Raw genomic sequence first — 56,506 nt, 5'->3', positions numbered from 1 at the left:
CCCGTCGACCAGGCCGTAGCGGACCCGCCCCATCCGGCGTGCCCGCGACCGCCGATCCGGACCCGCCTCGCGGAGAGACCACCAGTGAACATCGCCTGCACCAGCCCCGCCCCCGGCATCGCCGGCCGTCCCCGCTCGACCGGGGCGGCCTCCGCGCTGTGCGACGGTGGACCGGCCAGGCGGTGGAACGGGCGCGCGAACCGCGCCGGGGACAGCCACCAGGGTCACCTCGACCTTGAGCCGTTCTGGCCGTCCCGGCAGCCGCACCTGTTCGATCAGACGTGTCCGGGCTCGCCCAGCGCGTCCCGGCCCTCCGCAGGCTGATTCCGGATCAGCCCGGCAGTACGCCCGGTCGACGCGCAGACGACTCCACCCCGTCCGTCACGCGCGAAATGAGCGGCACACCATGTCTTCTTCATCCACGGCCACCCTGCCCCTGCCTTCCGCGACCCCGCACCTGCGCGCGGTCCGTTCCGTCCCCGGCGTCCTCCCGGCCGGGTCCGGCCTCTCCGGCGCGCCGGGCTCCTCCGCCTCCCCGCTGTCGCACGGCTCGCCGGCCGCCGAGCGATGGCCCGGGGGAGCGGTCCGGTCCTCCCATGCGGCCCCGTCCCGTCCGGCGGGCGCGGGCGTCGCACCCCAGCCGGGCGCGGTCCTCCCGGCCGCGCCGGCTGCCCTGCTCGCCGCGCTGCCCGAGGGCGCGACCGTCGTCGCCGCCCTGCCGCAGGGCGCGCTGCCGCAGGGTCTGCTCGCCCAGTACGGCACACAGTTCGGCGCCGGTACCGGGAACCCGATGGTCGGGTACCTGGTGCTCGTGCCGGCCGACAGCCCGGTGGCGGCGGTTCCCGGTGCGTCCCTCGGCGGGCCCTCGGCTGCGCAGCACGCCGGTGCGCCCGTGAGTGTGCCCGCACAGGGCGGTGTCCGTCCGGTCCGACCGGCCGGGCGCGGCATCGCCGTCGATGCGGAGCGGCGCAACGCCTACGTCGACGGGCGGCTGCTCGACCTCACCTACCTGGAGTTCGAGCTGCTCGCCCACCTCACCGAGCACCCGCAGCGGGTGCACACCCGGGACCACCTGGTCTCGGCGGTCTGGGGTTACGGCCACGTCGGCGACGGCCGCACGGTCGACGTGCACGTCGCCCGGTTGCGCCGCAAGCTCGGACCGGTCTACCGCGACACGATCGTGACGGTCCGTCGGGTCGGCTACAAGTACACCCCGGCCGGCTGATCGGCCACTGAACCTCCTGCCGCGGCGGGTTGCCCGTGACCTCGTGGAACGGGCAGCCCGCTGCGGCATTGTGACGTGACGTCAGGCACGCTGGTCGGGCGGCAGCAGCAGGACGGCGAGTGCGTCGGCGCAGGTGCGGGCGTGGCCCAGGAACCAGTCCAGGCGGTCGTCGGTCAGGTGCGCCGGGGTCGAGCGGACGGCCAGCGCGAACCGGGCCTGCCCGGTGCCGTCCAGGACGGGCACGGCCACCGTCCGCACTCCGGCAGCCGACTCGCCGTCGTTGAGTGCGTACCCGGAGCTCCGGACCTTCGCCAACTCCTCGTCGAGCAGCGCCGGTTCGGTGATCGTCCGGTCGGTGAACGACGGCAGCGGGCCGAGCGCCGACACCGCCGGCTCACCCGGGCGCGGCCAGGCCAGCAGCACCTTGCCGAGCGCCGTGGAGTGCAGTGGCCGGCGCAGCCCGAGGCCGGTGTCCGGGCGGACGGAGGCCCCCACCAGGATGACCGCGTGCGGACCGCTGCGGATCGCGAGGTCTGCGGTCGCACCGGTGCGTCGGGACAGCCTGTCCAACTCGGGTGCGGCCAGGTGCAGTCCGCGCTGGTGGAAGGTGAGTTGGCCGAGTTCGGCGACCGCCGGGCCGAGCCGGTAGCGCGCGGTCTGCTCGTCCTGCTCCAGGAAGCCGGCGCTCACCAGCGTCCGGGCCAGCCGGTGCGCGGTGGAGACCGAGAGGTCCATCCGGCGGGCCAGGTCGGAGGCGCTCAGGTCGGGGCCGTTGTCGTGGAAGCAGTGCAGCAGCCCCAGCGCACGCTGGACGGCCTGCGCACCGGCCGGCGGGCCCTGGACGGCGGTGGCGGCCTCGGCCATGGCACCTCGCGTTTCGGTTCGGGAATCCGGCTGGATCACCGGGAGGAGTCTCAGCGTAGGGCAGCGAGTGCTGCGGGATTGTGTCGACGACGTTGCAATGGAATGGCGTTGATGAACAAGTGATCCCACCATGTGGCAAAACCTTGCCTCCGGCTCGATCGTCGTGGAACGCTCCTCACATCGCGCCGGACGCCCGCCGCCCGGCGCACCACCCGCAACCCCGACCCGCAGGAAGGAGCGACGCCGTGACGATCCACCGGTGCCCCGCCTCCTGCGCGTGTTGTCGCTGACGCTCCCCTCGCGCCGCACCGTCCGGCGTTCCCCGCCTCGCGCGACTCACGGCCTCGCCCGTCTCGCCCGACACGCCCGACCCGCCCGACCCGCCCGCCTCGCCATCTCGTGCAACTCCCCGACGCCGTGGGCCCCGTGACCCGCGCGGCGTGCCCAGACCCGTAGCCTTCCGGCGCCCGCCGAACCCGCCCCCTCCGCAGAGGACCACACCCCGTGCCCAGCCCTTCCCCCAGTGCCCCCGACACCCTCTGGTTCACCCGCTGCCCGGTGCCCACCGCCACCGGGATCGCCGCCGACCAGGGTTGGCTCGCCCGCGAGTTCGCAGCCGACGGTATCGCCGTCCGCTCGCTCCAGGACGCCCCGCCGGAGGTGGCCGCAGACCACCACTACACCCACGCGCTCACCGGACTGTTCCGCGAGGGCGGCAACGTCCCGGCGCTGTGGGCCCGTTCGCACGGCGAGCGGACCCGGCTGGTCGGCCTCACCTGGATCGAGGAGCGCCAGGTGGTCCTGGTCCGGGCCGGCAGCGGCATCACCGACCCCGGCGACCTGCGCGGGTTGCGGCTGGCGGTCCCACATCATGACATCGGCATCGACTTCTGGCGGGCGATGGCCCTGGCCGGCTTCCGTGGCGCCCTCGGCCTCGCCGGGCTCACGCTGGACGATGCCGAGCTGGTCGACGTCCCGGGCCTACCCGGCGGCGGGCAGTGGGCCGGCGAGCTGGCCGCGCTGCGGGACGGGGTGGTGGACGCCGTGTACGTGAAGGGGGCGCTCGCCGTCGAGGCGGCCCGCCGGGTCGGGGCGGAGGTGGCTGTGGAGCTGGACGCGGTGCCGGACCGCCGGGCCCGGGTCAACAACGGGACGCCCCGGCCGGTCACCGTCCACCAGCAACTGCTGGACGAGCAGCCGGAGCTGGTCGCCCGTTTCCTCGCCGTTCTGCTGGAGGCCGCCGACTGGGCGGCCGAGCACCCGGCGGAGGTGGTGCGGATCCTGCGGGCCGAGACCGGCGCGGGCGTCGAGGGCGTGGCCGGGGCGTACGCGCCGGGTAGCCACCGCACCCTGCACCTGGACCTCTCGGCGGAGCGCCTGGAGCTGCTGGCGCAGCAGGAACGATTCCTCGGGGAGCGGGGATTCCTCGCCGCCCCGGTCGACATCCCCGGCTGGGCCGACCCGGAACCACTGCGCGCCGCCCGCGAGCTGCTGCGTGAACGGCGCCGCGCCGCGGTGGGCGGCTGAGCGCCGTCGACCGCCGGCTGACAGATCACAACTAACAGATTTCAGCAGACAGATTTCAGATAACAGATTTCGAAAGTTGTCACTTGTCAGCTGTCCTTCGTTTGGAGACCCCGTGAAGACCCCCCGCTTCGCCCTCGCCGCCACCGCGCTGCTCGCCTCCACCGCACTGGCCGCCTGCGGCTCGTCCGCCGACGGGGCCAAGGCCTCCGCCGACGGCGGGGCCGGCGGCAAGGCCGACGTGGTGCTCCGCCTGCCCGACCCCGGAAACAACGGGTTCCTCGCCCGCGGCAAGAAGGACGGCTCGCTGGACAAGGCTCTGGCCGCCGTCCACGCGAAGGTCGCCTGGACCGGCAGCGCGGGCCCGTTCGCCCCGGCCGCACAGGCCCTGTCCGCCGACCAACTGGACGTCGCCCAGGGCTCGATCACCTCGGCCGTCGCCGCGCTCGCCCAGAAGCCCGGCTTCAAGCTGTTCGCCCAGACCGCGCCCGACGGCGTCGGCGAAGGGATCCTGGTGAAGAACGACTCGCCCATCAAGTCCGTCCAGGACCTGGTCGGCCGCAAGGTCGCCGTCTCCCAGGGCGGCACCAGCGAGTACCTGCTGCTCAAGGCGCTGGAGAAGAACGGCGTCCCGGCCGACAAGGTCGAACGGGTCTACCTGCGCGCCGACCAGACGGCAGGTGTCTTCAACTCCGGCCAGGTGGACGCCTGGGCGACCTGGAACACCTTCTCCACGCCCACCATCGCCAACGCCGGGGCGCACTTCCTGGCCAACGGCAAGGAGGTCGGCTCCGACAACTACGCCGTCTGGGCCGTCCGCAACGGCTTCGCCGACAAGCACCCCGAGGTGGTCAAGACCTTCTACACCTACCTGCGCGAGAACGGCCTCAAGGAGAAGGCGGACCCGGCCGCCTACCTCAACGTCTTCACCGACTCCGGCCCGACCGCCGTCACCCCCGCCGAGAAGGACATCGCGGTGAACGTCAGCGGGCAGGGCGCCGCCGCGGAGGCCATCTCCGACGCCGACACCGCCCGCTTCGGCACCGTCGCCCGGTTCTTCGCCGACCAGAAGGTCACCAAGCAACTCGTGGACGTCAAGCCGTACCTGATCGACATCAACAAGCTCGGGGACGGTGCCAAGTGACCACCGCCGCCCCCGAACGCGCCACCGACGAGACCCGAACCGCCCTCGACGCCGGACTCGTCACCCCGCACACCAGGCGGCGGCGACCCCGCCCGCGCGCCCTCGCCGTGATCCTGCGCACCCTGGGCCCGCTCGCCCTGCTCGGCGGCTGGGCGCTCGCCTCCGCCACCGGCGCCCTCACCCAGGACGTCCTCGCCTCACCCGCCCAGGTCGCCGAAGCCGTCGGCGAGTTGTGGGGCAACGGCCAGCTCGCCGATGCCCTCGGGGTCTCCCTCACCCGGGCCGGCCTCGGCCTGTTCTTCGGCGCGACCACCGGTCTGGTGCTCGGCGTGGTCACCGGCTTCACCCGGCTCGGCGAGGAACTGCTCGACTCCGCGATCCAGGTGCTGCGCACCGTCCCGTTCCTGGCGCTGGTCCCGCTGTTCATGGTGTGGTTCGGCATCACCGAGACCGCGAAGGTCGCCCTGATCGGCGTCGCCACCAGCTTCCCGATGTACGTGTCCGCTTCCGGCGGCGTCCGCAACACCGACCGCAAGCTGGTAGAGGCGATGCGCAGCTTCGGGCTCGGCCGCTGGGCCATCGTGCGCACCGTCGTCCTGCCCGGCGCGCTGCCCGCCCTGCTGTCCGGCCTGCGGCTGTCGATGACGCTCAGCGTGATCGCCCTGATCGCCGCCGAGGAGATCAACTCCACCGAGGGGATCGGATACTTGATGGCCCAGGCGCAGAACTACTCGCGCACCGACATCCTCGCCGTCTGCATCCTGATCTACGGGTTGCTCGGCCTTACCGCCGACGCGGTCGTCCGGGTCCTGGAACGCCTCCTGATGCCGTGGCGCCAGGCCGTCCAGGGGGCAGCCCGATGAGCACCGCTACCTCCGCGACCTCTGCCGCCTCCGCGCCTGCGACCTCCGCGCCCGCGACCGCGGCTCCGGCCGTCCACCTGCGGGGCCTGCGACGGGTGTTCGGCACCCGGGCCGTCCTCGACGGCGTCGATCTCTCCATCGCCCGGGGCGAGTTCGTCGCGCTGCTGGGCGCCAGCGGCACCGGCAAGACCACCCTGCTGCGCATCCTCGGCGCGCTCGACCGGGCCGACGAGGGCACCGTACTCGTCCCGCCGGTGCGAACGGTGGTCTTCCAGGAGCCCCGACTCGTGCCGTCCAAGCGGGTGTTGGCCAACGTCACGGTCGGCCTGCCGCGCGGCGCCGCCACCCGGGAGACCGGACTCAAGGCGCTCGCCGAGGTCGGCCTCGACAAGCACGCCGACGCCTGGCCGGCCACCCTCTCGGGTGGCGAGGCGCAGCGCGTCGCCCTCGCCAGGGCCCTCGTCCGCGAACCCCAACTGCTGCTGCTCGACGAGCCGTTCGCCGCACTGGACGCGCTCACCCGACTGCGCATGCAGGACCTGGTCGGTGACCTCGTCCGCCGCCACCGCCCCGCCGTGCTGCTGGTCACCCACGACGTGGAGGAGGCCGTCCGGCTCGCCGACCGCGTCGCCGTCCTGCGCGACGGCCTGCTCGTGCGCGACGAGCCGGTCGCCGTCGACCACCCCCGCGACCCCGCAGACCCGGCCTTCGCCGACCTGCGCCGCCGACTGCTGGCCGACCTCGGCGTCCACTGACCCGTAATCGGCCCCACCGAACCGTCCTCGATAACGCCAGCCCGCACCACCGGAGTTGAACAGATGACCGTGACCCTCGGCGTCCACGCCAGCAACCCCTCGCTCTACTACCTCGCCCGACTGCCCTACCTGGAAGAGGAACTGGCCCCGCTCGGCGAGACCGGCGCCTTCCACCACTACGCCGACGGCACCCGCACCGGTGCGCTGCTCGCCGACGGCACCATCGACTTCGGCGGGACGGGCTCGACCCCGCCGGTCACCGCCCAGGCGGCCGGCCACGACCTGGTGTACGCGGCGGTCTCCGCACCCCGGCCCGACCACGGCGCTCTGCTGGTGCTGGACGGCGGCCCGGTCCAGGCGGTGGCGGACCTCAAGGGCGGCACCGTCGTGCTGGGCATCGGATCCTGGCAGACCCATCTGCTCGCCAAGGCCCTGCACGCGCAGGGACTTTCGTACGCCGAGGACGTCACCCCGGTGCGCCCGGCGGCCGGCGAGGACCAGGCCCAGCGGCTGCGCGACGGCGAGATCGCGGGGTGGATCGCCCAGGGCGCCGAACTGGCCGCCGCCCGCCGGAGCGGGGGCTTCCGGGAGCTGATCCGCACCGGCGACGTCATCACCGACCGCTCGGTGTTCTTCACCCGCCGGGACTTCGCGACCGAGCGCCCCGAGGTGGTCGCCGCGATCGCCGCCGCGCTGCGCCGGGCCGACGCCTGGGTGGCCGCCCACCCGGCCGAGGCGGCTGCGATCGCGGCGGAGCAGCTGGGCGGCTCGGCCGTCGACTGGCAGGCGGCGCTGGCCGCACTGCCGTGGCAACTGGAGCCCGCCACCGCCGGGTTCATCGCCGAGCAGCAGGAGGCCGCGGACATCTTCCACGGGGTCGGGTTCATCGACCGGGCGCTGACCGTCGCCGACGCCCATCTGCCCGAGCTGGAGGCCCCGGTGGCCGCCGCGCTCGCCAAGGCGGTCTGAACCATGGCCTCCGAAGTCCTCTGGTACACCATCCCGCGCGAGGGCCACTACCCGTGGGAGCCAGCCGGACGCCGCCCGGTGGATCTCCGCTACTTGCAGCAACTGGCGGGAAGCGTCGAGCGGTTGGGCTACACCGGCGCCCTGCTCGCGACCGACCTCTACGACGTGTGGACGCTCGGCAGCGCGCTCGCGGCCGCCACCACCCCGGCGTTCAAGCCGCTGCTGGCCGTCCACCCGGGGCTGGTCTCGCCCACCCTGCTGGCCAAGATGGCGCTCAGCTTCGACCGGATGCACGGCGGCCGACTGCGGTTCAACGTGGTCAACGGCTCGACCGCGCAACTGCGCGAGTACGGACTGGACGTCGAGCACGACGACCGCTACCGGCTCAGCGCCGAGTACTGGTCGATCGTCAAGCGCCTGACCGCCGGCGAAGTCTTCGACCACAAGGGCGAGTTCTACGATCTGAAGAACGCGGGCGCGAGCCTGAGGGAGCTGGCGCCGGTCCAGCCCGGCGGCATCCCGCTCTGGTTCGGCGGCAGTTCGGCGGCTGGCATCGAGATGGCGGCCGAGCACGTGGACGTCTACCTGACCTGGGGCGAGCCGCCGCACCTGCTCAAGGAGAAGCTGGACCTGGTCCGGGCGCGGGCCGCCGCCCACGGCCGGACCCTGCGGATCGGGCTGCGGCTGCACCTGATCGTCCGCGACACCGAGGATGAGGCCTGGGCGGCCGCCGACCGCCTGCTCGACGTCACCAGCGAGGCCACGTACGCCCGTCAACTGGGCGGCGCCAAGGGAGAGGACGGGGTCGGCTGGCAGCGGCAGTTCCGCCAGCACGGCGGCAAGGTGCCCGCACGGGCCCGGGAGCTGGAGGCCTACCCGAACCTCTGGCCAGGAATGAGCCTGTTCCGCCCCGGCCCCGGTACGGCGGTGGTCGGCTCGACTGCCCAGGTGGTCGAGCGGTTGCAGGAGTTCGAGTCGTTGGGCGTCGACACCTTCATCCTCTCCGGCAACCCCCTGCTGGAGGAGGCCCACCGGGTTGCAGAAACGGTACTGCCCGCCTTGGGCATCCGCCGCTGACAGCCGACAACTGACAGCTGACAGATGATGAAATCTGTCAGCTGTCAGTTGTTCGCCCGTTCCGCCGGCAAGCCCCGCCCGCCCCCCTCCCCGCTCAGAGGCTGAGTCGGTCGATCTCCGCCAGCTCCTCCGCGGTCAGCGGACCGCCCGCGAGCGCGTCGATGTTCTGGTCCAGCTGGGCGACGCTGCTCGCCCCGATGATCACCGAGACCACCCGCGGGTCCCGCAGGACCCAGCACAGCGCGAGCTGCGCCAGCGTCTGCCCGCGCCGCTCGGCGACCTTGTTGAGTGCCCGCAGCTGCTCCAGCTTCGGCCCGCTGAGTGCCTCCTCGGTCAGGAACCGCCCGACCGACATCCGCGAACCGGCCGGCACCTCACCTGACAGGTAGCGATCCGTCAGCAGGCCCTGGGCGAGCGGCGAGTAGGCGATGAGGCTGGTCCGGGTCTCGCCCACCGCGTCCAGCACGCCCTCCTCCACGTACCGGTTGAGGATCGAGTACGCCGACTGGTTCAGCAGCACCGGCGTGCCCAGCTCGCGCAGGATCGCCACCGCCTCCCGGTGCTGCTCCGCCGGGTAGTTCGAGATCGCCGCGTACAGCGCCTTGCCCGAGCGCACCGCGCTGTCCAGCGCGCCCATCGTCTCCTCGAGCGGGGTGTCCGGGTCGTAGCGGTGGGAGTAGAAGACGTCGACGTAGTCCAGCCCCATCCGGCCCAGCGACTGGTCCAGGCTGGCCAGCAGGTACTTGCGGCTGCCGCCGTTGCCGTACGGGCCGGGCCACATGTCCCAGCCGGCCTTGCTGGCGATGAACAGCTCGTCGCGGTACGGGCGGAAGTCCTGGGCGAACAGGTAGCCGAAGTTGCGCTCGGCGCTGCCGTACGGCGGACCGTAGTTGTTCGCGAGGTCGAAGTGGGTGATCCCCCGGTCGAAGGCGCGGCGCAGTACCGCCCGCTGGACCTCCAGCGGCTGGGCGTCACCGAAGTTGTGCCAGAGGCCGAGGGAGACGGCCGGCAGCTGAACGCCGCTGCGGCCGGCCTTGCGGTAGGTCATCGAGGCATAGCGGTCATCCGCGGCGAGGTAGCTCATGCCGGACATCTTGCCAGTCGCCGCGGGCGGATCAAGCCCTTGCCCCGTTTCTGACCGGTGCTTATGCTCGCGGAGGATCGTACGCGTGCGAGGCGAAGGGGGAGTCACGATGACCGTCCAGGCTGTGACCGCGCCCGCGACCCCAACCGCGACCGCACCCGCGACCGCCGCGCCCTGCTGTTGTCGTCGCCGCCGCCGCACCTCGCGCTGACGCCGCCCCAGAGCCGCTCCGCCGCGATCCCCTCCCGGTGCCGCCCGCGTGAGCGCAGCCCGTACCGGGGCGTTCCGCGCGGGCCGCCGCCACCCCTCCTCGGCAGCCCTGCCCGCGCCTCGGGTCAGGGCGTCGCGCCGAGGCCCCATCGAGCGCCCCCAAGGAGACCGCCGTGCGGTTCACCGTCTCGTCCCTCGTCGCCAACGGACCCGATCCCGTGACCGGCGTCCAGCGCACCCCGCAGGAGAAGCTGTGGAACGTCATCGACCAGGCGGTCGTGGCCGAGCAACTCGGTTACGACGGCTACGGCGTGGGGGAGCGGCACGGTGAACCGTTCCTCTCTCCGGCGCCGCCGGTGCTGCTCAGCGCGATAGCGGCCCGCACCTCCACCATCCGGCTGTTCACCACGGTGACGGTGCTGAGCATCCTGGATCCGGTCCGGGTCGCCGAGGACTACGCCCTGCTCGACCAGCTCTCCGGAGGCAGGGTCGAGTTGATCATCGGCAAGGGCAACGACCCGCGGCACTTCGACCTGTTCGGTCTGCCCGAGGAACGCCAGTGGGACGCGCTCGCCGAGAACTACGGCCTGTTGCGCCGGCTCTGGCGCGAGGAGAGGGTGACCTGGGAGGGTTCGACCCGCCCGCCGCTCAAGGACGCGGCCGTCGTGCCGCGCCCGTTGCAGGACCCGATCCCGGTGTGGCACGGCAGCGCGACCAGCACCCAGTCCACCGACCTGGCCGCCCGCTACGGTGATCCGCTCTTCTCCGCCAACTCCTTCCACCCGCTGGCCAAGTACCGCTCCCTGGTGGAGCACTACCGCGAGCGCTGGGCGCACTACGGGCGCGATCCGAGGGGGGCCAGGGTGGGCGCGAGCTTCGGCGGGCTGTACGTCGCCAAGCGCTCGCAGGACGCGGTCGAGGGTTTCCGTCCGTACTGGGACGCGATGTTCGGTTCGGCGGCCGGCCGGCACAACAAGTCGCCGTTCACCTCGCTGGAGGACGCGCTGGAGCACGGTTCGGCCCTGGTCGGAAGCCCGCAGCAGGTGATCGAGAAGATCCACCGCTATCACGAGGCCTTCGGCAACGAGGTGGTCGGGATCGGAGTCGACGCTCTGACGGAAGGGGCGCAGCGGGAGCAGTTGGAGCTGTTCGCGGCGGAGGTAGCCCCGGTGGTCAGGCGCGAGCTTCCGTGAGCGCCCGCCCGACGTGACGCGCGCCACCGGCCGCGGTGGAGTGCCGCCGGTCGGGGAGGGGGAGACGAGCGGGCGAGGGGCCGTGGCCGCCGGGGGGCGGCGCACGGCCCTCAGTCGTCCCCGGCGCGTACCCGTCCGCCCGCCTTGTCCACGGGGCGGACCGCGTCGGCCCGCCTCGCGTCCGCGTCGAGCCGGGCAATCCCTGGCCTTCTGTACCTACTGGTATGTACAGTGGTTCGCATGACCACCCAGGACCGCCTCATCGAGAGCACCCAGGCACTCCTCTGGGAGCGCGGCTACGTCGGCACCAGCCCCAAGGCCATCCAGCAGCACGCCGGCGTCGGCCAGGGCAGCATGTACCACCACTTCGCCGGCAAGCCCGACCTCGCCGCCGCCGCACTGCGACGCAGTGCCGAGCAGCTGCGGGGAGTCGCCGCCGCCGACCTGTCCGCCCCCGGCAGCGCGTACGACCGCATCGCCGCCTACCTGCGCCGCGACCGCGACGTGCTGCGCGGCTGCCGGATCGGCCGGATGGCCCAGGACCCGGACGTCATCGCCGACCCCGAACTGCGCGCCCCCGTCGAGGAGACCTTCGACTGGCTGCGCGCCCGGATCGCCGAGTTGGTGGCCGAGGGCCAGGCGGCGGGCGAGCTCGCCCCCGGTGTCGACCCGGCCGACACCGCCGCTGCCGTGGTCGCCGTCGTCCAGGGCGGCTACGTTCTGGCCCGCGCGGCCGGCCGGGCCGAGCCCTTTGATCAGGCCGTACGCGGCGCCCTCGGCCTGCTCGCCGCCCAACGCACCGCCTGACCCGCGCCGCGCACGGCTGAGCGGCCGCGTGACCGACTGGCCGCGTAACCGCGTGACCGCGTGACCGAGCGCGTGACCGACTGGCCGAGCGACGCCCGCTCGACGATCCGACCGAGGAGACCCGCCGTGCACGCCATGCAGTACGAGATCACCCTCCCCGCCGACTACGACCTGGGGATCATCCGCAAGCGCGTCGCCGACAAGGGCCATCTGCTCGACGCGCACCCGGGCCTCGGGCTCAAGGCGTACCTGGTCCGTGAGCGGGGCCGCGACGGGTCGCCCGTCAACCAGTACGCGCCGTTCTACCTCTGGCGCACCGTCGAGGGCATGAACAGCTTCCTCTGGGGACCGGGCTTCCGCGGCCTGAGCGCCGACTTCGGCCGCCCGGTCGTCCGTCACTGGCTCGGCGCCGGTCTGGCCCACGGCGCCGTGCCGGATGCTCCGGCGACCTCGACCTCGACCTCGACCGTGACCACGACCGTGACCACGACCGCGACCACGGCTACCCGCCACACCGTCAGGCTCCCCGAGTCCGACGATCCCGCCGAGGCGGTCGAGCGGGCCCTCGCCGAGTTCCCCGCGCACCCCGCTCTGCACACCGCCGCCGTCGCGGTGGACCCGAGCCGCTGGGAGCTGGTCCGCTTCGCCCTCTGGCACGGCCCGGCTCCGGACGACGTGCCGGGCAGCCGCTACCAGGTGCTGCACCTGTCCCGTCCCGAACTCGACCGGCTGCCTGGCGGCCGGCACTGGTGAAAGGTTTCGCCACTCCCATGACCAGCCCCACGCCCGCCTCCGCGACCGCCCCCGTCACCCCCGCGACCGCCCCCGCCGTCCCACCCCCCGCCCCGATGACACCGGCCGACCTGACCCTCGCGCCGCTCGACCGCGAAGCCGGCTACGCCCTGCTCGCCGACCTCGCCGGCCCGGTCGCCGCCACGACCCTCGGCGGCCTGGACGGTCTCGCACCCGGTTTCCCCGACTGGATCGTCACCAGTCTCTTCGGCGGCACCTACCAGCGCCCCGGTCTCGCCCTGCGCGACCGGCAGGTGGCCAACCTGGCCGCGCTCACCGCCCTCGGCGGCGTGGAGCCGCAGCTCGCCGACCACGTCCGCAACAGTCTGCGGATCGGCCTGACCAGGGAGGAGATCACCGAGGTCATCGTCCACCTCGCCCCCTACGTCGGCGTCCCCAAGGCTCTGGCCGGCCTGCGGGTCGCCACCGCCACCTTCGCCGAGGTACCCCCGACCGAGGTACCCCCGACCGAGGTATCCCCGACCGAGACGTCCCCGACCCCCGCATCCCCGACCCCCGCATCCCCGACCCCCGCATCCCCGACCCCCGCATCCCCGGCCGAGGCGGACCGGGCATGACCCCCACGATCCGTACCGTTCTCGGCGACCTCGACCCCGCGGAACTCGGTGCCACCGACTCCCACGACCACCTCTTCATCCGCAGCCCCCTGCTCCCCGGCGAGGAACTGGACGACCCGGCCGCCGCCGAGGGTGTCCTGCGCGCCTTCGCGGCGGCCGGCGGACGGTCGTTCGTCCAGTGGACCCCGTACGGCATGGGTCGCGGAGCGGACTCCCTCGCGAAGCTCTCCCGTGCGACCGGAGTCCACGTCGTCGCCGCCACCGGCCTGCACCAGGCGGCCCACTACGACCCGGACACCCTCCCTGCCGTGTACGACGGGCTGGCCGAACGCTTCACCGCCGAACTCACCACCGGGCTGACGGCCGAACCGGCCACCGAGTTGCCTGGACCGCCCGTAGCAGCCGAGGCCCCCGTAGCCGCCGAGGTCCCCGAAGCACCCGCGTCGCCCGAGGCCGTCCGGGCGGGCCTGATCAAGATCGCCTGCGACCCCGGGGCCATCACGGCGCACACCCGCCGGGTGATGGCCGCGGCCGCCGACGCGCACCACGCCACCGGTGCCCCGATCGCCGTCCACCTCGAACCCCGAGCCGACCCGCACCTCGTCCTGAACCGGCTGCACGTTCGACACGGCGTCCCGCCCCACCGGATCATCCTCGGTCACCTCACCCGGCTGCCGGATGTGCGGGTGCACCGCGAACTCGCCGCGGAAGGCGTCTACTTCGCGCTGGACAGCCCCTCCCGGGCCGGCCACCCGGCCGACCACCAGGCCTTCGACGTCATCGCCGACCTCGTCGAGGCCGGCCACGCCTCCCGCCTCCTCCTCGGCGCCGACACCACCACCCGCACCGCCCGTCGGGCCGACGGCCCGACCGCACTGCTCGACGACCTCGCCCCACGGCTCGCCCGCACCTTCGGCCCCGAACTGCCCGGCCTCCTCCTCACCGCCAACCCGGCCGCCGCCTTCGCCACCGAGTGGCGCACGCCCTGAACCGTTCCCGCTCGGCCCGCCCCGGTCTCGACCGGCCGCAGGCCGAACCAGGGTCCTCGGTGAAGGCCCGCCGCCCACGCCCTACCGTGACGGCCATGGTGACCCTGCGCATCCTCACGACCGACGACTGGCCGCTCTGGCGCGACCTGCGCCTCGCCGCCCTCTCCGACGCGCCGCACGCCTTCAAGGCCCGCCTGGCGGACTGGCACCACGGCGGCGAGGAACGGTGGCGCGCCCGGTTGCACCTTCCGGGCGCGCCACCACGTTGCGGCGCTGCTGGACGGTCCGGACGGTCCGGACGCCATGCCCGTCGGCCTGGCGGACGGTCTCCCCGGAGTCGACGGCGTACGGGAGTTGCGCTCGGTGTGGGTCGGACCGAAGGCGCGCGGCAGGGGCGTCGCCGACCGCCTGCTGGAGGAGGTCGAGCGCTGGGCCCGCGCATCCGGCGGCAGCACGCTGCGCCTCGCGGTGCTCCCCGGCAACGAACCCGCGATCACGCTCTACCGCCGGCACGGCTTCACCGAGCTCACCGAGCTCACCGAGCCCGGCGGGCCCGGCGGGCCGCTCGTCGGCGGGGTCGCCCGGGAGCTCGTGATGGCGAAGCCGCTGCGCTGACGGTTGCAGCTGACGGCCGGGCGGGCCGGTCACCCGCCGATCCACCCCGCCACCCGCTCGACGGCCGCGAACGCGCCGAAGGCGAGCAGCTGCCACCCGGCACCGACCCTGCCGAGGTCATCAAGAACCTTGCCGCGCCGTTGTACTTCCGGGTCCTGATCACGGCCGAGCGGGTGGACGGCGACACCGCCGACCGAGCCGCCGCCGCCGTTCTCGCCGCGGCCCGCAACGGTGGCCTCGGCTGACCCGGGCGGCCGTCACGAGCCCGGCTGCCGTCACGAGCCCGGCCCCGCCGTCCGCGACGCGACGGCGGGGCCCGTGTCACCGGGGGGGGGAGTGGCCGGGGCCCCGCCGTCGCGCGGCCGTCCGGCGGCTCACATGTGAGTGCCGCCGTCGATGCGGAGCTCGGTGCCGGTGACGAACGCGCCGTCGTCGGAGGCCAGCATCGCGATCACCCCGGCCACCGTCTCCGGACCCGCGAAGCCCTGGCCGAGGGCCGGGGCGAGCTTGGCGAGCAGGCTGAAGTCGGCGTCGGCGGGCAGCCCGGGGTTGTGGGTCATGCCGCTGTCGATGCTGCCCGGCGCGACGCAGACCGCACGCAGGCCCTGCTTCGCGTACTCGGAGGCGATGGCGTGGGTGAAGGACTGGATGCCGCCCTTGGTCGCGGCGTACGCGGCCATGTAGGGGTGGGCGAAGCTCGCCGAGGTGGAGCTGAAGTTGACCACCACGCCCCTGCCACCCGCGAGCAGCGAGGGGAGCGCCTCGCGGGTCATCAGGAAGGTGCCGGTCAGGTTGACCGCGAGGAGCTTGTTCCAGAACTCCAGGCTGGTCTCGTGGGTGTGCGAGGAGCGGAGGATGCCGGCCGCGTTGACCAGGGCGTCCAGCCCGCCGAGGTCCGTGATCGCCGCCGCGACGCCGGTGACGACGGCCGCCTCGTCCGAGATGTCCAGGACCTGGATGGCCAGGCGGTCCGCGGTGCCGTCGGCGGTCGCGCGGTCCAGGGTCGCCTTCAGGCCGTCCTCGTCGACGTCGACGGCGACGACCTTCCCTCCCTCGGCGAGGATCCGGTGCACGGTGGCCTGGCCGATGCCAGAGCCGCCGCCGGTGATCAGGACGTTCCGTCCGCTGAAGCGCTCCATGGTGGTACTCCGTTCGTTCGTTCGTGGCCTCTCGACCTCAAGAGGCACGGTACGCCTTAATGGCATAACGTGCCAATAAGTCCTCTGGGTGTCACTTCGGCGCAACGCGCCACAGTGGCACCGGCCCGCGTACGCTGACCCTGTGACCGGACGCCCCACCCTGAATCAACGCCGCCGCGACGCCACCCGGCTGGACATCGCCCGTACCGCCGCCGCACTCTTCGCCGAGCGCGGGGCCGAGGCGACCACCGCCGAGGAGATCGCCCTCGCGGCCGGCATCTCGCTGCGCACCTTCTACCGGTACTTCTCCGTCAAGGAGGACGCCGTCGCGCCGCTGCTGGCGGCCGGTGGGCGTCGCTGGGTCGACCAGCTCGCCGAGACCCCGGCCGATCTGCCGCTGCGCGAGGCTCTGGAGCGCTCGGCGGTCGCCTCGCTGACCCCGCCCGACGAGGAGGCGGTCGAGGCGATGGAGTGGACGCGAAGCCTGCTGCGCGACCCGCGCCTCGACGGCACGTGGCAGCGCGTCCACGCCGACTCCGAGGAGCGGCTGCGGGCGGTCCTCGCGGCGCGTTGCCCGGGCGGCACCGACCCGCTGGAGATCCGACTGGCCGCCGCTGCGGCGACGGCCGCGATCCGGGTCGCGCTGGAGGAATGGGCCGCCTCGGACGCGCCCACGACCGGCCCGGGCTCCCCGCGGGAGCTCGGTGCGCGCTGCATGCGCGAACTCACGGCGGGGCTGCGGCTCTACGGGCGGGAGGGCTGGGCCCGCCCGGCCGCGAACAGGTGACAGATAACAGCTGACAGATTTCGTTATCTGTTATCTGTTATCTGTTATCTGTTATCTGTCGGCTGTCATCTGTCATCTGTTCCTTCTCCCCGGCCCCGTTAGGGTGGGTGATCGCGCGCCCCGGTGGGGGAACCGGGGTGACCACCTCGGATGTCCTGGACGGAGGGGGCGGGGAGTTCGAGGCGTGGGAGCAAGTAGGACATGGGTCTGACGAGCCACAAGGTGTTGGCGCTGGCCGTATTGATCGCCGTCGTGATGACGGCCGGCACGGTCTGGCTGTGGCCAAGACTCGCCAAGCAGACCTGGCAGGCGGTGCTCGGCCGGATCGGCTCCCTGCTCGCCACCCAGCTCGCGGTGCTGGCCGCGCTCGGCCTGGTGGCGAACAACTACTTCGCCTTCTACAGCAGTTGGGACGACCTGCTGGGCACCGGTGACACCGGCCCGGTGGTGATCCACAACAAGGCGGACGCGTCCGGCCGGCTGCTCGTGGAGACGATCGGCCACGCCTCCGTCAAGGGCGGCGGCGCGATGGGCCGCGAGCCCAGCCAGTCCGGTGAGATCCGCAAGGTGCGGATCGACGGCGCGGCCAGCCGGCTGTCCACCGAGGGGTACGTCTTCCTGCCGCCGCAGTACTTCCAACCGGAGTACGCGCAGCGGCAGTTCCCGGCGGTGATCGTCAGCACCGGCTTCCCCGGGATCGCCGAGAACCTGATCACCCGGTTCAACTACCCGGGCGCAGCGCTCAAGTTGCTCCAGGACGGCAAGATGCAGCCGACCGTCATGGTGCTGATGCGCCCCTCGCCGGCCCTGCCGCAGGACACCGAGTGCGAGGACATCCCGGGCGGCGCGCAGTCCGACACGTACTTCACCAAGGACGTCCCCTCAGCGATCCAGGCGAGCTTCCGGGTCTCCTCCGACCCGCAGGCCTGGGCCTTCATGGGCAACTCGACCGGCGGCTACTGCGCCCTCAAGCTGGCCATGCGCCACCCGGACGTCTTTCCGACCGCCGTCGCGCTCTCCGCCTACTACGACGCCGCCGACGACCCGACCACGGGCGACCTGTTCGGCGGCAGCAAGCAGCGTCGTGACGAGGCCAACCTGATGTGGCGGTTGAAGAACCTGCCGCAGCCCAAGGTGTCCGTGCTGCTGGCCGGCACCAAGAAGGGCGACGGCGACTACCGGCGCGACACCGAGGCCTTCGTCGACGCCGTGCAGTCCCCGATGAAGGTCTCCTACAGCATGTTGGAGAACGGCGGCCACAACTTCGAGACCTGGAGCGCGCTGCTGCCGTCCTCGCTGGAGTGGATGTCCCAGCACCTCAAGGTCCCGAACCAGGCTGCCTGAGCAGGCCGCCCGAGCAGACTGTCTGAGCAGGCAGTCTGCTCAGACGGTCTGAGTAAGCCGACGGACAGCGAGGGGGCGCGGGAGCGGTGAGGCTCAGGCCACCCGCTCCAGCGTCCCGGTGTGCAGCTCGCCGACCCGGCCGCCCTCGCCCTCGTACGTCCAGAAGGCGCGCACCGTCAGCCGGCCGAGGTCCATCACGTGGCTGACGGTGATCCCGCTCTCCTCGGTCCAGCTGATGAAGTAGATCTCCGGCGCCACCTCGGCGACGTGCAGCCGCACGTCCTCCCACTGGCCCGCCGACTCGCCGAGGCCCTCCCAGCGCAGCCGCCTGCCGTCGGCCGAGTAGGTGTTGCGGAAGGCCGCGCCGTTGTCGGCCCGGAAGAGGTAGGTGCGGCCGGCGAAGGCGGGCAGGGGCGCGGTCATGGTGGGGCGGTACCTCGTTCCTGTGGGGCCGTGCACGGCGGTCTTGTGCACTGCGGAAGATGTCGGACCTCCAATTTATCCGACCCGGTGAGCCGGGTGGGCGCACCCGTGGACGGTGCGCCACGGCACCGGCCGCCACCGCGCAGGCCGGCGCGGTGTGCGGCGGGCACCTGGGCGCCCGCCGGCGGCCGGTCCTACCGTCCACCCCCATGAGACGCACCCCCACCCCCATGCGGCACACCCCCACCGCCGTCAGACGCACCCCCACCGCGTTGTCCGCCCTCCTGCTCACCCTCGCCGCGCTGCTCCTCGGCACCCCCACTCCCGCCCAGGCCACCGCCGCCCAGACCGTCACTTCCCAGACCACCGCCCAGGCGGCCACCGCCCCGCTCACCCTCGAAGCCGCCTTCCCCGCCCCCGGCAACGGCTGGGCCAAGGTCGAGCGCTACCTCGACACCACCCCCGGCTTCCGCACCGAGCAGTACCCGGCCGACGGCCGCGGCGACCAGGACGGCGCCCGCCGGACGTACTTCGGCGGCACCGGCCAGCCCTCCTCCAGCCGCTTCCTGCTGTACTCGGCGACCGGCTGGGACACCGGTAGCCGTCCGACCCCCGTGCTGCTGGTCCACGGCGCCAACGACAACGCCGACCGCGCCTGGGCGAACCCGGGGGAGAGCGGCACCTGCGGTGCCTCCGCCTGCCCGTCCACCGGCCTCGCCCAGTACCTCGCCGGCACCGGCCACCGGGTGTTCGCCATCGGCTTCGCCCACAAGCAGGGCGACAACCTGTTCCAGGCGCAGGCCGTCGGCGACGCCGTCGCGCTGATCCGGGCCCGCCTCGGCGTCCCGCAGGTGGACGTGGTGGCCTGGAGCAAGGGCGAGGTCGCCGCCCGGGCGTACGTGTCCTCGGTGCGCCCGTCCTGGGGGCGGGCCTACGCGGGCGACGTGCGCCGCCTGATCACCCTCGGGGGCCCGAACGGCGGGCTCGACTACGTGTACGCGCACGGCTGGTCGTTCGACCTCGCGAGCTGGCCGGCCTGCGGCGGCACCGCCAACGCGCCGTCCCCGCACCTCTACATGACCTGCTACGGCACCTACACGGCGCAGCCCTGCCTCGGCGTGCTGCCCACCGGCGGCTACGACTGCTACCCGGGCCAGCGCCAGCTGCTCGCCCGCTGGGACGGCCGGTACGGGGTGGACGGCACCGCCCAGGACTGGTGGACCACCTACTACGGCGGCCAGGGCTTCTACACCTCCGGCCAGGGCATCCAGGCGGCGATCGACGCCGGTTCGCTGATCGCGCCGCTGCAACAGGCGGGCGTCCCCGCGTCGGTGCGCACCTATCTGCTCGCGGGCGGGTCCGCCGACATCCCGGGCGTGCTCAACGAGAACCGGGGGCCCAGCGACGGCATCGTGTTCACCGCGAGCGCCCTGGACACCACCGGCATCGCGACGATCGGCGGCACCCGGCTGCTCACCGGCCTCAACCACCTGGAACTCGCCTGGGCACCGGAGGCCGAGAGCCAGGTCGACAACTGGCTCGCTTGACCCGTGGACCGCCGATTCGCCGATTCGCCGATTCGTCGTTCGGCAGCTCGACGGCTCCGCTGATCCGTCCCAACTGATCCACCACGCAGCGTCGTTGATCGACACCGCTGTGACCTGTGCGACAACCGGCCCGAGCAGGTTGTCCGTTCACGGACGGCCCGCCTAGCCTGCAACCGTCGTCCGCCCTCGCGGACCCCCGCCGCCGGGACGCCGAGTCCTGTCCACCCGCCGGCCGGCAACCGAGCACCACAGCGGACGGGAGCGGGGGAACCAAGGTCAGCGCCCGGCCCGTACGCTCCCGCGTGCGGGCCGTGGCTAGGGGTGAAGCCGCTTCCACCGGCGGCCGGGCTGCCTCAGCCCGAATCCGACAGCTCACCTCGCAGGCGTCGCAGAGGACACTGCCATGCACCAGCCTGCCCGGCGCCGCGCGCCGCGCCACGCCCGTCCCTCCCACCGGGGCCGCAACGCCGCCCTCGCCGTCACCGGAGCGCTCGCCGTCACCGGCGCCGGACTGCTCGGCCTGCCGGCCGTCTCCGGCGCCCAGGCCGCCACCGCCCCGACCGTCACCCAGGACCGGCTCGCCCCGGCGACCATGGTCGCCAACCAGGCCGCCACCGCCTCGCTGACCCTCCACTCCTCGGCCTGCTTCACCGCGAAGACCGTCGGCGTGGGCGTCCGGAACGCGGCCGGTGCGAACCTCGACTTCCCGGGCAACGCCTCCAATGTGCAGATCTGCCCGAGCGGCCTGTCCTTCACCAGCGGCGCACGCGCCCTGCCGGCCGGGACGTGCACCCAGTTCGGCTTCTGGCAGGACCTCGGCGGGGCCTGGCACAACCTGGCCTCGCAGCAGCTGGTGGTCTCCAGCACCCCGGCGCCGACTCCGCCCCCGACCCCGACGCCCACCACGAAGCCGACTCCCGCCCCGACCCCGACTCCCGCCCCGACCCCGACTCCCGCCCCGACCCCGACGGCGACCCCCACCGCGAAGCCGACCCCGACGAGCAGCCCGAGCCCGAGCAGCCCGAGCGCCACCGCCAGCCCGTCGGCCGGCACCCCCGTATCCCCGGTCGCCGGCAAGTCGCTGACCTGGTCCGACGAGTTCAACGGCCCGATCAGCTGGGGCTCGCGCTGGGTCGGCGACAAGAGCACCGCGTACAAGTACGGAAACCACAACCCGGACGACAACAAGCTCGACCTGCTGAACAAGAACAACGTCAGCGTCGCGAACGGGGTCGCCACCTTCACCGCTGCGCCCGGCACCACCACGCTGGAGAACGGCAAGCAGGCCTGGAACACCGGCTTCCTGACCACCGAGGGCTCCAGCGAGGGCTTCCAGGTCAGGACCGGCGACTACGCCGAGACCCGGGTCAAGCTGCCGTCCGGCTCCGGCGCCTGGCCGGCCTTCTGGACCTGGAAGAACGGCAACGGGGAGGTCGACTCCTTCGAGTACCACCCCGACAACCCGAACCTGCTGGAGCTGACCAACCACGTCAACCCCGGCAACCCCAAGTACTACACCGACGCCGGTGCCGTCGCGAAGGACCAGTGGGTGACCATCGGCACCTATTACGGCGCCACCTCGGTGGACTGGTACGTCAACGGCGCCAAGGTGTTCTCGGACGGCAAGGGCGTCGGCGCCAACTGGTCGGCGTACCTGATCCTCAACCTGTCGGTCGGCGCGGGGAAGTACCACCCGGCGCCGCAGGGCACCGCCCCGATCACCTTCGCCGCCGACTACGTCCGCGTGTACCGGTAGGGCCTTCGGGGCTTCCGGGTCAGGAACCGGGAGCCGTCTCGACCACCGTGATGTCGAACGGCTGCCGGTTGTTCCCCTCGTCCGGGTCGTCCACGCCGCGCACCGCGACCGAGCCGCCGGTGAGCTTGCCGATCCGCAGGTCCGGGGAGAGGCGCACCGGTACCAGCGCGGTCGCGCTGCGCAGCGGGGGCAGTCCGGCCGGGAAGACACAGCGCACCTGCCGGCCGTTGAGCCGCACCTCGCAGTCCTCGGGGAAGTACGGGCCCACTGGGGAGACCCCGGGAGGCAGCGTCACCAGCACGGTGAACGGTGCGGCGGTGGTGTCCGGGCCGCGGTTGGCGATGAAGGCGTGGACGGTGGTGGTGCCGCCGGGCGGGGCGGCGTCCGGGTCGAGCCGGACCACCTCCAGATCGGAGCGGGACGCCGTGGGGGCTGCCGTGTCCACCGCCGGCCGGGGCTCGGGCCGCCGCAGCGCCCAGGACGGGCCGGCGGTCAGCGTCGCCACCGAACAGCCGGCCGCCATCGCGGCGACGAGCGAGGCCGCGCGGAATCCGCGGAGCCTGCTGGCCTGCCCGGACCCGCCCCGCCTGGACCCGCCCTGCCCGGACCCGCCTCGCATTGTCGAACGCCTGTACGTCATCGTCGTCCACCCTGTCCCGGGGCCCCGGCCGCCCGCGCCGCTGCGGGCCGCGTCCGCACCAGGGTGGCGGAGCCTGCGCCGGGGGCCGGTGCAACCCGCTCGGCGTCCGCCCGAACGGGGGAGCGTACGTACGGGAAGTCGACCGGATCGACTTCCCGTGCGTGAAGCGGGCGGTGGCGACGGGTCAGGGTGCGAGGACCTGCCCCAGCCGGGTCGCGATGTGATGCATCACCGGCACCAGCGAGGACGTGCCGGCCTGCTCCTCCAGGGCCCGGATGCGGGCCTCCGGGCCGGACACCGACAGGGCGGTGGGCGTCGGCGCGCCCGGTACGGCGAGCGCGATGCAGCGGACGCCGATCTCCTGCTCCTGGTCGTCGACCACGTAGCCGCGCTCGCGAGCCTCGGCGAGCTGGTGCAGCAGCTCCTGCGGGTCGGTGACGGTGTACTCGGTGTGCGCGGGCAGCGGGTTGGGGCCCAGGACGGCGCGCGCCTCGTCCTCGGGGAGCTGGGCCAGCAGCGCCTTGCCGACGCCCGTGCAGTGCGGCTGCACCCGTCGGCCGACCTCGGTGAACATCCGCATCGAGCGCCGCGACTGCACCTGCCCGACGTACACCACCTCGCCGCCCTCCAGCACCGCCAGGTTGGCGGTCTCGCCGGTGGCCTCCATGAGTTCGGCCAGGTAGGGGCGGGCCCAGCTGCCGAGCAGCCGGCCGGCCGTCTCGCCGAGGCGGATCAGCCGGGGGCCGAGGGTGTAGCGACGCGCGGTGTCCTGGCGTACATAGCCCTGCTGGACGAGGGTACGAACCAGGCGGTGGATGGTCGGCATCGGCAGGCCGGAGCTGGCGGAGAGCTCGCTGAGGGTGGCCACGCCGCCGGAGTCGGCCAGCGCCTCCAGGAGTTGGAAGGCGCGCTCGACGGACTGCACGCCGCCGGTCGCGCGGTCCGGGCTGGTCGTCGATGCTGTGTCGGGGGTCGAAACCACCGGCGTTCCCTTCGCTGTCGGGGAGGAGTAGAGTCCCGGCGATCACATCAACAAACCGTTGAAATTCTGTATCGCGGAAACTAGTCTCCACCTTACAGAATCGAACCCGCCGACAGGTGGGTTCCGATCAAGGAAGTTCCCACCGGAGCTCCCTTCGCCAGGCTCAACCGCTTAGGAGTGTCCTGCCCATGGCTACAGAACAGGGACCCGTCGGCGCCTCCCCCGCTGCTCCGGTCGTCACTGTCGCCGGTCCGCGCGTTCACCGGGCGGAGGAGGTGCTCACTCCGGAGGCGGTCGCCTTCGTCGTCGGCCTCCATCGCGCTTTCGAAGGGCGCCGACAGGAGCTCCTGGCCGGGCGGAAGGCCCGCCGGGCGGAGATCGCCAGAGCCGGCACGCTGGACTTCCTCCCCGACACCGCCGACGTCCGGGCCGCCGACTGGAAGGTCGCCGAGGCGCCCCGCGCGCTCCAGGACCGCCGGGTCGAGATCACCGGTCCCACCGACCGCAAGATGGTCATCAACGCCCTCAACTCCGGCGCGCGGATCTGGCTCGCCGACTTCGAGGACGCCACCTCCCCGACCTGGGAGAACGTGGTCAGCGGCCAGATCAACCTGATCGACGCCTTCGAGGGCCGGATCGACTTCACCACCTCCGCCGGAAAGGCGTACGCCCTCAAGCCCGCCGCCGAACTCGCCACCGTCGTGGTCCGCCCGCGCGGCTGGCACCTGGACGAGAACCACCTGCTCGTCGACGGCGCCCCGGTCGCCGGAGCCTTCCTCGACTTCGGCCTGTACTTCTTCCACAACGCCGCCCGGCTGCTCGCCAAGGGCGCCGAGGACCCCAACTCCGGCCCGTACTTCTACCTGCCGAAGACCGAGAGCCACCTCGAAGCCCGGCTCTGGAACGACGTGTTCACCCACGCCCAGGCCGCGCTCGGCATCCCGCACGGCACCGTCCGCGCCACCGTGCTGATCGAGACCATCACCGCCGCGTTCGAGATGGACGAGATCCTCTACGAGCTGCGCGACCACGCGGCCGGCCTCAACGCCGGGCGCTGGGACTACCTGTTCTCGATCGTCAAGAACTTCCGCGACGCCGGCGAGCAGTACGTCCTGCCGGACCGCAACAGCGTCACCATGGCCTCGCCGTTCATGGCCGCCTACACCCGCCTGCTGGTGCAGACCTGCCACAAACGCGGCGCTCACGCGATCGGCGGCATGGCCGCGTTCATCCCCAGCCGCAGGGACCCGGAGGTCAACGCCGCCGCCCTGGAGAAGGTCAAGGCGGACAAGGACCGCGAGGCCGGCAACGGCTTCGACGGCTCCTGGGTCGCCCACCCGGACCTGGTGCCGGTCGCCCGCGCCTCCTTCGACGCGGTGCTCGGCGAGCGCCCCCACCAGAAGGACCACCCCGGGCCCTCCGAGCCGGTCACCGCGACCCAGCTGCTCGACATCGCCGGCGCCGACGGCAGCTGCACCCACGCGGGGCTGCACAACGCCGTCCAGGTCGGCATTCGCTACATCGAGGCCTGGCTGCGCGGCCTCGGTGCGGTCGGCATCTTCAACATGATGGAGGACGCCGCCACCGCGGAGATCTCCCGCTCGCAGATCTGGCAGTGGATCCACAACGGCGTCGTCCTGTCCGACACCGGTGAGAAGGCCACCGCGGACCTCGTCCGCGCCCTGGTCGCCGCGGAGTTGGCCGAACTCCTGGCCGAGCTGGGTGCGGACGCGTACGCCGGCGGCCGCTGGCGCGAGGCCGCCCAGCTCTTCGAACAGGTCGCCCTGGCCGAGGAGTTCGCGGACTTCCTGACCCTCCCCGCGCTTCCCCTGCTGGGCTGAGTCCCAATCCATCCGCCGGCGCCGCCGCTGCCGCCTGCCAGGCTGTAGCGGTCCCGCCGGCCCATTGCTCCGTTCCGTACGGCGACGATTCCACCTGTCCTCTCGTCGCCGTGCGGAACGGCTTTTTCCCGGTACCCGGTAAGGAGTTCAACCGTGCCCCGCATCTTCTTCAACGGCCAGGCCATGGTCGGCGGACCGTTCCACGCCAAGGTCGCCGACTCGCTGGTCGGCCCGGCCCGGACGGCCCCCGGCTACCGCTTCTTCTCGATCGACGACGTCTGCCCGGGCCTGCTCGCCGATCCGGCGGTCGACACCGCCATCGAGGGCGAGCTCTACGAGATCACCCTGGAGCACCTGCGCGACGTCATCCTCCCCGGCGAGCCGCGGGAGTTGGAGCTCGGCGTCATCAAGCTCGACGACGGCTCCGCCTGCCTGTCGATGCTGCTCGCCCGCGGCGAGGTGGAGCGGGGGGTGCACCGCGAGATCACCCACCACGGGGGCTGGCGCGCCTACCTCGGCTCGCTCGGGCGCACCGCCTGAGACCGGGCGCGTAGCGGCGGACGCACCACGGCGAACGGATCACAGCAAGCGAATCACGGCGAACAGATTTCAGCGAACAGATAACAGATGACAACTTTCGTCAGCTGTCATCTGTTCGCTGTTATCCGTCACTCGTCACCCGCCCCCGGGCACGCCGCAGCCCCGGACCCCCGCCGTGGGTCCGGGGCTGCGGTCCGCGCGCCGGCCGGGAAGGCCGGGTTGCGGAGTCCGGGTCACGCACCGTCCCTGGGCAGCCCGGAGTTCAGGGGTGGAGGAGGAGCGGGGCGTCAGAGCGGCCGGGCGGCGAGCTCCTTGGCGGCGCGGGCGCAGGCGCGGGCGATCCGGTCCTCGTCGACGGTGGTCAGCTGGCCCTTCTCGACGACGGCGTTGCCGTTGACGAACAGCACGGCCAGCGGCGGCAGGGCGCCGAAGGTGAGGGCGGCGACCGGGTCGGCGATGGAGGAGTGCAGGACACCGTCGATCTTCCACAGCGCGAGGTCGGCGAGCTTGCCGACCTCGATCGAGCCGATCTCGTCCTGGCGGCCGAGCACCCGGGCGCCGCCCATGGTGCCCAGCCGCAGCGCCTGGCGGCCGGTGAGGGCGGCCGGGGACCCGTGCAGACGGTTGATCAGCAGGGCGTTGCGCAGCTCGGTGCCGAGTTCGCCGGACTCGTTGGAGGCGGTGCCGTCGACGCCGAGGCCGACCGGGACGCCGGCCCTGAGCATGTCGGGGACGCGGGCGATCCCGGCGGCCAGCCGGGCGTTGGAGGAGGGGCAGTGGGCCACGCCGGTGCCGGTCTCGGCGAACTTGGCGATGTCGGAGTCGTTCATGTGGACGCAGTGCGCCATCCAGACGTCCTCGCCGAGCCAGCCGACGGACTCGAAGTAGTCGGTCGGGCCCATGCCGAACAGTTCCTTGCAGAACTGCTCCTCCTCGGCGGTCTCCGAGCCGTGGGTGTGCAGCCGGACGCCCTTGCGGCGGGCGAGTTCGGCGGACTGGCGGAGCAGGTCGGTGGAGACCGAGAACGGCGAGCAGGGCGCGATGGCGATGTGCAGCATCGAGCCGAAGGAGGAGTCGTGGTAGGTGTCCACGGCGGCCTCGGAGGCGGTGAGGATGTCGTCGAGCTCCTCGACCGCGTGGTCCGGCGGGAGGCCGCCGTCCTTCTTGCCGCGGTCCATGGAGCCGCGCAGCGCCGTGAACCGCAGGCCGAGCTCCCGGACGGCCTCGATGGAGGCGCCGAGGACGTCGCCGCCGTCCTTGGGGAAGACGTAGTGGTGGTCGGAGGCGGTGGTGCAGCCGGACTTGAGGAGGGCGGCGGCGGAGCCCTGGCTGGCGGCGTGGACGAGCTTCTCGTCGATCCGGGCCCAGGTCGGGTAGAGGGCGACGAGCCAGTCGAAGAGGATGTCGTCCTGGGCGAGGCCGCGGGTGATCCACTGGTAGAAGTGGTGGTGGGTGTTGACCAGGCCGGGGGTGATCAGGTGGCCCTCGCCGTTGATCCGGCGCACCACGTTGTCCAGCCACTGCGGGGCGGGTCCGTCGCCGACCGACTCGATCGTGTTGCCGAGGACGACCACGTGGCCGCGGGCGTACTCGGTGTCGTCGGCGTCGACGGTGGCGATCGCGACGTTCTCGATGACGATCCGCTGGTCGGCGGGTGGGGGCTGGACTGCCATGGTGTCACTCCTATGGGGGAGGGCCGGGAGGGGCGTGCGCCGCGCGGCGTGTGCCCCTCCCGGGCCGGTCAGGACGGTGTCGCCGTCGGCACCGTCGCGCCGGAGGTCTTGCCGGACCTGGTCCGGCGGGCGGCTCCGGCGTGGTGGAAGAGCAGGTTGAGCAGGACGGCCATCACGCAGCCGACCGAGATCCCGGAGTGCATCAGGGTCCGGACGGCCTCCGGGAAGGAGTCGTAGAAGGTCGGCACCGCGATGGGGATGATGCCGACGCCGAGCGACACGGACACCAGGATGGTGTTCGAGCTGGACTCCATCCCAGCCTCCGCGAGGGTGCGGATGCCACTCGCCGCGACGGTGCCGAAGAGCACGATCCCGGCGCCGCCCAGGACGGGCTGCGGTACCAGGGAGACGAGCGACCCGAGCACGGGGAAGAGCCCGAGCAGGATCAGGATGCCGCCGCCGGCCGCGACCACGAAGCGGCTGCGGATCTTGGTCAGCGCCACCAGCCCGATGTTCTGGGCGAAGGCGCTGGCGGCGAAGCCGTTGAAGACGGGGCTGAGCGCGGTGGCCAGTCCGTCGGCCCGCAGGCCGGCGGCGAGCGTGGGTTCGTCGGCCTCGCGCTCGACGATCTTGCCCAGGGCGAGCATGTCGGCGGTGGACTCGGTCATGGCGACCACCATGACGATGCACATCGAGACGATCGCGGCGGCGTCGAAGACGGGCGCGCCGAAGTGGAACGGGGAGGGGAGCGCGAAGACCTTCGCGTCCTTGACCGCGCCGAAGTCGGCCAGGCCCAGCGGGAAGGCGATCAGGGTGCCGAGCGCCAGGCCGATGAGCAACGAGAGCTGCTGCCAGAAGCCGCGCAGCAGCCGGTTGCAGAGCACCACCGCGACGAGGGTGATCGCGGCGAGCCCGACGGCCCGCATGGAGCCGTATCCGGGGGCGCCCGGCGAGCCGCCGCGCGCCCAGTTGACCGCCACCGGAAGCAGGGACACCCCGATGAGGGTGATCACGGTGCCCTGGACGACCGGGGGGAAGAACCGGATGAGCTTGCAGAAGTACGGTGCCGCGAGGAAGCACAGGATCCCCGCGACGATCACCGCTCCGAAGATCACCGGGAGGGCGTCCTTCGGGCCGTGCTCCTTGGCTATGGCGATCATGGGCGCGACTCCCGCGAAGGAGACGCCGTTGACGAACGGCAGTCGCGCGCCGATCTTCCAGATGCCGAGGGTCTGGAGCAGGGTGGCCAGTCCGGCGGTGAACAGGCTGGCCGAGATGAGCAGGGCGAGTTCGGCGGGGGAGAGCCCGACGCCGGCGCCGACGATGAGCGGGGGTGCGACGACCCCCGCGTACATCGCGGCGACGTGCTGGAGTCCGGTGGAGAAGAGCTTCACCGGGGGCAGCAACTCGTCCACGGGGTGGGTTCCGGGCCCGGACGGCTCACCGGGGAGGTGCGCCGACGTGCCGTCCGGGCCAGAGGTTCTTTCCGGGGTGGAACCGCCGTCTTTACTGCTGGTGTCGCTGGGTGCCATGTCGAGCCCCTCTTGTGCCCGTGACTCCCGGCGCGCCCGCGGCGCTGGAGGTGCCCCGAGGGCGGGACGGCGGTGCAGGAGTCCCTCGGGGCGCTTCTCCAGTGCCCCGGGCCGGCCGCCGCGAGGCAGACACGAACTCCGGTGGGTGGGGGTGGAGAAACTGGTGGAACGGGTGGTTCTGGTGGTGCGGGTACTGCTGTCCGCCCGGACGCGGCCGGCGTTCGGGGGCCGGCGGGTGCGGCGACTCCGGGTGGTGCCCATTGGGGTGGGGCGGTCAGGCGACGGGGATGACCGGGACGACGCCCTCGCGGTGCACGGTGCCCTCGATGAGGCCGTACATCCGGTCGGCGGCGTAGTAGACCTCGTTGTCGTTCTTGAGGCCGAAGGGCTCCAGGTCGACGAGGAAGTGGTGCTTGTTGGGTAGCTCCAGGCGGACTTCGTCCACCTCGGCGCGGTTGTTGAGGACCCGGGTGCCCATCGAGTGCAGGGTCTGCTGCAGCGAGTAGGAGTAGGTCTCGGCGAAGGCCTCCAGCAGGTGCCGCCGCACGTGGGTGTAGGAGCGGTTCCAGTTGGGCTGGGCCTCGCCGTCCCGGCCGTCGTAGCCGTACTTCCAGCGGGCGGTGACCTGGGTGGCGAGGATGCGGTCGTACGCCTCTTGCAGGGTGGTGTACTTGTCCTTGATGTAGCCCCAGAACTCCGAGTTGGTGGAGTTCATGACGACGAGGTCCTTGAGGCCGGAGATGACCTGGACGGTCTCGCCGTCGTAGACGATCTCGGTGGTGCGGGTCTCCTGGCCGTTGCGGACGAAGGAGTGGCCGACCTCCTCCGAGCCGATGAAGCGGGCCGAGTTGTCCGGCGTCTTGATCCGGTCCCAGGCGTACTCCTCGATCCGGATCCGGGCGCTGTGCACGACGCCGCGCTCGGTGTCGTCGACGAAGTGGCGGGCCAGGATGATGCCGAAGGCCTCGGCCGACTCGATCCCGTGCTCCTTGGCGAAGGCGTACACGGTGTTCTTGGTGGTGTCGGTGGGGAGGCAGTTGGCGTTCGACCCGGTGAGGTGGACGTCCTCGAACTCGCCCCGGAGGGAGACCGAGACGTTCAGGTCCTTGATCTCGTGCCGGGTGGAGTCGCGGTAGACCCGCACGATGCGGTTCTCCGCCTTGCCGTACTGGTTCTGACCGAGCACGTGGGCCATGACGTGGCTCCTAGGGCTTCCAGGTCGGTCTACTAGCTTCCGCGGTAGACCGAGTATCCGAACGGGTTGAGCAGCAGCGGCACGTGGTAGTGGTGCTGCGCGGGCGCGACCGTGAAGACGATCGAGACCTCGGGGAAGAACGGCGGCTCCGCGGACTTGAGCGCGTGGTAGGCGCGGGTGTCGAAGAGCAGCCGGACGACCGAGCCCGCCTCCACGGCCGGCAGGTCCTTGACCCGGCCGTCGGAGTCCGTGGCGGAGGTGCCGAGCACCTGCCAGCCACCCTCGGTGTGCAGTGCGAGCTCGACCGGGACGCCCTCGGCCGGGCGGCCGAGGCTGGTGTCGAGCACGTGGGTGGAGATGCCAGTCATGGGTGAAGTGACCTTACTGATGGCAGAAGTGATCATTCGTCAACGCATGCTAACGATCCGTCAGGATCTGCCCGTCGGGGCCCGCCAGGACCCGCCAGGGCCTGTCAGGGCGCGTCGAGCAGGCGATTGAGCCGAATGTCGTTGATCTTGCGCAGTTCGCCCCGGACGATCTCCGCCTCGGTGGCGGCGTCGTTGGGGTGGCGCTCGCGCAGGGCGGCGAGCATGGTGGCCGCGGTGCGGCCGGTCGCGCAGATCAGGAACACGTGGCCGAACTTGGCCTCGTAGGCGGCGTTGGCCTCGTGCAGTTCGTCGAGGAGGGCTTGGTCCACGCCCTGGATGCCGGCCTGCTCCCGCTGCGAGGTGGCGTCGCCGGTCCTGGGCTTGCCGATCCGGGCGTGGCCGGCCATCGCGTCGTGCAGGTCGGCGACCGTCAGCCCGACCACGGCCGCCGCGTTGGCGGCGAGCAGGGACTCCCGGTCGGGCCAGGGCCTGGCCCGCGCGACGTCGGCGGCCCAGTGGGGGCTGGAGCAGACCTCCAGCAGAACGGCTTCCAGGTCCGCGGTGTCGGCCGCGGCCAGGGCGTCAAGGGTGTGGGGGTGGTTGGTCACGGGTGGACCTCCTGAAGAGTGGTGCCACCCGCACAAGCTAGATCCACCCCACCCGGCCGTCAACACTTTGTTGAACGGTTGGTGGTTACGTTTTGAACCGGCCGCCGTTGCCGGCGCGATTCGTGTGCGATTCGCCAAGTGCGCCCCGCCGGGGGCTGGTTCGGACTGGCCGCGCCGGCGGGGTTCGCCTGTCCGGAAGGTTTCCGCCGGGAGGAGGTCCTGGAGGAGTCGACCGGGGGATCGACCGGGGTCAGGAGGGCTTCGAGCCGTCCTGGCGGTTGAGGTAGTTGTACACCGTGAACCGGCTGACGCCGAGCGCCGAGGCGACCGTCTCGACCCCGTGGCGGACGGTGAAGGCGCCGCGCTCCTCCAGGAGGGCGACGACCCGCTGCTTCTCCCCGCGGTCCAGCTCGGCCAGCGGGCGGCCGTCGAACTGGCGGGCCATCTCGGCCAGCAGGCGGTCCAGGGCGCTGCTCAGGTGCGGCAGCCGGACGGCGAGCGCCGGGGTGCCCTCCCACTCCAGGACGACGTCCTCGGACTTTGCCTCGTCCAGTCGGACGGGCGTCGCGCCGACGGCGTCCAGCAGCGGCTTGATCGCCAGGGCGAGCGGGTGTTCCACGTGCTCGGTCACGGCGTGCCGCCCTCCTCGCCGAGCACGCTGACCTGGACCGAGATCCGGGTCGCACCCGCGGTCAGGGTTTCCCGGAGCAGCTTGGTCACCGCGGCGAGCACCTGGTCGGCCTCGCCCTCGGCGCCGGTCCCGAAGGGGCCGACCGAGACGGCCAGGCCGGCCTCGTCGACGACCTGGCGGGCCGCCGCGGCGTGCTCGGGGAACGTGTCCAGTTCGAACGGTTCTGTCGTGAACTCCACCATCAATCGCACGTGCTCACTGTAGCGAGCGCCGGTGCGGGCGGGCGGGGGTCGGTCGATCCGGCGCCCGCGGTGCCGGCGAGAGGGGGTTCCGGGTTCACGTCCGGACTTCTTCAACAAAACGTTGCGGCGGTCTTGACACCTGCTCGCCGAGCCGGAGATGCTTCCACCAAGCAGAATCCCTCTTCCGGATCGTGGAAGTAGCGGATCTCGGAAGAGAGTGAGAGGTGAGTGACGTGACGGCCGCTTCCCGGCACAGCTTCACGGTCAACCTGTCGATCCTGTTCGGCGAACTGCCGCTGCTGGAGCGTCCCGCCGCGGCCGCGGCCGCTGGTTTCACCGCCGCCGAGCTGTGGTGGCCCTTCGGCGCCGAGCCCACCCCGTCCGAGGCCGAGCTGGACACCCTCCGCAAGGCCTTCGGCGACGCGGGCGTACGGCTCACCGGCCTCAACTTCCTGGACGACCTCACCCTCGGGGCCCGCGGCACCGTCTCGGTGCCCTCCGAGCAGGACCGCTTCCGGGCCAACGTCCCGGTCGCCGCGGGGCTCGCCGCCTCGCTCGGTGCCAAGGCGCTCAACGCGCTGTACGGCAACCGGATCGAAGGCGTCGAGGCCGCCGAGCAGGACGCCCTCGCGCTGGAGAACCTGGTGCTCGCCGCCGGGGCCGCGCACGAGATCGGCGCGATCCTGCTGATCGAGGCCCTCAACGCGGCGGAGTCCCCGGACTACCCGCTGGTCTCCGCGGCCGCCGCGGTCGAGGTGGTCGACAAGGTCAACGCGGCCACCGGCCTGGGCAACGCGAAGTTCCTCTGCGACCTGTACCACCTGGCCAGGAACGGCGAGGACCTGCCGGCCGTCATCGACGCCTACGCCGACCGGTTCGGCCACGTGCAGATCGCCGACAACCCGGGCCGCAACGAGCCCGGCACCGGTGGACTGGACTTCGAGGACCTCTTCGCCCGGCTCACCGCCGCCGGCTACACCGGCCCGATCGGCCTGGAGTACCGCCCCTCCACCGGCGTCAGCGCCGACAGCTTCGGGTGGCTGCCGCGCGAGCACCGCGCCGCTGAGTAGCCGCTGAGTAGGCGCTGAGTAGGCGCCGAGCAGGCGGGCCCTGCGCTGCCGCCGAGCAGGCGGGCCGCACGCCGCCGAGCAAGCCCGGCCCACCCTCCCCACCCCACGAACGACGTAAGGAACGACGCGATGAGCCGCAAGATCGCCTTCATCGGCCTCGGCATCATGGGCAGCCCGATGGCCGCCAACCTGGTCAAGGCCGGCCACCACGTCACCGGCTACAACCTCACCCAGCCGCCGATCGACGCCCTGGTCGCGGTCGGCGGTCACGGCGCCACCAGCATCGCGGACGCGGTGAAGGACGCCGAGGTCGTCATCACCATGGTCCCGGCCGACCCGCACGTCGAGCAGGCCATCCTGGGCGAGGGCGGCGTGCTGGAGAACGCCAGGCCCGGCACCCTCGTGATCGACATGTCCTCGATCACCCCGCAGACCTCCCAGAAGGTCGAGGCGGCCGCCAAGGAGAAGGGCGTGCGCACCCTGGACGCCCCGGTCTCCGGTGGCGAGGCCGGCGCCGTCGAGGCGGTGCTGTCGATCATGGTCGGTGGTGCCGCCGAGGACTTCGCCGAGGCCAAGCCGCTGTTCGACGTCCTGGGCACCACGGTCATCCACGTCGGGCCGTCCGGCGCCGGCCAGACCGTCAAGGCCGCCAACCAGCTGATCGTCGCCGTCAACATCCAGGTGCTCGCCGAGGCCGTGGTGTTCCTGGAGAACGCCGGCGTCGACCTGCCCGCCGCGCTGGACGTGCTCGGCGGCGGCCTGGCCGGTTCGACCGTGCTGAACCGCAAGAAGGCGAACATGGTCGACCGCGAGTTCGCCCCCGGCTTCCGGATCGACCTGCACCACAAGGACATGGGCATCGTCACCGATGCCGCCCGCGCCGTGGGCGCCGCGCTGCCGGTCGGCGCCGTGGTGGCCCAGCTGGTCGCCTCCGCCCGCGCCAACGGCGACGGCTCGCTCGACCACTCGGCGCTGCTGCGCGGCGTCGAGCGCCTCTCGGGCCGCGAGGTCAAGTAGGCCCCGGGGCTCCTCGGGCCCCCGTGAACTCCTCCTGGTGGCGTGTACCTCATCCGGTCGTGCCCGCGCCACCAGGAGGCCAGACCCGACCGGCGGGCGGGCCGGGGCTCATCCGCCCGCCCGCCGGTCGATCCAGCCGGTGATGCGTACTCCCCTGTCGGGGGCACTTCGGTCGTGCCGGTACGCCTCGCCTGGCCCCCTCCCCGCCGAGGGGAGCCTCTCGTACGTCGGAAGCGGGACGAGGGGAACGGCGGGGAGGGGGTCGCACCTCCCGGCGGGAGTCGCACCCTCCCGGCGGGAGGCGCATCTCCCGGCCGGGGGCGTTTCTCCTGACGGGGGGTCGCACCCCAGGTGCACCCGGGCCCATGCTTGGCACAGGCTGTCGAAACATCGCCAGACCCCGTACGGAAGTGAGGACCGCACCATGCCCGTCACCCCCCACCAGGGCCATGTGGTCGTAGCTCCCGACAAGTTCAAGGGCACCCTGGAGGGTGCCGAGGTCGCCGCCCGGATCGCCGCCGGCGTCCGGCGCGCCGCGCCCGGCGTCGAGGTGCGCGAACTGCCCGTCGCCGACGGCGGCGAGGGCACCCTGGCCGCCGCGCTCGCGGCCGGCTTCACCCGCGTCCCGGCCAAGGTGGCCGGCCCGACCGGCCTGCCGGTGGACGCCGCGCTGGCCGTGCGGGGCGACACCGCCGTGGTCGAGCTGGCGCAGTCCTCCGGTCTCGCCCGGCTCCCCGGCGGACGCACCGCCCCGCTCGCGGCCGGCTCCTACGGCGTCGGCCAGCTGATCGGCCGGGCCGTGGCGCTCGGCGCCAAGCGGATCGTGCTCGGCCTCGGCGGCAGCGCCTGCACCGACGGCGGCGCGGGCATGGTCCAGGCTCTCGGGGCCCGCCTGCTCGACGCGGATGGCGCCGAACTGCCCCCCGGCGGAGCCGCGTTGCGCAGGCTCGACCGGATCGAGCCCGGCCCGCTGACCGACGTACTGGCCGGCGTCGAGATCGTCGTGGCCTGCGACGTGGACAATCCGCTGCTCGGCCCGCGCGGCGCCACCGCCGTCTACGGCCCGCAGAAGGGCGCCGACGGCGCCGACCTGGTGATCCTGGAGGAGGGCCTGACCCGCTTCGCCGACCAGGTCGCCCTGGCCACCGGACGGGACGTGCGCGACGCCCCCGGTGCCGGGGCCGCCGGCGGGGTGGGCTTCGCCGCCCTCGCGTTGCTCGGCGCCACCATGCGACCCGGTATCGAGCTGCTGCTCGAACTGCTGGGTTTCGACGAGGCCGTGCGTGGGGCACGCCTCGTCGTGACCGGTGAGGGCTGTCTGGACGCGCAGACGCTCCACGGCAAGGCCCCCGCCGGCGTTGCCTCGGCGGCCACCCGGGCGGGGGTTCGGGTGGCCGCCGTGGCGGGGCGGCTGGAGCTGTCCGAGCCCGAGTGGCGGGCCGCCGGGTTCGCCGCCGCGATCGCCCTCACCGACCTCGCGGAGCAGCCGGGGGACAGCATGACCAAGGCCGGCGAGCTGGCCGAGGTCGCGGGGGAGCGGCTGGCGGGCGAGCTGCTGTCCGGCTGATCTTCGGGCCGATCCCCCGTGCCGACGGGGCGCGCGGATCCCCCGTGCGTTTCCCTCGCACGTTCCTCCATTGACGTTTTGTTGAAGGCGGGCCTAGGCTCCCGGCAATCCTTCGCTTCCCCGCCCGGTTCCCGCCCGGTTCCCCTCCCGGTCCCTGCCCGGCGCCCACCCCCAACTTCCAGGTTTCGGAGGTCTCCCATGCCTTTCAGCCAGCCAGCGGTGATCCGCTCCCGACGGGTGGTCCTGCCCGACGGTGAGCGCCCCGCCGACGTGCTGATCCGGGACGGGAAGATCGAGCAGGTCGCCGCGTACGGCTCGCTCCTCGCGGGCGACCGGCCCGACGGCGACGGCGGCCTCGCCGACCTCGGCGAAACCGCCCTGCTGCCCGGCCTGGTCGACACCCACGTGCACGTCAACGAGCCCGGCCGCACCGAGTGGGAGGGCTTCGCCACCGCCACCCGGGCCGCCGCGGCCGGCGGCGTCACCACGATCATCGACATGCCGCTCAACTCCGTCCCGCCCACCACCACGCTGGAGGGCCTGGCCGCCAAGCGGAAGACCGCGGACGGCCAGGCCTGGGTCGACCTCGGTTTCTGGGGCGGCGCCGTCCCCGGCAACGTCCCGGACCTCGCGCCGCTGCACGAGGCCGGCGTGTTCGGCTTCAAGAGCTTCCTCGCCCCCTCCGGCGTCGACGAGTTCCCGCACGTCGAGGCCGCGGACCTGGAGGCCGCGCTGGCCGAGCAGGCCCGGCTCGGGGCGCTGGCGATCATCCACGCCGAGGACCCGGCCGTGCTGGCCGCCGCCCCGCAGCAACCCGGCGTCCACTACCGCGACTTCCTCGCCTCCCGCCCCGCCGACGCGGAGACCGTCGCCGTCGCCGTCCTGCTCGACACCGCCCGGCGCACCGGCGCCCGCGTCCACATCCTGCACGTCTCCTCCGCCGCCGTGCTGCCGCTGCTGCGCCAGGCCCGCGAGGACGGCGTCCAGGTCACCGCCGAGACCTGCCCGCACTACCTGACCCTGGCGGCCGAGCAGGTGCCGGACGGCGGCACCGCCTTCAAGTGCTGCCCGCCGATCCGCGACGAGACCAACCGCGACCTGCTCTGGCAGGCCCTGGCGGACGGCGAGTTCATCGCCGTGGTCTCCGACCACTCGCCCTCCACCCCCGACCTCAAGCTGCTGCCCGAGTACGGCGGCAGCGGTGACTTCGCGGCCGCCTGGGGCGGCATCGCCTCCCTGCAGCTGGGCCTGCCGGCGATCTGGACCGAAGCCCGCCGCCGCGGCCACGGCCTCGCCGACGTGGTCCGCTGGATGTCCGCCGGACCGGCCGAACTCGTCGGCCTCACCGGGGTCAAGGGCGCCATCGCGGCGGGCTGCGACGCCGACCTGGTCGCCTTCGACCCCGACGGCGAATTCGCCGTCCACCCCCGCGAGTTGCACCACCGCAACCCCGTGACCCCGTACGCGGGCCGGACGCTGACCGGCGCGGTCCGCACCACCTGGCTGCGCGGCCGCGCGGTGGACGTCTCGGCCGAGCCCTTCGGCCGCCGGCTCACCCGGCCCGCCGCCGCCCCCACCACCCCGTCCGATCGCCCGTCCTGAGGAGACTTCGTGACCACTGCCGACACCCCGAGCGCTCCCTTCACCGAGCTGGTCAACCTGGCCTCGCGGCTGCTCGGCGCGGGCGTCGTCGCCACCAACGAGGACACCTTCGCCGACGCCGAGAACCTCCTGGTCGCCAAGCCCGCCGAGTTCCGCCCGCACACCTTCGGCCACAAGGGCCAGATCATGGACGGCTGGGAGTCCAAGCGCCGCCGCGGCGTCTCCGCCGACCAGCCCCACCCCACCGACCAGGACCACGACTGGGCGATCGTCCGGCTCGGTGCCGCCGGTGTGGTCCGCGGCCTGGTGGTGGACACCGCCCACTTCACCGGCAACTACCCGGAGAGCGCCTCCGTCGAGGCCGCCTCCGTGCCCGGCCACCCCTCGCCCGAGGAAGTGGCGGACGCCGAGTGGACCACGCTGGTGCCGCGCACCCCGCTCCAGGGCGACACCGCCCACGAGTTCGCCGTCGAGGACGCCAACCGCTACACCCACATCCGCCTCAACATCTTCCCGGACGGCGGCGTCGCCCGGCTGCGCGTCCACGGCGAGGTGCTGCCCGACCCGCGCGAACTGGACGGCCTCACCTTCGACCTGGCCGCCCAGGAGTACGGCGGGGTGGCCGAGGCGGCGTCCGACCGCTACTTCTCCTCCCCGCACAACCTGAACGCTCCCGGTCGCGCCTCCGTCATGGGCGAGGGCTGGGAGACCCGGCGTCGGCGCGACAAGGCCAACGACTGGGTGCAGATCGCCCTGGCCGGGGGCGGTGAGGCCCTGGCCGCCGAGGTGGACACCACCCACTTCGTCGCCAATGCCCCCGGCTGGGCCGACCTCGTCGGCTTCGACGCCTCGACCGGGGCGGACCCGGCCGACGGCGAGTGGTTCGAGATCCTGCCCCGCACCCGCCTGCAACCCGACACCCGGCACCGCTTCCGGCTCGACGCGGGCCGCCCGATGACCCACGTGCGCATCAACGTCCACCCGGACGGCGGCCTCGCCCGCCTCCGGCTCACCGGCCGCCTCACCGAGGCGGGCCGCGCGGCCCTCGCGCTGCGTTGGTTCAACGCCGTCCCGGCCGCCGAGGCCGCCGCGGCCCTCACCGAGGCCGGCCTGACCGCCGACGAGGCCGCCGCGCTGACCGCCGCCCGCCCGCTGGCGGACCAGGCCGCGGCCGCCGGCGCCGTCGCCGCGCTCCGGCCCGCCGACGGCCCCGACGGCGAGCACTCCTCCCGCCGCCGCTCGGCGGTCCGGCGCCTGCTGGGCGTCTGACGCCCGTTCGGTGATCCGGCGGAGCCCGCGCCCGCCGAGAACTGATGCCACGTCACATCACTCTCCACGCAACGCTTTTATCGACACCTGAAGGACCCTCCATGTCCAAGATCCTGACCACGGAGTCCGGCGCCCCGGTCGCCGACAACCAGAACTCGGCCTCGGCCGGCGAGTACGGCCCGCTGCTGATCCAGGACCAGCAGCTGCTGGAGAAGCTGGCCCGCTTCAACCGCGAGCGCATCCCGGAGCGCGTCGTGCACGCCCGCGGCTCCGGCGCGTACGGCTACTTCGAGGTCACCGACGAGGTGTCGCAGTACACCCGCGCGGACTTCCTCGCCGAGGTCGGCAAGCGCACCGAGGTCTTCCTGCGGTTCTCCACCGTGGCAGGCAACCTGGGCTCCAGCGACGCGGTGCGCGACCCGCGCGGCTTCGCGCTGAAGTTCTACACCGCGCAGGGCAATTACGACCTGGTCGGCAACAACACCCCGGTGTTCTTCATCAAGGACCCGCTCAAGTTCCCCGACTTCATCCACTCGCAGAAGCGCGACCCGTACACCGGCGTGCAGGAGGCGGACAACGTCTGGGACTTCTGGGCCCACTCGCCCGCCTCGACCCACCAGATCACCTGGCTGTTCGGCGACCGCGGCATCCCGGCCTCCTACCGCCACATGAACGGCTACGGCTCGCACACCTACCAGTGGGTCAGCGCCGAGGGCGACGCCTACTGGGTCAAGTACCACTTCAAGACCAACCAGGGCATCCGCTCGCTGGACGGCGACCAGTCCGCCGAGGTGCTCGGCGCCGACGCCGACTCGCACCAGCGCGACCTGCACCAGGCCATCGAGCGCGGCGTGTTCCCGTCCTGGACCCTCTACGTCCAGCTGATGCCGGTGGCCGAGGCCGCGGACTACCGCTTCAACCCGTTCGACCTCACCAAGGTGTGGCCGCACGCCGACTACCCGCTGGTCAAGGTCGGCCGCCTGGTGCTCAACAGGAACCCGGAGAACGTCTTCGCCGACGTCGAGCAGTCCGCGTTCTCGCCGAACAACTTCGTGCCCGGCATCGGCCCCTCCCCGGACAAGATGCTCCAGGGCCGCCTGTTCGCCTACGCCGACGCCCAGCGCTACCGCCTCGGCGTCAACCACACCCAGCTGCCGGTGAACGCCCCGCGCGCCACCGAGGCGGACAACTACGGCCGCGACGGCCTCCACGCCGTCAACAAGTCCGGCCGCGGCAAGAACTACGAGCCCAACTCGTACGACGGCCCCGCCCAGACCGACACCGCGCTCGCCGCGCCGGTCCGGCTGGACGGCTACACCGGCACCTACACCACGCCGGCCCACACCAAGGACGACGACTTCTTCCAGGCCGGCGAGCTGTACCGGCTGATGTCCGCGGGCGAGAAGACCCGGCTGATCGACAACATCGCGGGCTTCCTCGCCCAGGTGAGCCGCGACGACGTGGTCGAGAAGAACCTCGCCCACTTCCACGCCGCGGACGAGGAGTACGGCGCCCGCCTTGAGGCGGCCGTCGCCAAGCTGCGGGCGGGCGACGAGGGCTGAGTCGCTCCGCCATGACGCGCCACGCGCAACGAGGGCCGAGCCACCCCGCCGTGGCGCGCCGCGCGTGACGCCCCGCTGACCGACTGACCCGCCCTCACCGGCCGCCGGGGCCCCGCAACCCGGCGGCCGCGGGACGGTCCCCTCCCCCCGGGGCAGTGGGGGAGGGGGCCGTCGCGTTGTCCTCCACTACCGTTCCTCCAGGCGATCGGTGGGTGCTCCACGGAATGTTCACGGATATTCACGGACGGCAGTCGCCGGGCCCGCCGGGTCGATAGGCTGGAAGGCGCCCGCGGTCGCTCCGTGGGGGGACATCGGAAGGGGACGACATGTCGACACCAGCCCCGGGTCGCCACGCCGCGCTGGACCAGGGCCTCGCCGGCCCGTTCACCTCCCTGCAGCACGCCCTCAGACTGCTGGAGGCCGTCGACCGGCACCCTGACGGCGCCACCCTGGTCGCCCTCGCGCGGGAGACCTCGCTCGGCCTGCCGACCGTCCGGCAGCTCGCCGAGATCCTTGAGATCGAGGGCTACCTCCAGTGCCAGGACGGCGGTTGGGTGCTCGGCGGCACCTTCGCCCTGCTCGGCCAGCACAACCGGGAGCAGCTGGTGAAGGCCCGGCTGAACCGCAAACTCGCCGAGCTGCGGGACGAGTTGGGCGCGGCAGTGTACTTCACCCGCTACCACGACGGCGAGTTGTCGGTGGAGGCGGTGTCCGCGGCCGAGTACGCGCCGGCCGTGCAGGAGTGGGTGGACTTCCGGGCCACCGCGCACGCCAGCGCGATCGGCAAGTGCCTGCTCGGCCAGCTCGACGCGGACGCCCGCTGGGACCACCTCTCCCGCCACCCGGTGGCCCGGCTCACCTCCCGGACCGTCACCGACGCCGACCAGCTGATGCACCGGCTGGAGCGGCAGCCGGCCACCGTGCCGGTTCTGGACATCCAGGAGTACGCGCTCGGCACGGTGTGCGCGGCCGTCCCGATCACGGCGGGCAGCACGGTCGGCTGCCTGGCCACGTCGATGCCGGTGGACAACGTGCACAAGCTGAAGGCCGCCGCCGAGCTGCTGGCGGCCCGGGCGGCGCCGCTGATGCTGGCGATGGCGGTCTGACGGCCGGTCGTTCCCGTGGGCCCCGCCGGATCCGAGTGATCCGGCGGGGCTCGCCTGTTTGTTCGTGGGCGTGTCGGCTCGCATCGGTTCGCGGGCGTGTTCGTTCACGGGCGCGTCCGTTCGCAAGTGTTTCCGGTGACGGTCCCGGAGGGTGTCACTTATTAGACTCGATGTCGATAAGAGTCGCCGAACCCCTTGTCCCAGCCGCTACCCGCGAGTACGTTTCCCTGAGTCGAGCCGCCGCCCCGAGGTCAGGAGGGCCTGCCGTGCCCCGCTCCACCCCCGTACCCGCCCTTGCCGTCCCCGCCGCGCGCGTCCACGACAGCCTCGTCCTCGAACCCCGGGACGTCCGCTTCGACTGGGACCGGCTGCCGCTGCACTGGATCCCCGACGAGCCGATGGCCACCCACGTCATCAACGTGCTGCACCTGTTGCTGCCCGAGGGCGAGCGCTGGTTCGTCAAGGTCTTCAAGGAGGCGCTGCCGCTCATCCGCGACGAGCAACTGCGCGAGGAGGTCCTCGGGTTCATCGGCCAGGAGGCCATCCACGCCGAGGCGCACCAGGAGGTCCTCGACCACCTGCTCGGCCAGGGGCTCGACCCGCGTCCGTACGTCCGGCAGATCGCCTGGCTGTTCCAGCGCGTCCTCGGCGACAAGCCCGGGCTCAGCCCCGCGCGGCGACGCGAGAACATCATCGAGCGGGTCGCCTTCGTGGCGGCGATCGAGCACTTCACCGCCTTCCTCGGCAACTGGGCGCTCAACTCCCCGGGCCTGGACCGCGCCAAGGCCGACCCGACGATGCTCGACCTGCTGCGCTGGCACGGCGCCGAGGAGGTCGAACACCGCAGCGTCGCCTTCGACCTGATGGTCCACCTCGACCCCGGCTACCTGCGCCGGGTCCGCGGCATGGCGGTCTCCGGGCCGCTGCTGGTCCACCTCTGGGTGCGCGGCGCCCGCTTCCTGCTCGCCGCCGACCCCACCCTCGACGGACGGCTCAAGCCCACCTGGCGCGAGGCCGGCAGGATCGCCAGGCGCGGACTGCTGCCCGACCCGGTCCGGTCGATCCGCTCCGGCCTACGCTACCTGCGGCCCGGCTACCACCCCACCCAGGAGGGCTCCTCCAGTCAGGCCCTCGGCTACCTCGCCGCCTCCCCGGCCGCCCGCGCGGCAGCAGTGGGCCACTGGCAAGGGGTCAAGTAACGGAGTTCAGATAACAGATAACAGAAGACGTTATCTGTTATCTGAACTTTGAAATCTGAAACTTGTCACCTGTCGCTCGCGCCCCCTCCCAGACGCCAAGGACCGCCGGATGGACCTGCTCAACCCGCCCCCCGACCTCTACGGCCGCCCCCGCGCCGACGCGTTCATGCGCCGGCTCACCGCCTTCGGCGACCGCTACACCCCGGCCCTCGGCAGCCCCCTGCTGCGCCGCAACCCCCGCCGCCCGCTCAGCCGCCCCACCCCGCCGCTCCAGCTGGTCGTCGCCGCCCGCCGCCAACTCACCCCCGACGTCGTCGAATTGCGGCTCGCCGACCCCTCCGGCGGCCCGCTCCCCGGCTGGCAGCCCGGCGCCCACCTGCGCCTCGCCCTGCCCTCCGGCCGCGAACGCCACTACTCGCTCTGCGGCGACCCCGCCGACCGCGCCGCCTACCGGATCGCCATACGGCGACTGCCCGAGGGCGGCGGCGGCTCCGTCGAGATCCACGACACCCTGCACCCCGGCAGCCGCCTCACCGCCCGCCGCCCGCGCAACGGCTTCGCCTTCTGCGCCGAGCCCGCCGTCCTGCTGCTCGCCGGCGGCATCGGCATCACCCCACTGCTCCCGATGGCCCGCGAGGCGCAGCGGCACGGCCTGGACTGGCGCCTGGTGCACGTCGGCCGCAGCGCCGACACCCTCCCGTACGCGGACGAGCTGCGCGCCCTGGACCCGAGCCGGGTGGTGCTGCGCACCGACGACGAGCACGGCGTGCCGACCGGCGCCGACCTGCTCGCGCACGCCCCGCGCGGCGCCGCCGTCTACTGCTGCGGCCCGGCTCCGATGCTCACCGCCGTGCAGCGCTCCCTGGGCGAATCCCCCTCCACCGCGCTGCACTTCGAGCGCTTCGGCGCCGCCCCGATCATCGGTGGCGCGCCCTTCGCCCTGCGCCTGGGCGCCGACGGCCCGGCGCTGGACGTCCCCGCCGACCGCTCCGCCCTGGACGTGTTGCGCGAAGCCCGTCCCGACCTCCCGTACTCCTGCCACCAGGGTTTCTGCGGCACCTGCGAGGTCCGCCTGCTGGCCGGCACGCCCGAGCACCGGGACCGCCGGCTCACCCCCGAGCAGCGTGCCGCCGGCGCCGTGCTGCCCTGCGTCTCCCGGGCCGCCGAGGGCGAGACCCTGGTGCTCGACCTGTAGCGTGCTCGACCTGTAGAAGGAGCCCCGATGGCGAACCCCCCGACCTTCCCCTACGACGAGCGCGACCTCGCCCGCTTCCGCGAGACCCAGCAACTCGCCTACCACTGCGCCGAACAGGTCGCCGCCTGGATCGAACCGGGCGTCACCGAGCGCCAGGCCACGGCCGAGCTGCGCCGCCGCCTGGTCGCCGCCGGGGTGCAGGACTTCTTCCACGTCCCGTTCGCCTGGTTCGGCGACCGCACGGCCTTCCGGCACTTCCACACCCCGCTCCAGTTCTTCGCCGGCAACCGCCGCCTGGAGGAGGGCATGCCGTACGTCCTGGACTGCGCGCCCATCGTCGACGGATACACCGCCGACATCGGCTACGGCGGCAAGGTCGGCGAGAACCGGGTCTGGGACCGCCTGGCCGCCGACCTCCAGGTGTACCGCGAGCTGATCCTCGCCGAGGTGCGCGCCCGCCGTCCGCTCAACGAGGTGTACGCGGCCGTGGACGCGCAGATTGCCGCGCACGGCTACGACAACCGCCACCAGGTCTACCCGGGCCGGGTGATCGGCCATCAGGTCACCCGCACCACCGTGCGCGGCCCGGCCGGGGTCAACGTCTTCGGCTTCGGCGTGCGCACCCTGCAGACCCTCGGGCGCGAACTGATCTCCGAGCGCCTGCACGGCCGTTCACCGCTCTGGGCGGACGGCCGGTCGTCCCGGCACGCGCCCACCCCGGGCCTGTGGGCGGTCGAGCCGCACATCGGCTTCCGCGGCGTGGGCATCAAGTTCGAGGAACTGCTGGTGGTCACCGAGGACGACGCCCACTGGCTCGACGACGACCTGCCGCACGTCCGCCGCTGGACGGCGGGCGCCGCCCACGACGTTGCCCTGGAGGCCGCCCGATGACCACCCCCGCCGCAGACGCCCCGGACGCCCCGGCTGCTTCGCAGGCCCCGGACGCCGCAGCTGCCCCGAAGGCGCTGGCCGCCCCGCCCGTGCGCCGCCGCACCGTGCACTCCGACGGCCTCCCGCTCGCCGTCTTCGAACAGGGCGACCCGGCCGCACCCACCGTCCTCCTGGTGCACGGCTACCCGGACACCCACGCGGTCTGGGACGACGTCGCCGCCGACCTCGCCCGCGACCACCACGTGGTCCGCTACGACGTGCGCGGCGCCGGCCGGTCCGGAGTGCCCGCCACCCGGGACGGCTACCGGCTGGACCGCCTGGCCGCCGACCTGTTCGCGGTCGCCGACGCCGTCAGCCCCGACCGCCCGGTGCACGTGGTCGCCCACGACTGGGGCTCGCTGCAGTCCTGGGAGGCCGTCACCGCGCCCGGCTCCGAGCGGCGGATTGCCTCGTACACCACCATGTCCGGCCCCTGCCTGGACCACGTGGGGTACTGGCTGCGCCACCGGATGCGCCGGCCCACCCCGCGCCACCTGCGCCAACTCCTCCACCAGGGCCTGCACTCCTGGTACATCACCGCCTTCCACCTGCCCTTCCTCGCCCCCGGCGTGTGGCGCCTGGGCCTGGCCCGGGCCTGGCCGCGGGTGCTGCGCGACCTGGAGCAGGTCACCCCGCGGCCCGACCACCCGCAGCCCGGCCTGCGCCGCGATGCCGTCCGCGGCATCGAGCTGTACCGGGCCAACTTCCGCCCCACGCTGCGCAGTCCGCGCGAGCGGCCGACGCAGGTGCCGGTCCAGCTGATCACCCTCACCCGGGACCGCTACGTCGCCCCGTTCCTTTCCGAGGGGCTGGAACGCTGGGTGCCCGAGCTGACCCGACGGACGCTGCACGCCGGCCACTGGTCGGCGCTGCTGGAGAAGGGAGCCACCGTGGCCGAGATGGTCCGCGAGTTCACCACCCGCATCGAACGCGGAAGCGCCGAGCCGACCCGGGAGCAGGGCGACGGCCGGCTGGTCGTCGTCACCGGCGGCGGCAGCGGCATCGGCCGGGCCACCGCGCTCGCCTTCGCCGAGGACGGCGCCCGCGTCGTGGTCTGCGACCTCGACCTCGCCGCCGCCGAGCGCACCGCCGAACTCGCCTCGCTGATCGGCCCGCAGGCGCACGCCTACCGGGTGGACGTCGCCGACGGCGCGGCGGTGGACGCCTTCGCGCAGGCGGTCGCGGAGGAGCACGGGGTGCCCGACGTGGTGGTCAACAACGCCGGCATCGGCCACTCCGGGACGTTCCTGCAGACCACCGAGAAGGAGTGGCAGCGCGTCCTGGACGTCAACCTCTGGGGCGTCATCCACGGCTGCCGCGCCTTCGGCACGCTGATGGCCGACCGCGGCCAGGGCGGTCACCTGGTCAACGTCTCCTCGGCCGCCGCCTACCTGCCGTCCAAGGCGCTCACCGCGTACGCGACCAGCAAGGCCGCGGTGTTCATGCTCTCGGACTGCCTGCGCGCCGAACTCGCCGGGCACGGCATCGGCGTCTCCACCATCTGCCCGGGCATCGTCAACACCAACATCACCCGCACCTCCACCTTCTCCGCGACCACCGCCGACCAGCAGGCCGCCAAGCGGGCCCGCGCCGCCAGGCTCTACGCCCGCCGCGGCTTCCCCCCGGAGAAGGTCGCCACCGCCATCCTCACCGCCGTCCGCACCGGCAAGCCGGTCGTCCCCGTCACCCCCGAGGCCAAGGCCGCCCGCTTCCTCTCCCGCCTCAGCCCCGGCCTCCTGCGCCTGGCCGCCCGCCTCAACGTCACCTGAGCGGCCCCTGCGGGTCTGCGATATCGGACAGCCTTTGATACTCCAAGTCGGCGGTTCAGGCCGAGATCGACCGGTTGTTCAACGAGGGGCGGCTCGCGCTCTGTGGAGCCGTCGAGCTGGAGATCATGCACAGCGCCCGGTCCAAGGCCGACGCCGATCGCATCCGGGAGGGCTTGCGTGGCTTCGACTGGCTGACTACGCCCGATGAGGTGTGGGACCGCGCCATCGAAGTGCAGGCACTCCTCACCGCCGCCGGAAACTGGCGGGTGCTGTCCGTGGCGGACCTCGTCATCGCCGCCACCGCCGAGCGCCACAGCGTCACCGTCCTGCACGACGACGGGGACTACGACATGATCGCCGCCGTCACCGGCCAGCCGACCGAGTGGGTCGTCCAGCCGGGGACGGCGGACTGAGGGCCCCATCGGGCCTGTGAGAGCATCGAGGCCCATGGAGATGACAACGGCTCTGTGGTCCTTCGCCCTCGTCGTGGGGTTGCTCACGCTCACACCCGGGCTCGACACCGCGCTGGTGCTGCGCACGTCCGCGCTCGGGCGGCGGCGCCAGGCGTGGGGGGTGGTGCTGGGGATCCAGACCGGGACGCTGGTCTGGGGGACGCTGACCTCGGCCGGGGTGACGGCGCTGCTGACCGCCTCGCAGGTGGCGTACGAGGTGCTGCGCTGGGGCGGGGCCGCGTACCTGGTGTGGATGGGCGTCGGCATGCTGCGCAGCCGGGGCGGGGAGGTGGCGGTCGAGGAGGAGCCGGCCGAGGGCGGCTTCGGGTACGGCTGGCGGCGCGGCACGCTGACCAATCTGCTGAACCCCAAGGTCGGGGTGTTCTACGTGGCCGTGCTGCCGCAGTTCATCCCCGCCGGGGCCCCGCACTTCGCCGCCGGAGTGGCGCTCACCTGCGTCCACGTGGTGGAGGGCGTGCTGTGGTCGACCGTCCTGGTCGGCTTCGCCCGGGCGCTGCGCGGCTGGCTGCGCCGCCCGGCTGCCCGGAGGCTGATGGACCGGGTGACCGGCGCGGTGGTGGTGGGCTTCGGCGTGAAGCTGGCGCTGAGCGACTGACCGTCGGCCTCAGGCGGCGTGCGTCCGTCGCGTGCGTCGTGCCCGGGGCTCCTCGGGGGTGGCCGGTGCCTCGTGGTGGATCGGGCCGTCCCCGGCGTTGAGCGGCAGGCAGCTGCCGCCGCGCCGGTGGGCGATGATCTCGGCGGCGACGGAGACCGCCGTCTCCTCGGGGGTGCGGGCGCCGAGGTCGAGGCCGATGGGGGAGCGCAGCCGGCCGATCTCGGCCTCGGTGAGCCCGACCTCGCGCAGCCGCGCCTCGCGGTCGCGGTGGGTGCGGCGCGAGCCCATCGCGCCGACGTAGCCGACCGGCAGCCGCAGTGCGCGTTCCAGCAGCGGGATGTCGAACTTGGCGTCGTGGGTGAGCACGCAGAGCACGGTGCGCCCGTCGATCCGGTCGAGCTGGGAGTCGAGGTAGCGGTGAGGCCAGTCGACGACGACCTCGTCGGCCTCGGGGAAGCGCCGCTTCGTGGCGAAGACGGGCCGGGCGTCGCAGACGGTGACGCGGTAGCCGAGGAAGCGGCCGATCCGGACGACGGCGGCGGCGAAGTCGATGGCGCCGAAGACGAGCATCCGCGGTGCGGGCACGTAGGACTCGACGAAGCAGGTGACGGTGCCCTGGTCGCGGTCGTCGCAGGGGCGTCCGTCGAGGCCGAGCACGATCCGGCCGGTGCGTCCGGCGTCGAGCATGGCCCGGGCCTCGGTGACGACCGCCCGTTCCAGCGCGGTCAGGAGGTGTCGCGCGGGGCGCGTCGCCGGAAGGGTGGTGGCGGGCGACGGCTGGGCCGTCGAGGGGGCGGGGGGGAGGACGGGGGAGAGGGCACCGTGGTGGGTGTCGGCGGTGACGGCGACGGTGGCGCCGACGAGCCCGCCGGGCCCGGCGATCACCCGGGCGAGCGCGACCGGGGTGCCGGAGGCGATGTAGGCGATGCCGGCGTCGAGTCCGTCGTCGGCCCCGGGCCGGATCGGCTGGACGAACACGTCGAGGACGCCGCCGCAGGTCAGGCCGACGGCGAAGGCGTCCTCGTCGCTGTAGCCGAACCGTTCCAGCACGGGTTCGCCGGACTCGATGGCAGCCTGGCACAGCTCGTAGACCGCGCCCTCGACGCAGCCCCCGGAGACGCTGCCGATCGCCTCGCCGGCCGCGTCGACGGCCAGGGCCGCCCCCGGGTCGCGGGGCGCGCTGCCGGAGACGCCGACGACGGTGGCCACGGCGAAGGAGCGCCCGGCCGCGTGCCAGGCCTGCAACTGCTCGGCGATGTCCTGCATGTCGGGGAGCTCCTTACACAAGCGAGGGTAGACGGGAGGTGCCGCCGTACGGGAAACGATTCCCGCACGGCGGCGGTGCGGCCAGGTCCTCTCCGGCCGAGAGGGTCAGACACGTCCTAGTGCACGCCCAGCCAGGACTTGATCGGGGTGAGCGCGAAGTAGACCACGAAGACCCCGGTGAGGATCCACATCAGCGGGCCGGGCTCGCGCCACTTGCCGGTGCCCGCCTTGATGACCGTGTACGAGATGACGCCCGCGGCGACACCGGCGGTGATGCTGTAGGTGAACGGCATCAGGGTGCAGGTGAGGAAGGCCGGGATGGCGACCTTGCGGTCGGACCAGTCGATGTGCCGGGCCTGGCTCATCATCATCGAGCCGATCACGACGAGGGCGGCGGAGGCCACCTCGGTCGGGACGATCGCGGCGAGCGGCGAGAAGAACAGCATCAGCGCGAACACGCCGCCGGTGACGGTCGAGGCGAGGCCGGTGCGGGCGCCGTCGCCGACACCGGTGGCGGACTCGACGAACACGGTCTGGCCGGAGGCGCCGGACAGGCCGCCGACGGCGCCGCCGGCCCCGTCGATGAACAGGGCCTTGGAGAGGCCGGGCATCCGGCCCTGCTTGTCGGCCAGCCCGGCCTCGGTGCCGACGCCGATGATGGTGGCCATCGCGTCGAAGAAGCCGGCCAGCACCAGGGTGAAGACGGCGACCGAGGCGCTGATGGCGCCCAGGCCGTGGCTGCCGAAGGCACCGAAGAGGTCGACGTGGCCGAAGAGGCCGAAGTCGGGCGCGGAGACCGGGCTGCCCGGCCACACCGGGGCGGAGCTGACCCAGGTCTTCGCGGGGAGGTCGGCGACCGCGTTGATGACGAAGGCCACCACGGTGCCGCCGGCGATGCCGATCAGGATCGCGCCGCGGACGTTGCGGGCCAGCAGCACGAAGATCGTCAGCACGGTGAGGCAGAAGACCAGGACGGGCCAGCCGGCCAGCTCGCCGAAGGGGCCGAGCGCGAGCGGCGTGGGGCCGCCGGTGTGCACGAAGCCGGCCTTGACCAGGCCGATCAGCGAGACGAAGAGGCCGATGCCGATGGTGATGGCGTGCTTGAGCGGCAGCGGGATGCCGTTCATGATCTTCTCGCGGAGCCCGGACACGACCAGCAGGACGATCAGCAGGCCGTAGATCACGCACAGGCCCATGGCCTGGGGCCAGGTGGTGTGCGGCACCACCAGCGCGGAGATCACGCCGGAGACGGAGAGCCCGGCGGCGACCGCCAGGGGGACGTTGCCGACCACGCCCATCAGGATCGTGGTGACGGCGGCGGCGAGCGCGGTCGCGGTGGTGAGCTGCGCGTGGTCCAGCTTGAGGCCGTTGACGTCGGCGCCGCTCAGGATGATCGGGTTGAGCAGCACGATGTAGGCCATCGCCATGAAGGTGGTGAGGCCGCCGCGGATCTCATTGCCGAAGGTCGATCCCCGGGCCGTGATCTTGAAGTACGCGTCCAGTGCGTTCTTCGGTGCGGGGGCCGGGGCCGGGGCCGGCGTGGCGGTGTCGTCCTCGGCGGGTCTTTCTTCCGTGGGGCCGGGTTCCGTGGGGCTGTGTTCCGTGGGGATCCGGGTCATGTCCACTCCCAAGTGTCAAAGGGGGTTGGGGTGGGCGAGCCGACCTGACTGCCAGTCAACGAGGTTGGCGCAGGGGGACTGCTCGACTCACTGGGCGCACTGTGGCGGTGCCTGCGGTGCGTGGGTGGTGCGCACCGCTGCAGAACCCCGGCGTGGGAGAGGCAGCGGGATGGTGCGGTCGCGTGCCGTTGGGCGGTGCACGCGAGTGGGGGCGCGGTGGAGCGGCCCCGGGGCGGCGGGGAAGACGGTCGCCGCCCCGGGGAGGTTCTCCTGCTCCCCGTCGCTGGAGCCCGGGGAGGTTCTCCTGCTCCCCGGGGCCTGAAGCCCGGGGGAGCTCGCGGGCTCCGGGGGCGTCAGGCCCCGGGGGCCTCCGTGGTGAGGTGCTCGGGCCGGACCGGGATCCGGTTGAGGGCCAGGCCGGTGGCGTTGCGGATGGCGGCCACGATCGACGGCGTCGCCGAGACGGTCGGGGCTTCGCCGACGCCGCGCAGCCCGTACGGGGCGTGCGGGTCGGGCAGTTCGAGGATCTCCACCGGGATCGGCGGGGTGTCGAGGATGGTGGGGATCAGGTAGTCGGTGAAGGAGGCGTTGCGCACCTTCCCGTCCCGCACGATGATCTCCTCCATCACGGCGAGGCCGAGCGCCTGGGTGCAGCCGCCCTGGATCTGGCCGACGACGGAGAGCGGGTTGAGCGCCTTGCCGACGTCCTGGACGGCGGTGAGCTCGACGACCTTGACCAGGCCCAGTTCGACGTCCACGTCGACCACCGCGCGGTTGGCGCAGAAGGTGTACTGGACGTGGCCGAAGCCCTGCCCGGTCTCCTTGTCGAAGGGGACGGTCGGGCGGTGGTGGTGTTCGCGGGTGAGGTCGATGGCCTCGTCGCCGAGCAGGTCGACCATGGGGACCAGCACGCCGGCGCTCTCCGAGACGACCTTCCCGGCGATCAGCGTGATGTCGCCGTGGGTCCAGCCGTAGCGTCGGCGGCCCTTCTCGATCAGCGCCCGCCTGACCGCCTCGGCGGCCAGCTTCACGGCGCCGCCGGTCATGTACGTCTGGCGCGAGGCGGAGGTCGAACCGGCCGAGCCGACCTCGGTGTTGGCCGGGTGGATGGTGACCAGCTCGACGCCCAGCTCGGTGCGGGCGATCTGGGCGTGCACGGTGACGCCGCCCTGGCCGACCTCCGCCATCGCGGTGTGGACCATGGCGACGGGCTCGCCGCCGATCACCTCCAGGCGCACCCGGGCGGTGGAGTAGTCGTCGAAGCCCTCGGAGAAGCCGACGTTCTTGATGCCGACCGAGTAGCCGACGCCGCGCACGATGCCCTCGCCGTGCGAGGTGTTGGACAGCGCCCCGGGGAGCTGGCGCACGTCCGGGTGTTCGGTGTCCAGCGGCGGCGGCAGCGGCATCTCCTTGGCGCGCCGCAGCAGTTCGGCGACCGGGGCGGGCGAGTCGATCTGCTGGCCGGTGGGCATGCGGTCGCCCTCCGACATGGCGTTGAGCTGCCTCAACTCGACCGGGTCCATGCCGAGTTCGGCGGCCAGCTTGTCCATCTGCGACTCGTAGCCGAACGCGGCCTGGACGGCGCCGAAGCCGCGCATGGCGCCGCAGGAGGGGTTGTTGCTGTAGAGCGCGATGGCGTGCATCCGCACGTTCGGGATCACGTACGGGCCGTGCCCGAGCGAGGCCGCGTTGCCGACCACGGCGGGCGAGGCGGAGGCGTACGCGCCGCCGTCGAGCACGATCCGGCAGTCGGCGAAGACCAGTTTGCCGTCGTGGGTGGCGCCGTGCTCGTAGTGCATCCTGGCGGGGTGGCGGTGCACGTGGCCGAAGAAGGACTCGTCGCGGGCGTAGACGATCTTGACCGGCTTGCCGGTGTGCTGGGCCAGCAGGCAGGCGTGGATCTGCATCGACAGGTCCTCGCGGCCGCCGAAGGCGCCGCCGACGCCGGCCAGGGTGAGCCGGACCTTCTCCTCGGGCAGGTCGAGGACCGGGGCCATCTGCTGGCGGTCGACGTGCAGCCACTGGGTGGCGATGTAGAGGTCGATGCCGCCGTCCTCGGCGGGCACCGCGAGGCCGGACTCGGGGCCGAGGAAGGCCTGGTCCTGCATGCCGACCTCGTAGTCGCCGCTGACGATGACGTCCGCGAGCGCGCGGACCTCGTCGGTGACGCCGAGGCCGGAGACCAGCCGCTGCTCGTGGCAGATGTTGCCGTACCCGTGCGACTTGTACTCGTGCGGCTCGTGCACGTAGCCGTGGGTGGCGGGGTCGAGGCACTGCTCCTCGGTGACGATCGGGGTGAGCACCTCGTACTCGACCTTGATCCTCTTCACCGCGCGGCGGGCGGTCTCCGGGTGGTCGGCCGCGACCAGGGCGATCGCCTCGCCGTGGTAGCGGACCTTGTCGATGGCCAGGGCCGGCTGGTCCTGGATCTCCAGCCCGTAGTACTTCGCGCCGGGGATGTCCTGGTGGGTGAGGACGGCGTAGACGCCGGGCACCTTGAGCGCCTCGGAGATGTCCACCGACAGGATGGTGGCGCGCGGGTGCGGCGAGCGCAGCGCCATGCCCCAGAGCATGTCCTCGTGCCACATGTCGGAGGAGTACGCGAACTCGCCCTTGACCTTGAGGTGGCCGTCCGGGCGCAGCGGCGAGCCGCCGATGCCGTCCTTGCTGGCCTGCCGGATGTCCTGGAGGTTCTTCTGACCCTGGATGGTGCGGGTGGTCATTGCGACACGGCCTTTCCGGCGCACGTGCGGGCGGACGCCAGCCGCACCGCGTCCATGATCTTCTCGTAGCCGGTGCAGCGGCAGAGGTTGCCCGACAGCGCCTCGCGGATGTCGTTGTCGCTCGGCTGGGCGTCCCGCTCCAGCAGCGCGTCGGTCTGCACCAGCAGGCCGGGGGTGCAGAAGCCGCACTGGACGGCGCCGGCATCGATGAACGCCTGCTGGACGAGGCCCAGTTCGCCGTTCTCCCCGGTCAGGCCCTCGACCGTGCGCACCTCGCGGTCCTGCACCTGGCCGGCCGCGACCAGACAGCTGCAGACCGGCACGCCGTCCAGGTAGACCGTGCAGGAGCCGCACTCGCCCTGCTCGCAGGCGTTCTTCGAGCCCGGCAGGCCGACCCGCTCGCGCAGCACGTACAGGAGGCTCTCGCCCTCCCAGACGTCGTCCGCCTCGACCGGCTTGCCGTTGGCGGTGAAAGTCACCCTCATGCCGCGCTCCTGATCTGCTTGCTGTAGTCGTTCCAGGTCCAGGTGAGGGTGCGGCGGGCCATCACGGCCAGCGCGTGCCGGCGGTAGTCGGCGGTGCCCCGGACGTCGTCGATCGGCGAGGCGGCGGCCTTGACCAGCTCGCCGAAGCGCTGGACCACCTCGGCGCCCAGCAGGTCGCCGGACTCCCAGAGGCCGCGCTCGGCGAGCACGCCCGCCAGGTACTCCTCGGCCTCGACGGCGCGGCGCGGCGTGGGGGCGGCCGAGCCGATGCCGGTGCCGACGGTGCCGTTCTTCGGGTGGAGGGCGAAACCGAAGGCGCAGACCGCGATCACCATGGCGTTGCGGGTGCCGATCTTCGAGAACTGCTGCGGGCCGTCCGCCACCGGGATGCGCACGGCCCGGATCAGCTCGTCGGCCTCCAGGCTGTTGCGCTTCACGCCGACGTAGAAGTCGTCGATCGGGATCAGCCGGGTGCCGCGCACGGAGGCGGCCTCGACCAGGACGTCCCGGCCGGCCGCCAGCAGCGCCGGGTGGGAGTCGCCGGCCGGGGAGGCCGCGCCGAGGTTGCCGCCGACGCCGCCGCGGTTGCGGATCTGCGGGGAGCCGACGGTGTGGGCCGCCAGCGCGAGCCCGGGCAGCGGCCCGGACAGCTCGTCGATGATCCGGGAGTAGGGGACGGAGGCGCCGAGCCTGACGACGCCGCCGTCGTTCGACCACTGGGTGAGCTCGGTGATGCGGTTCAGATCGAGAATCGCGGATGGCCGGTGCACGTCGAAGTTCAGCTCGACCATGACGTCCGTACCGCCCGCGATGGGCAGCGCGGTCGGGTACTCGGCCTTCGCCGCGAGTGCCTCGTCCCAGGTAGCGGGCCGAAGGAACTCCATGCGGGTGTCTCCTCAAGTCGTCGCCTGCCGGACGGGTGGGCACAGTGCCCGGAACTCGGTGTTCGGACCTCTCAACCGACCGCTTCGTCGCCTCCGCGTCGGGCCCCGGTCACCGGGCTGCGTCCGGCGGCGTGTCGCCCAGTGAACCGCCGGGACGGGGCCCACTGGCAGTCACCGATGGCATGAAGCCCCGGCTGTGCTCCCGCCCGGCATCCTGTACGTTCCTCTAAGGAGAGGAATGCGCAGCCCAGGTGTTCACCAGGTGCTACCTACGACCGTAATCCGGCCGTGATTCGCAAGCGACGGGCCCGTGATCCGGTCGCCCGCCCGGACGTGACGACAAGTACGGATGTTCGGGCACACTGTGACCCCCGACCGAACGCCCGGGCCTCCCCCGTTCGGCCCACCCCCAGCCCCGTCCCACCCTCAGCCCCCGTTAGGAGTCCGCGGATGCGTGTCCGTGACCTGCTCGCCCCCGGCGCCCCGCGACTGCGCCTGCTCGCGGCCGAGGACGAGCTGGACCGGCAGGTCAGCGGTGTCATGACCACGGACCTGCACGACCCCGGCCGCTACCTGCACGGCGGCGAGCTGGTGCTCACCGGCATGCTGTGGCGCACCGCCCCGGCCGACTCCGAGCGGTTCGTGCGGACCATCGTGGCCGGCGGCGCGGTCGCCCTGGCGGCCGGCGAGGCCGAGGTCGGTCCGGTGCCCGAGGACCTGGTGGAGGCCTGCCGACGGCACCGGATGCCGCTGCTGGCCGTCCCCGACGACATCGCCTTCGGCACCGTCACCGAGTTCATCGGCCGCCAGGTCTCCGCCGACCGCGCCGCCGACCTCGCCGCCCTCGTCGACCGGCACCGCCTGCTGGTCTCGGCGGCCGGCGGCGGCGGCCTGGACGCGGTGCTGGACCTGCTCGGCGGCGACCTCGACCTCGACTGCTGGGTGCTCACCCCCACCGGCGCGGTGATCGCCGGCCCCGCCGACCGCCTCCCGGCCGAGGACCGCGACCAGCTGGTCCGCGCCCACCTCGGCGCCCAGCGCCAGCGCCGCCGCCCCCCGCACCGGGCCCGCCTGGCCGGCGGCTCCTACTCGCTGCTGCCCGCCCCGGCCTCGGCCGACCACCAGGCGCCGCTGGCCGACTGGGTGCTCGCGGTGGCCGGCGACGTCACCGAGTGGACCACCAAGCGCCAGCAGCTCGCCGAGAACCTGGCCCGGCTGGTCGCCGCCGAGCGCCACCGCCGCGACGAGGGCCGCCGGCTGCGCCGTCGCCTCGCTGACGAGGTGCTGGCCCTGCTCCAGCGCGACGCCGATCCGGCCGAGATCAGCCGCACCCTGTACGCCTCCTCGGCGATGGCCGCCCGCTACGAGAGCGTCGAGCCCAAACCCCAGGCCCAGGACGGGTCCTGGCTGGTGCTCAGCGCCGAGGGCACCGGCCTGCCCGAGGGTGTGGTGCGCGCCGTCCTGGAGGAGGCGCTGGGCGGCACCACCGACCGCGCGCTGGTCGCCGGGGCCGGCGCCGGCGCCGTCGTGGTGCTGCCCGCCCTGGACGGCCCGGTGCCCGCCGAGACCCTGCGCGACCTGCTCGCCCCGCTGGAGGCGGGCCTCGGCTCGGAGGGCCGGATCACCCTCGGCGTCTCCGCCCCCGCCTCCGAGGCCGGCGGCCTGCGCGGCGCCCTGGAGGAGGCCCGGCACGCCCGCCGGATCGCCGCCGCCCGGGTCGGCCGGGTCTGCGTGGCGGGCCCCGAGGAGCTGGCCTCGCACGTGCTGCTGCTGGCGGCCGTCCCGGACGAGGTCCGCCGCGCCTTCCGCGGCCGGCTGCTGGACAAGGTGATCGCGTACGACATCGAGCACCAGGCGGACCTGGTCCGCACCCTGGAGGCGTTCCTGCGCTCGGACGGCTCCTGGACGCGCTGCGCCGCGCAGCTGCATGTCCACGTCAACACCCTGCGCTACCGGATCGGCCGGATCGAGGAGCTGACCGGCCGTGACCTCTCCCGGCTGGAGGACCGGGTGGACTTCTACCTGGCGCTCGAACTGGCCTGACGGCCGGGCCTGAGAGCCGTGCCCCACGCAGGAGGGGGGGGGGGGGGGGGGGGGGGGGGGGGGGGGGGGTGGGGGGGGGGGGGGGGGGGGGGGGGGGGGGGGGGGGGGGGGGGGGGGGGGGGGGGGGGGGGGGGGGGGGGGGGGGGGGGGGGTGGGGGAGAGGGGGGGGGGGGGGGAGGGGAGGCTGGAGGACGG

General features: G+C 72.9%; 50 protein-coding genes, 1 pseudogene and 1 riboswitch. Of the genes and pseudogenes, 33 read left to right on the top strand and 18 right to left on the bottom strand.

The window, feature by feature from the left end; genetic code table 11:
- Positions 1-538: 538 nt before the first annotated feature.
- Positions 539-1,225, top strand: a complete 687-nt coding sequence (locus AC07BF_RS09970; protein ID WP_478333222.1) for a winged helix-turn-helix domain-containing protein — start codon at positions 539-541, stop codon at positions 1,223-1,225.
- 81 nt (positions 1,226-1,306) lie between these two features.
- Here the strand turns inward: AC07BF_RS09970 and AC07BF_RS09965 are convergent, their stop codons facing one another.
- Positions 1,307-2,089: an IclR family transcriptional regulator gene (locus AC07BF_RS09965; protein ID WP_363579304.1), complete on the bottom strand. Its 783-nt coding sequence runs from the start codon at positions 2,087-2,089 to the stop codon at positions 1,307-1,309.
- Positions 2,090-2,593: 504 nt separating this feature from the next.
- Here AC07BF_RS09965 and AC07BF_RS09960 point away from each other — a divergent pair.
- The 6 genes from AC07BF_RS09960 to AC07BF_RS09935 all read left to right on the top strand — a co-directional run bounded on the left by AC07BF_RS09960 (position 2,594) and on the right by AC07BF_RS09935 (position 8,421).
- The gene (locus AC07BF_RS09960; RefSeq protein WP_363627552.1) at positions 2,594-3,616 is read left to right on the top strand and encodes an ABC transporter substrate-binding protein; all 1,023 of its coding nucleotides are present in this window, start codon (positions 2,594-2,596) and stop codon (positions 3,614-3,616) included.
- 112 nt (positions 3,617-3,728) lie between these two features.
- Entirely contained in the window at positions 3,729-4,757 is a 1,029-nt protein-coding gene (locus AC07BF_RS09955) for an NrtA/SsuA/CpmA family ABC transporter substrate-binding protein (protein WP_363579300.1), read from the top strand.
- A complete protein-coding gene (locus AC07BF_RS09950; protein ID WP_478333191.1) occupies positions 4,754-5,620 on the top strand; it encodes an ABC transporter permease in 867 nt (288 codons plus the stop codon). The genes AC07BF_RS09955 and AC07BF_RS09950 overlap by 4 nt, the downstream gene beginning before the upstream one ends.
- Complete coding sequence (locus tag AC07BF_RS09945; RefSeq protein WP_363579296.1) at positions 5,617-6,375, top strand: ABC transporter ATP-binding protein; 759 nt, start codon at positions 5,617-5,619, stop codon at positions 6,373-6,375. The genes AC07BF_RS09950 and AC07BF_RS09945 overlap by 4 nt, the downstream gene beginning before the upstream one ends.
- A gap of 63 nt (positions 6,376-6,438) precedes the next feature.
- On the top strand, positions 6,439-7,344 hold the full coding sequence (locus AC07BF_RS09940) for an ABC transporter substrate-binding protein (protein WP_478333190.1): 906 nt from the start codon (positions 6,439-6,441) through the stop codon (positions 7,342-7,344).
- A 3-nt stretch (positions 7,345-7,347) separates the two neighbouring features.
- A complete protein-coding gene (locus tag AC07BF_RS09935; protein ID WP_478333189.1) occupies positions 7,348-8,421 on the top strand; it encodes an LLM class flavin-dependent oxidoreductase in 1,074 nt (357 codons plus the stop codon).
- Between the two features lie 94 nt (positions 8,422-8,515).
- Here the strand turns inward: AC07BF_RS09935 and AC07BF_RS09930 are convergent, their stop codons facing one another.
- Positions 8,516-9,505 (bottom strand): aldo/keto reductase, encoded by a 990-nt coding sequence (locus AC07BF_RS09930; protein WP_363579290.1) that lies wholly within the window; start codon positions 9,503-9,505, stop codon positions 8,516-8,518.
- A 383-nt stretch (positions 9,506-9,888) separates the two neighbouring features.
- Between AC07BF_RS09930 and AC07BF_RS09925 the strand changes: the two genes are divergently transcribed.
- The 6 genes and pseudogenes from AC07BF_RS09925 to AC07BF_RS09900 all read left to right on the top strand — a co-directional run bounded on the left by AC07BF_RS09925 (position 9,889) and on the right by AC07BF_RS09900 (position 14,689).
- The gene (locus AC07BF_RS09925) at positions 9,889-10,908 is read left to right on the top strand and encodes an LLM class flavin-dependent oxidoreductase (protein ID WP_363579288.1); all 1,020 of its coding nucleotides are present in this window, start codon (positions 9,889-9,891) and stop codon (positions 10,906-10,908) included.
- Positions 10,909-11,148: 240 nt separating this feature from the next.
- Complete coding sequence (locus AC07BF_RS09920; protein ID WP_363579286.1) at positions 11,149-11,715, top strand: TetR/AcrR family transcriptional regulator; 567 nt, start codon at positions 11,149-11,151, stop codon at positions 11,713-11,715.
- Between the two features lie 126 nt (positions 11,716-11,841).
- Positions 11,842-12,468, top strand: coding sequence for a DUF4865 family protein (locus AC07BF_RS09915; protein WP_400843698.1), 627 nt, complete (start codon positions 11,842-11,844; stop codon positions 12,466-12,468).
- 17 nt (positions 12,469-12,485) lie between these two features.
- Positions 12,486-13,085, top strand: coding sequence for a carboxymuconolactone decarboxylase family protein (locus AC07BF_RS09910; RefSeq protein WP_478333188.1), 600 nt, complete (start codon positions 12,486-12,488; stop codon positions 13,083-13,085).
- Positions 13,082-14,074 carry a phosphotriesterase family protein gene (locus AC07BF_RS09905; protein WP_363579283.1) on the top strand — a complete coding sequence of 331 codons (993 nt, stop codon included), beginning with the start codon at positions 13,082-13,084 and terminating at the stop codon, positions 14,072-14,074. The genes AC07BF_RS09910 and AC07BF_RS09905 overlap by 4 nt, the downstream gene beginning before the upstream one ends.
- A 95-nt stretch (positions 14,075-14,169) precedes the next feature.
- Positions 14,170-14,689: pseudogene (locus AC07BF_RS09900) on the top strand (N-acetyltransferase family protein).
- A gap of 374 nt (positions 14,690-15,063) precedes the next feature.
- Here AC07BF_RS09900 and AC07BF_RS09895 read toward each other — a convergent pair.
- The gene (locus tag AC07BF_RS09895; RefSeq protein WP_363579279.1) at positions 15,064-15,828 is read right to left on the bottom strand and encodes an SDR family NAD(P)-dependent oxidoreductase; all 765 of its coding nucleotides are present in this window, start codon (positions 15,826-15,828) and stop codon (positions 15,064-15,066) included.
- 142 nt (positions 15,829-15,970) lie between these two features.
- Between AC07BF_RS09895 and AC07BF_RS09890 the strand changes: the two genes are divergently transcribed.
- Together AC07BF_RS09890 and AC07BF_RS09885 are read left to right on the top strand one after the other, a co-directional pair.
- Entirely contained in the window at positions 15,971-16,615 is a 645-nt protein-coding gene (locus AC07BF_RS09890; protein WP_363579277.1) for a TetR family transcriptional regulator, read from the top strand.
- A gap of 201 nt (positions 16,616-16,816) precedes the next feature.
- Positions 16,817-17,959, top strand: a complete 1,143-nt coding sequence (locus tag AC07BF_RS09885) for an alpha/beta hydrolase (protein WP_478333187.1) — start codon at positions 16,817-16,819, stop codon at positions 17,957-17,959.
- Between the two features lie 93 nt (positions 17,960-18,052).
- Here AC07BF_RS09885 and AC07BF_RS09880 read toward each other — a convergent pair whose 3' ends face one another.
- Positions 18,053-18,382 carry a MoaF-related domain-containing protein gene (locus AC07BF_RS09880; RefSeq protein WP_063349998.1) on the bottom strand — a complete coding sequence of 110 codons (330 nt, stop codon included), beginning with the start codon at positions 18,380-18,382 and terminating at the stop codon, positions 18,053-18,055.
- A gap of 209 nt (positions 18,383-18,591) precedes the next feature.
- On the opposite strand from AC07BF_RS09880, the gene AC07BF_RS09875 reads away from it, so the two are divergent.
- Positions 18,592-19,929 carry an esterase/lipase family protein gene (locus AC07BF_RS09875; RefSeq protein ID WP_478333186.1) on the top strand — a complete coding sequence of 446 codons (1,338 nt, stop codon included), beginning with the start codon at positions 18,592-18,594 and terminating at the stop codon, positions 19,927-19,929.
- 234 nt (positions 19,930-20,163) lie between these two features.
- Positions 20,164-20,330, top strand: a riboswitch (cyclic di-AMP (ydaO/yuaA leader).
- Between the two features lie 2 nt (positions 20,331-20,332).
- Positions 20,333-21,685: a glycoside hydrolase family 16 protein gene (locus tag AC07BF_RS09870; protein ID WP_478333185.1), complete on the top strand. Its 1,353-nt coding sequence runs from the start codon at positions 20,333-20,335 to the stop codon at positions 21,683-21,685.
- Positions 21,686-21,704: 19 nt separating this feature from the next.
- Here AC07BF_RS09870 and AC07BF_RS09865 read toward each other — a convergent pair whose 3' ends face one another.
- Together AC07BF_RS09865 and AC07BF_RS09860 are read right to left on the bottom strand one after the other, a co-directional pair.
- Positions 21,705-22,208, bottom strand: a complete 504-nt coding sequence (locus AC07BF_RS09865) for a hypothetical protein (protein WP_478333184.1) — start codon at positions 22,206-22,208, stop codon at positions 21,705-21,707.
- 301 nt (positions 22,209-22,509) lie between these two features.
- The gene (locus tag AC07BF_RS09860) at positions 22,510-23,307 is read right to left on the bottom strand and encodes an IclR family transcriptional regulator (RefSeq protein WP_363579268.1); all 798 of its coding nucleotides are present in this window, start codon (positions 23,305-23,307) and stop codon (positions 22,510-22,512) included.
- Between the two features lie 188 nt (positions 23,308-23,495).
- Between AC07BF_RS09860 and aceB the strand changes: the two genes are divergently transcribed.
- Both aceB and AC07BF_RS09850 read left to right on the top strand, forming a co-directional pair.
- On the top strand, positions 23,496-25,148 hold the full coding sequence (aceB, locus tag AC07BF_RS09855) for a malate synthase A (protein ID WP_363579266.1): 1,653 nt from the start codon (positions 23,496-23,498) through the stop codon (positions 25,146-25,148).
- Positions 25,149-25,301: 153 nt separating this feature from the next.
- Positions 25,302-25,688 (top strand): allophanate hydrolase-related protein, encoded by a 387-nt coding sequence (locus AC07BF_RS09850; RefSeq protein ID WP_363579264.1) that lies wholly within the window; start codon positions 25,302-25,304, stop codon positions 25,686-25,688.
- 287 nt (positions 25,689-25,975) lie between these two features.
- Here the strand turns inward: AC07BF_RS09850 and AC07BF_RS09845 are convergent, their stop codons facing one another.
- The 7 genes from AC07BF_RS09845 to AC07BF_RS09815 all read right to left on the bottom strand — a co-directional run bounded on the left by AC07BF_RS09845 (position 25,976) and on the right by AC07BF_RS09815 (position 31,937).
- A complete protein-coding gene (locus AC07BF_RS09845; RefSeq protein ID WP_478333183.1) occupies positions 25,976-27,361 on the bottom strand; it encodes an 8-oxoguanine deaminase in 1,386 nt (461 codons plus the stop codon).
- 68 nt (positions 27,362-27,429) lie between these two features.
- On the bottom strand, positions 27,430-28,893 hold the full coding sequence (locus AC07BF_RS09840) for a nucleobase:cation symporter-2 family protein (RefSeq protein WP_363579260.1): 1,464 nt from the start codon (positions 28,891-28,893) through the stop codon (positions 27,430-27,432).
- Between the two features lie 274 nt (positions 28,894-29,167).
- Positions 29,168-30,088, bottom strand: a complete 921-nt coding sequence (pucL, locus tag AC07BF_RS09835; RefSeq protein WP_350875324.1) for a factor-independent urate hydroxylase — start codon at positions 30,086-30,088, stop codon at positions 29,168-29,170.
- A gap of 32 nt (positions 30,089-30,120) precedes the next feature.
- The gene (uraH, locus tag AC07BF_RS09830) at positions 30,121-30,456 is read right to left on the bottom strand and encodes a hydroxyisourate hydrolase (protein WP_363579258.1); all 336 of its coding nucleotides are present in this window, start codon (positions 30,454-30,456) and stop codon (positions 30,121-30,123) included.
- A gap of 104 nt (positions 30,457-30,560) precedes the next feature.
- Entirely contained in the window at positions 30,561-31,064 is a 504-nt protein-coding gene (gene uraD / locus AC07BF_RS09825; protein ID WP_478333182.1) for a 2-oxo-4-hydroxy-4-carboxy-5-ureidoimidazoline decarboxylase, read from the bottom strand.
- Between the two features lie 250 nt (positions 31,065-31,314).
- Entirely contained in the window at positions 31,315-31,695 is a 381-nt protein-coding gene (locus AC07BF_RS09820; protein ID WP_363579254.1) for a helix-turn-helix domain-containing protein, read from the bottom strand.
- Positions 31,692-31,937, bottom strand: a complete 246-nt coding sequence (locus AC07BF_RS09815; RefSeq protein WP_079136014.1) for a thiamine-binding protein — start codon at positions 31,935-31,937, stop codon at positions 31,692-31,694. The genes AC07BF_RS09820 and AC07BF_RS09815 overlap by 4 nt, the downstream gene beginning before the upstream one ends.
- 224 nt (positions 31,938-32,161) lie before the next feature.
- On the opposite strand from AC07BF_RS09815, the gene AC07BF_RS09810 reads away from it, so the two are divergent.
- The 13 genes from AC07BF_RS09810 to AC07BF_RS09750 all read left to right on the top strand — a co-directional run bounded on the left by AC07BF_RS09810 (position 32,162) and on the right by AC07BF_RS09750 (position 47,291).
- Positions 32,162-33,007, top strand: a complete 846-nt coding sequence (locus tag AC07BF_RS09810; RefSeq protein ID WP_363579252.1) for a TIM barrel protein — start codon at positions 32,162-32,164, stop codon at positions 33,005-33,007.
- 129 nt (positions 33,008-33,136) lie between these two features.
- Positions 33,137-34,024, top strand: coding sequence for a 2-hydroxy-3-oxopropionate reductase (locus AC07BF_RS09805; RefSeq protein WP_363579251.1), 888 nt, complete (start codon positions 33,137-33,139; stop codon positions 34,022-34,024).
- Between the two features lie 424 nt (positions 34,025-34,448).
- Positions 34,449-35,591 carry a glycerate kinase gene (locus AC07BF_RS09800; protein ID WP_363579249.1) on the top strand — a complete coding sequence of 381 codons (1,143 nt, stop codon included), beginning with the start codon at positions 34,449-34,451 and terminating at the stop codon, positions 35,589-35,591.
- Between the two features lie 198 nt (positions 35,592-35,789).
- Positions 35,790-37,193, top strand: coding sequence for an allantoinase AllB (allB, locus tag AC07BF_RS09795; protein WP_363579247.1), 1,404 nt, complete (start codon positions 35,790-35,792; stop codon positions 37,191-37,193).
- Between the two features lie 9 nt (positions 37,194-37,202).
- Positions 37,203-38,462 (top strand): allantoicase, encoded by a 1,260-nt coding sequence (alc, locus tag AC07BF_RS09790; RefSeq protein ID WP_478316591.1) that lies wholly within the window; start codon positions 37,203-37,205, stop codon positions 38,460-38,462.
- A gap of 101 nt (positions 38,463-38,563) precedes the next feature.
- Positions 38,564-40,024, top strand: a complete 1,461-nt coding sequence (locus AC07BF_RS09785) for a catalase (protein WP_478333181.1) — start codon at positions 38,564-38,566, stop codon at positions 40,022-40,024.
- A gap of 326 nt (positions 40,025-40,350) precedes the next feature.
- Positions 40,351-41,130: an IclR family transcriptional regulator gene (locus tag AC07BF_RS09780; protein WP_063350013.1), complete on the top strand. Its 780-nt coding sequence runs from the start codon at positions 40,351-40,353 to the stop codon at positions 41,128-41,130.
- 266 nt (positions 41,131-41,396) lie between these two features.
- A complete protein-coding gene (locus tag AC07BF_RS09775) occupies positions 41,397-42,329 on the top strand; it encodes a metal-dependent hydrolase (RefSeq protein ID WP_363579243.1) in 933 nt (310 codons plus the stop codon).
- Positions 42,330-42,438: 109 nt separating this feature from the next.
- On the top strand, positions 42,439-43,524 hold the full coding sequence (locus AC07BF_RS09770) for a PDR/VanB family oxidoreductase (RefSeq protein WP_478333180.1): 1,086 nt from the start codon (positions 42,439-42,441) through the stop codon (positions 43,522-43,524).
- A 27-nt stretch (positions 43,525-43,551) separates the two neighbouring features.
- Complete coding sequence (locus AC07BF_RS09765) at positions 43,552-44,415, top strand: M24 family metallopeptidase (protein WP_363630680.1); 864 nt, start codon at positions 43,552-43,554, stop codon at positions 44,413-44,415.
- Entirely contained in the window at positions 44,412-46,223 is a 1,812-nt protein-coding gene (locus AC07BF_RS09760; RefSeq protein ID WP_478333179.1) for an SDR family oxidoreductase, read from the top strand. Before AC07BF_RS09765 ends, AC07BF_RS09760 begins: the two co-directional genes overlap by 4 nt.
- 74 nt (positions 46,224-46,297) lie before the next feature.
- Complete coding sequence (locus AC07BF_RS09755; protein WP_478333178.1) at positions 46,298-46,636, top strand: PIN domain-containing protein; 339 nt, start codon at positions 46,298-46,300, stop codon at positions 46,634-46,636.
- 34 nt (positions 46,637-46,670) lie between these two features.
- Positions 46,671-47,291 (top strand): LysE family translocator, encoded by a 621-nt coding sequence (locus AC07BF_RS09750; protein WP_363579233.1) that lies wholly within the window; start codon positions 46,671-46,673, stop codon positions 47,289-47,291.
- Positions 47,292-47,300: 9 nt separating this feature from the next.
- Here the strand turns inward: AC07BF_RS09750 and AC07BF_RS09745 are convergent, their stop codons facing one another.
- The 5 genes from AC07BF_RS09745 to AC07BF_RS09725 all read right to left on the bottom strand — a co-directional run bounded on the left by AC07BF_RS09745 (position 47,301) and on the right by AC07BF_RS09725 (position 54,268).
- Entirely contained in the window at positions 47,301-48,557 is a 1,257-nt protein-coding gene (locus AC07BF_RS09745) for an XdhC family protein (RefSeq protein ID WP_478333177.1), read from the bottom strand.
- 116 nt (positions 48,558-48,673) lie between these two features.
- Positions 48,674-50,176: an NCS2 family permease gene (locus tag AC07BF_RS09740; protein ID WP_478333176.1), complete on the bottom strand. Its 1,503-nt coding sequence runs from the start codon at positions 50,174-50,176 to the stop codon at positions 48,674-48,676.
- Positions 50,177-50,529: 353 nt separating this feature from the next.
- Positions 50,530-52,899 carry a xanthine dehydrogenase subunit D gene (pucD, locus tag AC07BF_RS09735; protein ID WP_478333175.1) on the bottom strand — a complete coding sequence of 790 codons (2,370 nt, stop codon included), beginning with the start codon at positions 52,897-52,899 and terminating at the stop codon, positions 50,530-50,532.
- A complete protein-coding gene (locus AC07BF_RS09730) occupies positions 52,896-53,384 on the bottom strand; it encodes a (2Fe-2S)-binding protein (protein ID WP_350875362.1) in 489 nt (162 codons plus the stop codon). Before AC07BF_RS09730 ends, pucD begins: the two co-directional genes overlap by 4 nt.
- The gene (locus AC07BF_RS09725) at positions 53,381-54,268 is read right to left on the bottom strand and encodes an FAD binding domain-containing protein (RefSeq protein WP_363616778.1); all 888 of its coding nucleotides are present in this window, start codon (positions 54,266-54,268) and stop codon (positions 53,381-53,383) included. Before AC07BF_RS09725 ends, AC07BF_RS09730 begins: the two co-directional genes overlap by 4 nt.
- Positions 54,269-54,718: 450 nt before the next feature.
- On the opposite strand from AC07BF_RS09725, the gene AC07BF_RS09720 reads away from it, so the two are divergent.
- Complete coding sequence (locus AC07BF_RS09720) at positions 54,719-56,311, top strand: PucR family transcriptional regulator (RefSeq protein ID WP_363579221.1); 1,593 nt, start codon at positions 54,719-54,721, stop codon at positions 56,309-56,311.
- Positions 56,312-56,506: the final 195 nt, after the last annotated feature.

It is taken from the genome of Kitasatospora sp. NPDC043950 (genome assembly GCF_056435345.1).
This window is presented reverse-complemented; position numbering and strand designations above follow the sequence as displayed.

Bases quoted from the DNA above. Each gene is read 5' to 3' on its own strand.
- pucD (WP_478333175.1), bottom strand. From the start codon at position 52,899: ATGACCACCCGCACCATCCAGGGTCAGAAGAACCTCCAGGACATCCGG.
- AC07BF_RS09840 (WP_363579260.1), bottom strand. From the start codon at position 28,893: ATGGCACCCAGCGACACCAGCAGTAAAGACGGCGGTTCCACCCCGGAA.
- AC07BF_RS09865 (WP_478333184.1), bottom strand. From the start codon at position 22,208: ATGGCGGCCGGCTGTTCGGTGGCGACGCTGACCGCCGGCCCGTCCTGG.
- AC07BF_RS09845 (WP_478333183.1), bottom strand. From the start codon at position 27,361: ATGGCAGTCCAGCCCCCACCCGCCGACCAGCGGATCGTCATCGAGAAC.
- AC07BF_RS09800 (WP_363579249.1), top strand. From the start codon at position 34,449: ATGCCCGTCACCCCCCACCAGGGCCATGTGGTCGTAGCTCCCGACAAG.
- AC07BF_RS09760 (WP_478333179.1), top strand. From the start codon at position 44,412: ATGACCACCCCCGCCGCAGACGCCCCGGACGCCCCGGCTGCTTCGCAG.
- AC07BF_RS09750 (WP_363579233.1), top strand. From the start codon at position 46,671: ATGGAGATGACAACGGCTCTGTGGTCCTTCGCCCTCGTCGTGGGGTTG.
- AC07BF_RS09745 (WP_478333177.1), bottom strand. From the start codon at position 48,557: ATGCAGGACATCGCCGAGCAGTTGCAGGCCTGGCACGCGGCCGGGCGC.
- AC07BF_RS09785 (WP_478333181.1), top strand. From the start codon at position 38,564: ATGTCCAAGATCCTGACCACGGAGTCCGGCGCCCCGGTCGCCGACAAC.
- AC07BF_RS09965 (WP_363579304.1), bottom strand. From the start codon at position 2,089: ATGGCCGAGGCCGCCACCGCCGTCCAGGGCCCGCCGGCCGGTGCGCAG.
- AC07BF_RS09945 (WP_363579296.1), top strand. From the start codon at position 5,617: ATGAGCACCGCTACCTCCGCGACCTCTGCCGCCTCCGCGCCTGCGACC.
- AC07BF_RS09895 (WP_363579279.1), bottom strand. From the start codon at position 15,828: ATGGAGCGCTTCAGCGGACGGAACGTCCTGATCACCGGCGGCGGCTCT.
- allB (WP_363579247.1), top strand. From the start codon at position 35,790: ATGCCTTTCAGCCAGCCAGCGGTGATCCGCTCCCGACGGGTGGTCCTG.
- aceB (WP_363579266.1), top strand. From the start codon at position 23,496: ATGGCTACAGAACAGGGACCCGTCGGCGCCTCCCCCGCTGCTCCGGTC.
- AC07BF_RS09780 (WP_063350013.1), top strand. From the start codon at position 40,351: ATGTCGACACCAGCCCCGGGTCGCCACGCCGCGCTGGACCAGGGCCTC.
- uraH (WP_363579258.1), bottom strand. From the start codon at position 30,456: ATGACTGGCATCTCCACCCACGTGCTCGACACCAGCCTCGGCCGCCCG.
- AC07BF_RS09720 (WP_363579221.1), top strand. From the start codon at position 54,719: ATGCGTGTCCGTGACCTGCTCGCCCCCGGCGCCCCGCGACTGCGCCTG.
- AC07BF_RS09880 (WP_063349998.1), bottom strand. From the start codon at position 18,382: ATGACCGCGCCCCTGCCCGCCTTCGCCGGCCGCACCTACCTCTTCCGG.
- AC07BF_RS09920 (WP_363579286.1), top strand. From the start codon at position 11,149: ATGACCACCCAGGACCGCCTCATCGAGAGCACCCAGGCACTCCTCTGG.
- AC07BF_RS09940 (WP_478333190.1), top strand. From the start codon at position 6,439: ATGACCGTGACCCTCGGCGTCCACGCCAGCAACCCCTCGCTCTACTAC.
- AC07BF_RS09885 (WP_478333187.1), top strand. From the start codon at position 16,817: ATGGGTCTGACGAGCCACAAGGTGTTGGCGCTGGCCGTATTGATCGCC.
- AC07BF_RS09930 (WP_363579290.1), bottom strand. From the start codon at position 9,505: ATGAGCTACCTCGCCGCGGATGACCGCTATGCCTCGATGACCTACCGC.
- AC07BF_RS09870 (WP_478333185.1), top strand. From the start codon at position 20,333: ATGCACCAGCCTGCCCGGCGCCGCGCGCCGCGCCACGCCCGTCCCTCC.
- AC07BF_RS09805 (WP_363579251.1), top strand. From the start codon at position 33,137: ATGAGCCGCAAGATCGCCTTCATCGGCCTCGGCATCATGGGCAGCCCG.
- AC07BF_RS09730 (WP_350875362.1), bottom strand. From the start codon at position 53,384: ATGAGGGTGACTTTCACCGCCAACGGCAAGCCGGTCGAGGCGGACGAC.
- AC07BF_RS09765 (WP_363630680.1), top strand. From the start codon at position 43,552: ATGGCGAACCCCCCGACCTTCCCCTACGACGAGCGCGACCTCGCCCGC.
- AC07BF_RS09935 (WP_478333189.1), top strand. From the start codon at position 7,348: ATGGCCTCCGAAGTCCTCTGGTACACCATCCCGCGCGAGGGCCACTAC.
- AC07BF_RS09875 (WP_478333186.1), top strand. From the start codon at position 18,592: ATGAGACGCACCCCCACCCCCATGCGGCACACCCCCACCGCCGTCAGA.
- AC07BF_RS09905 (WP_363579283.1), top strand. From the start codon at position 13,082: ATGACCCCCACGATCCGTACCGTTCTCGGCGACCTCGACCCCGCGGAA.
- AC07BF_RS09740 (WP_478333176.1), bottom strand. From the start codon at position 50,176: ATGACCCGGATCCCCACGGAACACAGCCCCACGGAACCCGGCCCCACG.
- pucL (WP_350875324.1), bottom strand. From the start codon at position 30,088: ATGGCCCACGTGCTCGGTCAGAACCAGTACGGCAAGGCGGAGAACCGC.
- AC07BF_RS09770 (WP_478333180.1), top strand. From the start codon at position 42,439: ATGGACCTGCTCAACCCGCCCCCCGACCTCTACGGCCGCCCCCGCGCC.
- AC07BF_RS09725 (WP_363616778.1), bottom strand. From the start codon at position 54,268: ATGGAGTTCCTTCGGCCCGCTACCTGGGACGAGGCACTCGCGGCGAAG.
- AC07BF_RS09815 (WP_079136014.1), bottom strand. From the start codon at position 31,937: ATGGTGGAGTTCACGACAGAACCGTTCGAACTGGACACGTTCCCCGAG.
- AC07BF_RS09910 (WP_478333188.1), top strand. From the start codon at position 12,486: ATGACCAGCCCCACGCCCGCCTCCGCGACCGCCCCCGTCACCCCCGCG.